Source organism: Paenibacillus sp. CAA11 (assembly GCF_003060825.1).
Lineage (GTDB): Bacteria > Bacillota > Bacilli > Paenibacillales > Paenibacillaceae > Fontibacillus.
On record NZ_CP028922.1, the window covers coordinates 4,646,374 to 4,704,044 of the forward strand.

51 protein-coding genes and 1 pseudogene (2 of these 52 only partly in view) are annotated in these 57,671 nt (G+C 50.1%); 17 read left to right on the forward strand and 35 right to left on the reverse strand.

Going from position 1 to position 57,671, the window contains the following annotated elements; genetic code table 11:
• The 4 genes from DCC85_RS21655 to DCC85_RS21670 all read right to left on the reverse strand — a co-directional run.
• On the reverse strand, positions 1 to 2,049 hold the 5' portion of the coding sequence (locus tag DCC85_RS21655; RefSeq protein WP_108468009.1) for an ABC transporter permease. The gene continues 288 nt to the left of window position 1, outside the view; only the first 2,049 of its 2,337 coding nucleotides appear in the window; the start codon lies at positions 2,047 to 2,049; its stop codon lies beyond the left edge, outside the window.
• A gap of 1 nt (position 2,050) precedes the next feature.
• Positions 2,051 to 2,812 (reverse strand): ABC transporter ATP-binding protein, encoded by a 762-nt coding sequence (locus tag DCC85_RS21660; RefSeq protein ID WP_108467431.1) that lies wholly within the window; start codon positions 2,810 to 2,812, stop codon positions 2,051 to 2,053.
• A gap of 101 nt (positions 2,813 to 2,913) precedes the next feature.
• Positions 2,914 to 4,173, reverse strand: coding sequence for a HAMP domain-containing sensor histidine kinase (locus DCC85_RS21665; protein WP_108467432.1), 1,260 nt, complete (start codon positions 4,171 to 4,173; stop codon positions 2,914 to 2,916).
• Positions 4,170 to 4,859, reverse strand: coding sequence for a response regulator transcription factor (locus DCC85_RS21670; RefSeq protein ID WP_108467433.1), 690 nt, complete (start codon positions 4,857 to 4,859; stop codon positions 4,170 to 4,172). The genes DCC85_RS21665 and DCC85_RS21670 overlap by 4 nt, the downstream gene beginning before the upstream one ends.
• A gap of 315 nt (positions 4,860 to 5,174) precedes the next feature.
• Between DCC85_RS21670 and dcuS the strand changes: the two genes are divergently transcribed.
• The 4 genes from dcuS to DCC85_RS21690 all read left to right on the forward strand — a co-directional run bounded on the left by dcuS (position 5,175) and on the right by DCC85_RS21690 (position 9,542).
• Positions 5,175 to 6,812, forward strand: coding sequence for a DcuS/MalK family sensor histidine kinase (gene dcuS / locus DCC85_RS21675; RefSeq protein ID WP_159081950.1), 1,638 nt, complete (start codon positions 5,175 to 5,177; stop codon positions 6,810 to 6,812).
• Positions 6,813 to 7,538: a response regulator gene (locus DCC85_RS21680; protein ID WP_108467435.1), complete on the forward strand. Its 726-nt coding sequence runs from the start codon at positions 6,813 to 6,815 to the stop codon at positions 7,536 to 7,538. It abuts the gene before it with no gap.
• Positions 7,539 to 7,733: 195 nt separating this feature from the next.
• On the forward strand, positions 7,734 to 9,167 hold the full coding sequence (locus tag DCC85_RS21685; protein ID WP_108467436.1) for a flavocytochrome c: 1,434 nt from the start codon (positions 7,734 to 7,736) through the stop codon (positions 9,165 to 9,167).
• A gap of 18 nt (positions 9,168 to 9,185) precedes the next feature.
• The gene (locus DCC85_RS21690) at positions 9,186 to 9,542 is read left to right on the forward strand and encodes an FMN-binding protein (protein ID WP_108467437.1); all 357 of its coding nucleotides are present in this window, start codon (positions 9,186 to 9,188) and stop codon (positions 9,540 to 9,542) included.
• A 290-nt stretch (positions 9,543 to 9,832) separates the two neighbouring features.
• Here DCC85_RS21690 and DCC85_RS21695 read toward each other — a convergent pair whose 3' ends face one another.
• Positions 9,833 to 10,450: a TetR/AcrR family transcriptional regulator gene (locus tag DCC85_RS21695; RefSeq protein WP_108467438.1), complete on the reverse strand. Its 618-nt coding sequence runs from the start codon at positions 10,448 to 10,450 to the stop codon at positions 9,833 to 9,835.
• 190 nt (positions 10,451 to 10,640) lie between these two features.
• On the opposite strand from DCC85_RS21695, the gene DCC85_RS21700 reads away from it, so the two are divergent.
• The 3 genes from DCC85_RS21700 to DCC85_RS21710 all read left to right on the forward strand — a co-directional run bounded on the left by DCC85_RS21700 (position 10,641) and on the right by DCC85_RS21710 (position 14,685).
• A complete protein-coding gene (locus DCC85_RS21700; protein WP_108467439.1) occupies positions 10,641 to 12,203 on the forward strand; it encodes an MDR family MFS transporter in 1,563 nt (520 codons plus the stop codon).
• A gap of 320 nt (positions 12,204 to 12,523) precedes the next feature.
• The gene (locus DCC85_RS21705; protein ID WP_108467440.1) at positions 12,524 to 12,994 is read left to right on the forward strand and encodes a hypothetical protein; all 471 of its coding nucleotides are present in this window, start codon (positions 12,524 to 12,526) and stop codon (positions 12,992 to 12,994) included.
• Between the two features lie 44 nt (positions 12,995 to 13,038).
• On the forward strand, positions 13,039 to 14,685 hold the full coding sequence (locus DCC85_RS21710; protein WP_108467441.1) for a tetratricopeptide repeat protein: 1,647 nt from the start codon (positions 13,039 to 13,041) through the stop codon (positions 14,683 to 14,685).
• 72 nt (positions 14,686 to 14,757) lie between these two features.
• On the opposite strand, the gene DCC85_RS21715 is transcribed toward DCC85_RS21710, so the two are convergent.
• Positions 14,758 to 15,051: a hypothetical protein gene (locus tag DCC85_RS21715; protein ID WP_108467442.1), complete on the reverse strand. Its 294-nt coding sequence runs from the start codon at positions 15,049 to 15,051 to the stop codon at positions 14,758 to 14,760.
• Positions 15,052 to 15,350: 299 nt separating this feature from the next.
• Here DCC85_RS21715 and DCC85_RS21720 point away from each other — a divergent pair, with 299 nt between their 5' ends.
• The gene (locus tag DCC85_RS21720; RefSeq protein WP_108467443.1) at positions 15,351 to 16,406 is read left to right on the forward strand and encodes a YncE family protein; all 1,056 of its coding nucleotides are present in this window, start codon (positions 15,351 to 15,353) and stop codon (positions 16,404 to 16,406) included.
• A gap of 171 nt (positions 16,407 to 16,577) precedes the next feature.
• Here DCC85_RS21720 and DCC85_RS21725 read toward each other — a convergent pair.
• Both DCC85_RS21725 and DCC85_RS21730 read right to left on the reverse strand, forming a co-directional pair.
• A pseudogene (locus tag DCC85_RS21725) lies at positions 16,578 to 17,613 on the reverse strand (SDR family oxidoreductase).
• A 90-nt stretch (positions 17,614 to 17,703) separates the two neighbouring features.
• Positions 17,704 to 18,285 (reverse strand): NAD(P)H-dependent oxidoreductase, encoded by a 582-nt coding sequence (locus tag DCC85_RS21730; protein ID WP_108467444.1) that lies wholly within the window; start codon positions 18,283 to 18,285, stop codon positions 17,704 to 17,706.
• Between the two features lie 126 nt (positions 18,286 to 18,411).
• Between DCC85_RS21730 and DCC85_RS21735 the strand changes: the two genes are divergently transcribed.
• The gene (locus DCC85_RS21735) at positions 18,412 to 18,840 is read left to right on the forward strand and encodes a MarR family winged helix-turn-helix transcriptional regulator (protein WP_108467445.1); all 429 of its coding nucleotides are present in this window, start codon (positions 18,412 to 18,414) and stop codon (positions 18,838 to 18,840) included.
• 105 nt (positions 18,841 to 18,945) lie between these two features.
• On the opposite strand, the gene DCC85_RS21740 is transcribed toward DCC85_RS21735, so the two are convergent.
• The 6 genes from DCC85_RS21740 to DCC85_RS21765 all read right to left on the reverse strand — a co-directional run bounded on the left by DCC85_RS21740 (position 18,946) and on the right by DCC85_RS21765 (position 25,124).
• Positions 18,946 to 20,007 carry an LLM class flavin-dependent oxidoreductase gene (locus DCC85_RS21740; RefSeq protein WP_108467446.1) on the reverse strand — a complete coding sequence of 354 codons (1,062 nt, stop codon included), beginning with the start codon at positions 20,005 to 20,007 and terminating at the stop codon, positions 18,946 to 18,948.
• 301 nt (positions 20,008 to 20,308) lie between these two features.
• Positions 20,309 to 20,647 carry a darcynin family protein gene (locus DCC85_RS21745; RefSeq protein WP_108467447.1) on the reverse strand — a complete coding sequence of 113 codons (339 nt, stop codon included), beginning with the start codon at positions 20,645 to 20,647 and terminating at the stop codon, positions 20,309 to 20,311.
• Between the two features lie 79 nt (positions 20,648 to 20,726).
• Positions 20,727 to 21,290, reverse strand: a complete 564-nt coding sequence (locus tag DCC85_RS21750; RefSeq protein ID WP_108468010.1) for a Crp/Fnr family transcriptional regulator — start codon at positions 21,288 to 21,290, stop codon at positions 20,727 to 20,729.
• Between the two features lie 80 nt (positions 21,291 to 21,370).
• Complete coding sequence (locus tag DCC85_RS21755; protein WP_108467448.1) at positions 21,371 to 21,991, reverse strand: response regulator transcription factor; 621 nt, start codon at positions 21,989 to 21,991, stop codon at positions 21,371 to 21,373.
• Complete coding sequence (locus tag DCC85_RS21760) at positions 21,984 to 24,269, reverse strand: sensor histidine kinase (protein ID WP_108467449.1); 2,286 nt, start codon at positions 24,267 to 24,269, stop codon at positions 21,984 to 21,986. Before DCC85_RS21760 ends, DCC85_RS21755 begins: the two co-directional genes overlap by 8 nt.
• A 57-nt stretch (positions 24,270 to 24,326) precedes the next feature.
• Entirely contained in the window at positions 24,327 to 25,124 is a 798-nt protein-coding gene (locus tag DCC85_RS21765; protein ID WP_234414268.1) for a CPBP family intramembrane glutamic endopeptidase, read from the reverse strand.
• A gap of 398 nt (positions 25,125 to 25,522) precedes the next feature.
• On the opposite strand from DCC85_RS21765, the gene DCC85_RS21770 reads away from it, so the two are divergent.
• Positions 25,523 to 30,217 carry a cadherin-like domain-containing protein gene (locus DCC85_RS21770; RefSeq protein WP_108467451.1) on the forward strand — a complete coding sequence of 1,565 codons (4,695 nt, stop codon included), beginning with the start codon at positions 25,523 to 25,525 and terminating at the stop codon, positions 30,215 to 30,217.
• A gap of 142 nt (positions 30,218 to 30,359) precedes the next feature.
• Here DCC85_RS21770 and DCC85_RS21775 read toward each other — a convergent pair whose 3' ends face one another.
• Genes DCC85_RS21775 through DCC85_RS21785 form a run of 3 tightly spaced genes read right to left on the reverse strand, consistent with a single transcriptional unit; the run spans position 30,360 to position 32,970 of the window.
• Positions 30,360 to 31,283, reverse strand: coding sequence for a ribokinase (locus DCC85_RS21775; protein ID WP_108467452.1), 924 nt, complete (start codon positions 31,281 to 31,283; stop codon positions 30,360 to 30,362).
• 12 nt (positions 31,284 to 31,295) lie between these two features.
• Positions 31,296 to 31,958, reverse strand: coding sequence for a ribulose-phosphate 3-epimerase (gene rpe / locus DCC85_RS21780; RefSeq protein WP_108467453.1), 663 nt, complete (start codon positions 31,956 to 31,958; stop codon positions 31,296 to 31,298).
• Between the two features lie 19 nt (positions 31,959 to 31,977).
• Positions 31,978 to 32,970, reverse strand: coding sequence for a LacI family DNA-binding transcriptional regulator (locus DCC85_RS21785; protein ID WP_108467454.1), 993 nt, complete (start codon positions 32,968 to 32,970; stop codon positions 31,978 to 31,980).
• Positions 32,971 to 33,150: 180 nt separating this feature from the next.
• On the opposite strand from DCC85_RS21785, the gene DCC85_RS21790 reads away from it, so the two are divergent.
• Positions 33,151 to 34,596, forward strand: coding sequence for a PTS transporter subunit IIC (locus tag DCC85_RS21790; protein ID WP_108467455.1), 1,446 nt, complete (start codon positions 33,151 to 33,153; stop codon positions 34,594 to 34,596).
• A gap of 121 nt (positions 34,597 to 34,717) precedes the next feature.
• Here the strand turns inward: DCC85_RS21790 and DCC85_RS21795 are convergent, their stop codons facing one another.
• From DCC85_RS21795 to DCC85_RS21805, 3 genes are all read right to left on the reverse strand, one after another.
• On the reverse strand, positions 34,718 to 35,464 hold the full coding sequence (locus tag DCC85_RS21795) for a class I SAM-dependent methyltransferase (RefSeq protein ID WP_108467456.1): 747 nt from the start codon (positions 35,462 to 35,464) through the stop codon (positions 34,718 to 34,720).
• Between the two features lie 178 nt (positions 35,465 to 35,642).
• Positions 35,643 to 36,809, reverse strand: a complete 1,167-nt coding sequence (locus tag DCC85_RS21800) for an immunity 26/phosphotriesterase HocA family protein (RefSeq protein ID WP_234414269.1) — start codon at positions 36,807 to 36,809, stop codon at positions 35,643 to 35,645.
• A 172-nt stretch (positions 36,810 to 36,981) separates the two neighbouring features.
• A complete protein-coding gene (locus DCC85_RS21805) occupies positions 36,982 to 39,555 on the reverse strand; it encodes a DUF4073 domain-containing protein (RefSeq protein WP_108467457.1) in 2,574 nt (857 codons plus the stop codon).
• Between the two features lie 246 nt (positions 39,556 to 39,801).
• Between DCC85_RS21805 and DCC85_RS21810 the strand changes: the two genes are divergently transcribed.
• Positions 39,802 to 40,317: a DUF1036 domain-containing protein gene (locus DCC85_RS21810; protein ID WP_108467458.1), complete on the forward strand. Its 516-nt coding sequence runs from the start codon at positions 39,802 to 39,804 to the stop codon at positions 40,315 to 40,317.
• A gap of 135 nt (positions 40,318 to 40,452) precedes the next feature.
• On the opposite strand, the gene DCC85_RS21815 is transcribed toward DCC85_RS21810, so the two are convergent.
• The 3 genes from DCC85_RS21815 to DCC85_RS21825 form a co-directional block, all read right to left on the reverse strand.
• A complete protein-coding gene (locus tag DCC85_RS21815; protein ID WP_108467459.1) occupies positions 40,453 to 41,139 on the reverse strand; it encodes a hypothetical protein in 687 nt (228 codons plus the stop codon).
• 396 nt (positions 41,140 to 41,535) lie between these two features.
• On the reverse strand, positions 41,536 to 42,054 hold the full coding sequence (locus DCC85_RS21820) for a hypothetical protein (RefSeq protein ID WP_108467460.1): 519 nt from the start codon (positions 42,052 to 42,054) through the stop codon (positions 41,536 to 41,538).
• Between the two features lie 252 nt (positions 42,055 to 42,306).
• Positions 42,307 to 43,818, reverse strand: a complete 1,512-nt coding sequence (locus DCC85_RS21825; protein ID WP_108467461.1) for a PucR family transcriptional regulator — start codon at positions 43,816 to 43,818, stop codon at positions 42,307 to 42,309.
• Positions 43,819 to 43,968: 150 nt separating this feature from the next.
• Here DCC85_RS21825 and DCC85_RS21830 point away from each other — a divergent pair, with 150 nt between their 5' ends.
• Together DCC85_RS21830 and DCC85_RS21835 are read left to right on the forward strand one after the other, a co-directional pair.
• Entirely contained in the window at positions 43,969 to 44,907 is a 939-nt protein-coding gene (locus DCC85_RS21830) for an NAD(P)H-binding protein (protein WP_108467462.1), read from the forward strand.
• Positions 44,908 to 45,034: 127 nt separating this feature from the next.
• Positions 45,035 to 45,403: a nuclear transport factor 2 family protein gene (locus tag DCC85_RS21835; protein WP_108467463.1), complete on the forward strand. Its 369-nt coding sequence runs from the start codon at positions 45,035 to 45,037 to the stop codon at positions 45,401 to 45,403.
• A gap of 59 nt (positions 45,404 to 45,462) precedes the next feature.
• Here DCC85_RS21835 and DCC85_RS21840 read toward each other — a convergent pair whose 3' ends face one another.
• The 6 genes from DCC85_RS21840 to DCC85_RS21865 form a co-directional block, all read right to left on the reverse strand.
• Positions 45,463 to 46,479, reverse strand: a complete 1,017-nt coding sequence (locus DCC85_RS21840; RefSeq protein WP_108467464.1) for a potassium channel family protein — start codon at positions 46,477 to 46,479, stop codon at positions 45,463 to 45,465.
• Positions 46,480 to 46,509: 30 nt separating this feature from the next.
• Positions 46,510 to 46,902 (reverse strand): DUF350 domain-containing protein, encoded by a 393-nt coding sequence (locus DCC85_RS21845; RefSeq protein WP_108467465.1) that lies wholly within the window; start codon positions 46,900 to 46,902, stop codon positions 46,510 to 46,512.
• Positions 46,899 to 47,507 carry a hypothetical protein gene (locus DCC85_RS21850; RefSeq protein WP_108468012.1) on the reverse strand — a complete coding sequence of 203 codons (609 nt, stop codon included), beginning with the start codon at positions 47,505 to 47,507 and terminating at the stop codon, positions 46,899 to 46,901. Before DCC85_RS21850 ends, DCC85_RS21845 begins: the two co-directional genes overlap by 4 nt.
• A 72-nt stretch (positions 47,508 to 47,579) precedes the next feature.
• Entirely contained in the window at positions 47,580 to 48,773 is a 1,194-nt protein-coding gene (locus tag DCC85_RS21855; protein ID WP_108467466.1) for a glutathionylspermidine synthase family protein, read from the reverse strand.
• Positions 48,770 to 49,477: a hypothetical protein gene (locus tag DCC85_RS21860; RefSeq protein ID WP_108467467.1), complete on the reverse strand. Its 708-nt coding sequence runs from the start codon at positions 49,475 to 49,477 to the stop codon at positions 48,770 to 48,772. The genes DCC85_RS21855 and DCC85_RS21860 overlap by 4 nt, the downstream gene beginning before the upstream one ends.
• A 2-nt stretch (positions 49,478 to 49,479) precedes the next feature.
• Positions 49,480 to 49,683 (reverse strand): hypothetical protein, encoded by a 204-nt coding sequence (locus DCC85_RS21865; protein ID WP_442789555.1) that lies wholly within the window; start codon positions 49,681 to 49,683, stop codon positions 49,480 to 49,482.
• A 236-nt stretch (positions 49,684 to 49,919) separates the two neighbouring features.
• Here DCC85_RS21865 and DCC85_RS21870 point away from each other — a divergent pair, with 236 nt between their 5' ends.
• Positions 49,920 to 50,135, forward strand: coding sequence for a hypothetical protein (locus tag DCC85_RS21870; protein WP_234414271.1), 216 nt, complete (start codon positions 49,920 to 49,922; stop codon positions 50,133 to 50,135).
• A 136-nt stretch (positions 50,136 to 50,271) separates the two neighbouring features.
• On the forward strand, positions 50,272 to 51,543 hold the full coding sequence (locus tag DCC85_RS21875) for an MFS transporter (protein WP_108468014.1): 1,272 nt from the start codon (positions 50,272 to 50,274) through the stop codon (positions 51,541 to 51,543).
• 129 nt (positions 51,544 to 51,672) lie between these two features.
• Here DCC85_RS21875 and DCC85_RS21880 read toward each other — a convergent pair whose 3' ends face one another.
• Complete coding sequence (locus tag DCC85_RS21880; RefSeq protein ID WP_325048395.1) at positions 51,673 to 52,089, reverse strand: VOC family protein; 417 nt, start codon at positions 52,087 to 52,089, stop codon at positions 51,673 to 51,675.
• Positions 52,090 to 52,289: 200 nt separating this feature from the next.
• Between DCC85_RS21880 and DCC85_RS21885 the strand changes: the two genes are divergently transcribed.
• Entirely contained in the window at positions 52,290 to 52,961 is a 672-nt protein-coding gene (locus DCC85_RS21885) for a hypothetical protein (RefSeq protein WP_108467469.1), read from the forward strand.
• Positions 52,962 to 53,037: 76 nt separating this feature from the next.
• Here the strand turns inward: DCC85_RS21885 and DCC85_RS21890 are convergent, their stop codons facing one another.
• The 5 genes from DCC85_RS21890 to DCC85_RS21910 form a co-directional block, all read right to left on the reverse strand.
• Positions 53,038 to 53,775, reverse strand: coding sequence for a GntR family transcriptional regulator (locus tag DCC85_RS21890; RefSeq protein WP_108467470.1), 738 nt, complete (start codon positions 53,773 to 53,775; stop codon positions 53,038 to 53,040).
• Positions 53,776 to 53,938: 163 nt separating this feature from the next.
• Positions 53,939 to 54,721, reverse strand: a complete 783-nt coding sequence (gene frlD, locus DCC85_RS21895) for a fructoselysine 6-kinase (protein WP_108467471.1) — start codon at positions 54,719 to 54,721, stop codon at positions 53,939 to 53,941.
• A gap of 64 nt (positions 54,722 to 54,785) precedes the next feature.
• Positions 54,786 to 55,799, reverse strand: coding sequence for an SIS domain-containing protein (locus DCC85_RS21900; protein ID WP_108467472.1), 1,014 nt, complete (start codon positions 55,797 to 55,799; stop codon positions 54,786 to 54,788).
• A gap of 108 nt (positions 55,800 to 55,907) precedes the next feature.
• Positions 55,908 to 57,257 (reverse strand): amino acid permease, encoded by a 1,350-nt coding sequence (locus DCC85_RS21905; RefSeq protein ID WP_108467473.1) that lies wholly within the window; start codon positions 57,255 to 57,257, stop codon positions 55,908 to 55,910.
• A gap of 16 nt (positions 57,258 to 57,273) precedes the next feature.
• Positions 57,274 to 57,671, reverse strand: partial view of a sugar phosphate isomerase/epimerase family protein gene (locus DCC85_RS21910; protein WP_108467474.1) — the 3' portion only. Its footprint extends 430 nt past the window's final position; 398 of the gene's 828 nt are visible here — the last part of the coding sequence; the start codon falls outside the window, past its right edge; it ends in the stop codon at positions 57,274 to 57,276.

A 57,671-nucleotide genomic window follows, 5' to 3' on the forward strand; every position in this document is an offset into this window, starting at 1 on the left:
GGATATCCCCAGATCCTTCTTCCGCTTACGAATCGTTGTTTGGATCACCAGGAAGAGAATCATCGTAACGACCAGGATCGTAATCATCAGAATGACAACCATGACCGAGAACAACGCGGATACATAGACGCCGCTTTGCGTCTCTAAATTCTCATCGACATCCGTAACCGATTGAATAACGCTGCCGTACTCCTTCTCTACACTACGCATAAACTCTGCGTTATCTATACCGTCCAGATATACATTTATAGAGAGTCCCTGATGCCCGGGCATGAGCTGCTGCACACCTGCCAAAACCATAGAAGCTCCATTCTTCCCGGTGTTCAGCGATTGCTTCAATCCCGTAATCAAGAAGGGCTGAGAAGTCTTCCCTACAGACACTTGAATGGTATCACCGACGGTTTTGCCAAGCCGCTTGGCGAGTCCCCCGGTGACCACAATCTCATTGTCATACTTCGGATAACGTCCCTCATAAATCGTGTTGACTTCCAGCTTGTTAAAATCATCAGCGAAATCTACAGTAACTAGCTGACCTTCAATCGTCATCGTTACCATATCCTGAATGCCTACCTTCTCTACCCCTTTCATGTCCGCAAGCTTTGTAAGCAGCTGCTCACTGCTCTGCCCGGCCTGCAATTGAATCCCGACATTCGGTGTCTCCGTCCCCAGCAGTTGGAAGAATGTTGTTTTATCTTTTGCAATGTTGTAATACAACACCGACGAGAAGACGGAAGCAAAGGTAATGGCAGTAATAATTACAGCAATCATAAGACTTTGCCTTTTATTTGCCAGAATGTTCTTGCAAGCCAGCAGAACTTGAAGCCCACCCTTGGTTTGATCCAGCGGGAATACATTTCGTTTGAAATTATGCGTCTGAATTCCTCCACGCAGGGCAGCAACTGGAGGAAGCTTGCGAATGCGCTTCGCAGAAAGCTGGGCAACGAGTAGAACGAGCAATATCACGGCAAGCAGACTGATCAAATCAACTGCAACATGAGAACTGCCCTGCCACAACAATCCTGTCAGTTGAGAAATAATCCCGCCAAATGCCGGCAGTACCGCATACGAGACAGCGATCCCCCCAAGGCTCGCCACAGCAGCGATCAGCAAGAATTGCAAAATCATGGAGCCAAGAATCTGCCGGCTCGTGTAACCCATAGCTTTCAGTATCCCGATGTTCACCATGCCATCCTCGATGCTGTTCGTGATTCGGAACTTGATCACAATAAGCGATACCAGTACCATGACACCTGCAAAGGCAACAAGGATCATCGCTACAATATCCACAGTCATCGTACTGCTCTCGGCCATCTGCATATCCCCACCCCAGAAGCTGGGATCAGAGGATTCGTTAGATGTCGGAAACTTCTCATTGTAATCATCCAGCATGGTCTCAGCCTGTTTGCTGTCCTGGAATACAGCTGACATAAGAACGCCACTGTACTCTGAGCCCAGCTCCTTGTAAAGCTGGTGGTAAGCCGCATCCGGCAAATAGAACTTGATCATAGCCAAGTGGGTCGTCCCCATTAAGGTAGACTCAAAAAATCCAGCTACATGGTAAGTATATTTTTTATTTTGAAACGAGAGGGTAAAGGGATCTCCTAGCTTGTAACCGGCTATTTTCAGACCATATGGAAGGTAAATGGCCTCTCCCTGAACGGAGTCCTGTTTCTCCACCAGCTTTAGCGGGGCGACCGTCCGATCACCATCGGCATTCAGCACGGTCGTCCGGATGCTGAGATCACTTTGGTCATAGCGGAATGCCGCCAGCGGCAGCAGAATGATATCTTCCTTGTCTGTCTCTTTCACACCCGAATAAGACGCCAGAAAATCTGCATAAGGCTGCTTAAAGTGATCCCGGTTCATCACAATGTTAACATGAGCATCATGCAGCTCTTCCACTTTGTCTTGATAGAAAGTACCTGTCTTGATCATAATCGTACTACCGACATTCAGCAGCAGGGCCGCTATAAATATGAGAATAAATAGGGAGACGGCTGCACCTTTTCCCCTCTTCATATTATTCAGGGCAAGACTTAAAGCTCTCACGCTACCACCCCATTTCAGCCAGGAACGCATTCAGCTGCTCAAACCGCGCATCATATCGTTCCTCCTGATAGGCACCCAGCTGCAAATCTCCACATATAACGCCATCCCGGAGATAAAGGATACGATTGCCCCGCAGCGCAGTCTTGATATCGTGGGTGACCATGACAATGCTCTGCCCATTCCGGTTCACCTCGGACATAATATCAAGCACACTGCTGCTGGAGGCGGAATTGAGTGCTCCGGTTGGTTCATCAGCAAATACAACTTTAGGGTTATTAATTAAGGCACGAACTATGGCGGCCCGCTGAGCTTCCCCTCCTGATAGCTGGGATGGGAATTTCCTCCACGATACTTCGTCTAGTCCAACCTTTGCGAGAAGCTCTTTGGCCCTGGCGGCAATGGACTTCCTATTCCGGCTCACTAAGAGCGCGCTGGCCATCACGTTATCAAGCACGCTCATATTATCGAGCAGATGAATCTGCTGGAAGACAAAGCCGCAATGTTGTCTGCGAAAGACCGCCAGCTGGTCATTGGACAACTTGGAAATTCCCTGGTCTTCAAAGAGAACTTCACCCAGTGTGGGTCTGTCCATTCCCGACAGCGCATAGAGCAGTGTCGATTTACCTGAACCGGAGCTGCCCATGATAATCGTAAAGTCCCCTTCATAGAGATGGATGTCCAGGTTTTTCAAAACATGCTGCTGCAAGCCGCCCGACGAGAACGTTTTGCACAGCTTTTCCGTTCGGAGTATTGTACTTTGCATAATGGATCATTCCTTTATGAATTGATATGGATGAGTACAGTCACATCATACAAAATCAATTCTTATCCGATCTTTGCCGACTTCTTAACCAATTCTTAATTCTAAGCAAGCTTGATGTAGAGCGTAACGGTGAAGCCATCGTCCCGGTTGTGGCACTCCATGTCCCCTTCCATGTTCTGCATGAGATACTTGGAGATGAAGAGACCCAACCCCGCCCCGGCATGACCCTCTGCATTATGGCCCCGGTAGAATTTGTTGAACAACAGCAGCAGCTCCTCCCGGCTCACGCCTTGTCCGTAATCCATGATGTCTACCACCAAATAAATAGGTATCAGCGTAAAAGATACTCGAATGGCAGTACCGGCATATTTGTAAGCATTGCTTATACAGTTATCAATGACCTGCTGCAGGCGCAAAGCATCTATGCGAATCATGCAGTCTGGAACCGGGTCCCAGGTAATCTGATCATCATAATTCACATTGGTGAACATCTGCTTGAGAACATGGCTATAGTCCTCGGATACATTCACCTTCAGCTCCTGCAGTTCCTCAAGTGTCGCATGGAACATATCTGTCACCAGCGAGTTAATCTGCTCTGCCTTGGCATGAATCATCCCCAGCTGCTTCACCAGCTTCTCATCGGCAGCACGAGCCAGCATTAATTCGCTTAGCGCCTTAATAGAAGCGACAGGCGTCTTAACATCATGGCTTAAAGTGGCCACAAGCTCCTTCTTGCTGCGGTTAGCTTCATACTCGCTTTGGCGCGCTGCCGCCAGCTCCTCTCGCATGATGTCAAAGCTCTCGGTGAACGCGCCAAATGGATTATTCGCATCCATCTTCAGAGGAATGTCGAGATTGCCCTGAGCGATGTTCAAAGCAAAGCCCTGTAATTCCTTAAATGGCTTCATCATGGTACGGTTAATAAAATAAATGAGAAGTCCACCGAGCAGCGCCAGTGCGGTAAATGTGACGGCTATAATCAGGGCGAGCTGATACTTGCTCTCCTGCATGCTGGACTTGTAATCATCATAAAGAATGATCTGTCCAGCGGGCGCTCCATCCACGGTGACTTTGAGCAGCACATTCCGGTGTCTGACCGCATCATTCACATTCGCAGGAAGTCCTTCTGCAGACTGATGAAGCACCTTCCCCTGCTCATCCAATACGACAAACTCCTGGGTCGTCCCGCTGTAATCGCCCTCCCCGATCTGGTCCCAGTGGCTTTCTACCGTCTTCAGAATCTGATTGGCCGAGACCATATCCACATCGGTGTCTACCTCTCTTAGAATGATCTGTACAGATAAAGCAAGACCCGCAAGGAATACCAGCAGCATAGCCCAAAGAAATCCCTTGTATCTCACTTGGACTCGTCCTCCAGCACATAGCCTATGCCCCATACGGTCTTGATATATTGCGGTTTGTTCGGATTCACTTCAATCTTCTCTCTTAAGTGGCGAATATGAACATTCAGCGTTCCATCTCCGGTAAACGAGTCCTCCCATACCTTGGCGAATAGCTCTTCCTTCGGAATGACCCTGTTCTTGTGCTGAACCAAATAACATAGCAATTTGTACTCTTGCGATTTGAATTTGATCTCTTTCTCATTTACCTTCACACGGGACAAGGCGCAGTCAATTTGAACATGGCCAAACTCCAGCCTGTCCGTGCTCGCAGTGCTCTGGCTGCCATACCGCTTAAGCACTGCCTTCACTTTAGCCAGCAGCACCACCAGGGTGTAGGGCTTCTGGATATAGTCATCCCCGCCGATATTCAGTGCGATCAGCACATCATCATCGCTGGAGCGGGCACTGATGAACAGGATCGGGATATCGGTGGTTTGCCTTAACTTTTTACACAGCTCAAACCCAGAGGTCTGGCCCAAATTAATATCCAGTAGAATCAAGGAAGTCTTATGCTCCTGCAAGAACTGCTCACACGCCTCCGCACTGGTCACATAAGCAGACCGAACCTCGAACATATTCAAATACTCACAGGTCGTCTCTGCCAAAACGATCTCATCATCCACAATCAAGCAATCATAATGCATATTTGTAATCTCCTATATTTTGCTATTGTTTAGCTCCTATTGTACAACAACCCCACCTATATAGAATGAACTAAAGAATGAGCGTTATAAGACCGTATTAGGCCGTGACCTCTACTACGAATAGAAGCTTAAGGAGACTAGCGAGAAATGAAGACTTTCTTTGCCCTATCGCCTCCTTGAACGAAAATTTGAATTAATAAAAACAGTGACGTATGCCCTTGTCGCAGAGAAATCACCTTCATTAAGATAAACAGGAGTGACACATGCTAGATGTGTCTGACCGTGTTTTTATACAGATCAGGGGTGGACCAAAGCATGCGAATCACAAAACGAACATGGGGTCTGCAGACAACCATTACGCTCATGGTGGGTGCAGTCTTACTAATTATGCTGCTGGCCCTATTTGCCATATTCAGCTACAAGATCATTCCGCAAACCCGGCAGAGCATGGAGGACAAGGCGCTGGCCATTGCGAGAACACTGGCCACCGTCCCGCATATCTCCGAAGGGCTGCAGCGGGGAGAAAGCCGAGAAATTCAAAGCTATACCTCTCGAATTACCCGCCGGAATGACATTATGTTTGTCGTGATCCTTGATATGGAGGGCATTCGCTATTCCCACCCCATGAAGGAATTGATTGGCAGGCCCTTTGAGGGGGGCGGAACGGACCTTGTCATGCAGGGCAAGGAGAGCGTGTCACCAGGACAGGGCCCCCTGGGTCAATCTTACCGGGCTTTCGTCCCTGTCTTCTCCTCCAAAGGGGTTCAAGTTGGTGCTGTTGTAGTTGGACTATCCAGAGAGCGGATGCAGCATACGATACAGCAAAATTCCTGGCTGATCGCGGGCATTCTAGCCTCTGGCGGTCTGCTCGGCATCGCTGGCGCCATACTGCTTGCGCGTAAGATCAAACAGCTGATGTTCGGCCTGGAACCCCATGAAATCTCCATGCTGCTACAGGAAAGAAGCGCCATGCTGCAATCCACCAGGGAAGGTATTATTGCCATCAACCAGGATGCTAAGGTCACACTAATCAACCGCGAAGCAGAACGCTTTCTGGAGATACCCAGCAGCTTTCATTCGAGGGAACCCTTGAAGCAGCCCGTTACAGAGCTGTGGCCCGAGCTGCGGCTTGAACGGGCCCTCACGAACAATGTCATTTGGGATGAAGAAATCGATCTGAGAGGAACCACCCTGCTCGTCAACTGTATGCCGATTCATTCAGGACAGGAGGTCGTCGGCGCCATTGCCACCTTCCGGGACAAAACCGAGATTGTGCGGCTCGCTGAGCGATTGTCGGGCATTTCACTTTATGCGGAGGCGCTGCGTGCACAAGCGCACGAGTTCATGAACAAGCTGCATGTCATCATGGGCATGACGCATATGCAGCGATATGAGGATCTGCAGCAGTACCTCGCCGGAACTGTTGATCGCTACCAAAGCGAGCTGGGTTCGGTGGCCAGGAAGATTAAGGACCCGGTCATGGCCGGATTCCTGCTCGGCAAATTAAGCCGATCAAGGGAGACTGGCATTCACCTTGTGGTAGAGGATGACAGTTATGTGCCCGAATGCGGCGATCCAGAATTGATGCATGAGCTGATTACAGTAATCGGCAATCTGCTGGATAATGCGCTGGACGCCCTGCTGTCCACGCCTGCACAGCCTCATAAGGAAATTCGGCTGGCCTTGATCATGGAGGACGGGCAGCTATATGGGCTGGTAAAGGACAATGGCCCGGGGATAGCCCCTGATCAGCAGAGCAGCATCTTCAGCCAAGGCTTCTCCACCAAAGGCAAGGATCGCGGCATCGGACTTTACCTGGCAGCCCGAAGCGCCGCTAAGCTGGGCGGTTATGTGAGGCTGGTTCCCGGCGAACTGAATCAAGCTGCCGGAGAGACGGGAGCTGTATTCGAATTTGAAGTACCATACAGCTTGAAAAGTGAAGGTGATGGGTAGATGACTATAAAAGTGCTCATTGTAGAAGATGACCCCATGGTCGCGAGGCTAAATGAAAATTATCTAGACATGGTTGAAGGGTTCGAATGTGTAGGCCATGCTGCTTCCGGCGAAGAAGCCAAAGTCATGCTAAGCGATACGCCTGCCGATTTACTGCTGCTTGATATTTATATGCAGCATACGAACGGGCTTCAGCTCCTATCCTCACTACGAGGACAGGAGAATCCAGTGGACGTAATTGTCATCTCCGCAGCCAGTGATAACGGCAGCATCCGCAAAGCGCTTCAGCTTGGTGCGATCGATTACTTAATCAAGCCGTTTGAATTCAAGCGTCTGGATACTGCCCTGACATCCTACCGCCAGCACCATCGCATGATCAAACAGCGGCATCTATCCCAAGAGGAGCTGGATCAAATCATGCGCAAGCGAAGTGGTGGAGTCGAAGAGGCGGCATCGAATCAGCCCCTCCTGGATGGAACACTGCCAAAAGGATTGACAGAAGCGACACTGCGTACCATCTGGGAGATTCTCCGCTCATCGAGTCCAGCGGAACTATCGACAGAAGATATTGCCGCCGCGGCTCCAGTATCACGAATCTCTGTTCGCAAATATTTAAATTATTTAACCGAAATCGGTGCTCTGTCTATGGAAATCCGTTATGGATCGGTGGGGCGCCCGGTCTATATGTACGCCGTAACTGACCTGGGTATTCGAATGTTCGATTAGCCTGCCCATAAAGTGAGGCACGCCTTACAATCGTAGATACAAGGACACTATCGCTGCAGGCTAGTGCCCTTTTTGTGCTGTTCTGTCCGCCTTGGTTACTTTAATTACGAAATGATTTCATTAGTTACATAACATTCCTTGGGTATCTAAATCGCGCTATGATAATTGTGAAAATATGCACAAGGGAGATTCGACATGAACAGATTTAGTAAATCAGGTAAAGCGACATTGTGGCTGACGATCCTATCCCTGATCACCGTGCTGGTGCTGCCGGGCTGCGGGAAGGGCGAAGAAACCACAGACATTGTCATTATTGGCGGAGGCGGCGCGGGCATGACCGCAGCCATCGAAGCGCATAATCAGGGTGCCAAAGTGATCCTGCTAGAGAAGATGCCGATGCTGGGCGGTAATACCGTCCGGGCTGAGGGCGGACTAAATGCAGCAGGCACGCCTTACCAGAAGGCGCTTGGCATTAAGGACAGCCCGGAGCTGCATTACCAGGACACCATGAAGGGTGGTCATAATCTCAACAATCCAGAGCTTGTCCGCACCCTGACGGAGAACGCAGCAGATTCGATTGAGTTCCTGAAAGAGAATGGAGCCGAATTGGCTGAGGTTGGCCGAGCAGGTGGAGCGAGTGTGGATCGGATTCACCGCCCTGCAGGTGGAGAGCCTGCTGGCAACTTTATCGTCGTTGCTTTGAAGAAAAAGCTGGAAGAATACAAGATTGATGTCAGACTGCAAAACACAGTGACAGCGATCAATAAAAAGGAAGACGGCACCGTAACAGGAGTAACTGTAACAGACAAACAAGGCAAAGAATATACCATCAAAGCCAAAGCTGTGATTCTGACGGCTGGAGGATTCGGAGCCAATCTCGATATGGTTACAGAGTATAAGCCAGAGCTGAAAGGATTCTCTACCACGAACCAGCCTGGAGCTACCGGCGACGGCATGCTAATGGCAAAGGAAGCCGGTGCCAAATTAATAGATATGGAACAAATCCAAATTCATCCGACCACCATTCCTAATCAAGGCGTTCTGATTACAGAAGGCGTGCGCGGGGACGGGGCTATTTTGGTCAACAAGGAGGGCAAGCGATTCATCAATGAACTTCTAACACGCGACGTGGTCTCCCAAGGCATTCTAAAGCAGACAGATAAGGTGGCTTACCTGATTTTTAATGATGAATTGCGCAAAAGCTTGGCGGCTACCGAGGAGTACTTTGGCATGGACTTAGTGAAGGAAGCCAGCTCCATCCGTGATCTAGCAGGTCAAATCGGCGTAGACCCTACGGCGCTGACAGACACCGTTAAAAATTACAGCCAATATGCCGCATCAGGGAATGACGCGGACTTCCAGCGGGCTGATATGAAGATTAAGCTGGACACTGGGAAATATTACGCCATTGAAGTAACACCAGGCATTCACCACACGATGGGCGGCGTGACCATCAACACTAAAACTCAGGTTCTTAATGAATCAAATGCCGTCATTCCGGGATTTTTTGCAGCGGGCGAAGTGACGGGCGGCGTACATGGCGGCAACCGATTGGGCGGTAATGCCTTGGCCGATATCATTACATTTGGACGGATTGCTGCTGATGAGGCAGTCAAAACCATTAAATAGGCAATAGGAGAGATCACCATGAACAAAATCGCAAAATGGACACTGGCAGCAGTAGCCGCTGCATCGATAGCTTTACTGGCAGCCTGCGGAGGCTCCTCCGGTCAATATAAAGATGGGACTTATGAAGGTACCGGGGACGGATTGAAGCACAAGATTAAGGTATCGGTTGAAATCAAAGACGAGAAGATTAACAGTATCAAGGTGCTTGAACACAAAGAGACGGAATCTATGATCCAAGCCGCCGTTGACAATAGCATTCCCGAAATTATCGAGAAGCAGGGCACTCAAGGCATAGATGTGGTATCTGGTGCTTCCGGATCCAGCAAAGGCGTCATTGATGCTGTGAGTGATGCTTTAAGCAAGGCTAAAAAATAATTCGCCGGTAAGAGTCCAAAAGCATGAAGTTCAGTAGCCTCTTTGCAGTATTGTAAATCATACCAGAAGAGATCAAGAAGCCGCGCATTGCGCGGCTTTTGTCTATGATTCATATTTCCATCCCCTCAAGTCTACCCTTCACCTAAGTCCCTATCGGCAGATGGGATATCCGACAAGAACTGCTGCTCCTAGGATTCCTGAGCAGAGTTATGCTGGGTTATGCTGGGTCAAATACATCAAAAAATGAAACCAGCTTACAAATATGCCGACAGCGAGTGCCTTCGGTCTCCCTAAGCTTCAGTGTTGAACAGGCGGGTAGATCCCAGTCCATGCAACCTGACAAGCTGGGTCGCCATATATTTAGGCGTATACGGCATGTCGTTCTCCAGCCAATACATAATAATCCCCAGATGGGCAGAGGTACTGTAGCGAACAATGAGGTCTCTCGGCATCATAACCTCTCGGTCATTAGGCTGCGCGATGATAGATCGGTGGGTTAAGGAATCCTGAATAATGCTCTCCATTCGTTTAAGGAACCCCGGCAAGCCACGCGGACCCAGCATGACTTTGTAAAAATAGACATGCTCTGCAATATGCTCAAATTGGCGGATAAAAGAATCCGGCGGCGTATCCGTATCCTTAATGAAATCACTTGCTTCAAAGCCGCTCGGAAGCCGAAAGGCCGCTGAGAACTCGTCCATCATATCATCCACAACTTTATCCAAGAGATCATACTTGTCCTTATAGTGAAGATAGAACGTAGCCCGGTTGATCCCGGCTCGCTCCGTGATATCACGCACCGTGACATGCTCGAAGCCCTTCTCCTCCATTAATCCGATCCATGCATCCCTAATAAGAAGAAGAGTGCGCTTAATCCGCGGATCTACTTGTTCATTTTTATTAGACATGGCCGTTCCCTTTGTTTAACTTTTTCATGTTACTCGCCATCCTTCCCGGTTCTGTCAATAATGCGACATTTTCCCCAAGATTATTGGTTGCTGTTAATTTGGATCACTCTTATTATAAACAACATACCGACGCTAATACAACACCGTGTCGATTGTTCTAACAACTTATCAAGAAAGGAAGAGAAATAACATGTCAACAGAGAAATCAAAGGCAGGCTTAGTGACGATTGGATTACTAATAGGATTGTTCCTTTCCTCTTTAGATCAAACCATTGTATCCACTGCCATGCCTACAGTCATTAAGGATTTAGGGGGATTCTCCCTCTACAGCTGGGTGTTCACCATCTATATGCTCGCATCCACAACCACGGTTCCGATCTATGGCAAACTGGCCGATTTATTTGGTCGCAGAAAAATGTACCTGATCGGACTCATCCTATTTGTTGTCGGTTCTGTTCTATGCGGATTTTCTGAGAATATAACCCAGCTTATCATTTTCAGAGGAATACAGGGTTTGGGTGCCGGAGCACTTATGCCCATATCTATGACCATCGTTGCGGACATCTATCCTCCTGATCAGCGAGGCAAGTTCATGGGCTTATTCGGTGCCGTATATGCCCTATCCAGTATTTTTGGACCGGCACTCGGCGGAATGATTGTGGAGCATTGGGATTGGGGCTGGATCTTTTTTATCAACCTCCCTATAGGAATTGTGGCTTTGCTCGTTGTAGCTGCTGGCTTGAAAGAAACAAGATCAAATGAGAAGCAATCTATCGATTGGTTAGGTGTACTTACGCTTAGCGCAGGTGTAGTCGCAGTATTGCTTGCACTTGTGCTTGGCGGCGAGGGCCAGGGAGATGGGACGAGATATGCCTGGACTTCTCCCCAAATTCTCGGATTATTCGCAGCCGGTGCAGTCCTTCTCGCGCTGTTCACCTGGATAGAGAGCAAGGTCAAAGAACCCATTATTACGCTTAGTCTCTTCCGGATACGTGCCATTGCCTTTGGGAACATTGTTGGATTTCTAATGAGTGCAGCCATGTTCGGTGCCATTGTATATATCCCTCTGTTTGTACAGGGTGTAATTGGTGTGAATTCTTCTGTCTCAGGTTATATTCTCACCCCATTGATGCTTTCGTTCATCGTAACCTCGATTATTGGCGGACGCCTGATGAGCAAACTATCCTATCGCACGATTCTCATCGCCAGCCTGGCGCTTATGATGGTTGGATTTACTCTGCTGAGCCAGATTTCTGAAGATACAACCCAATCCGAAATGATTCTGTATATGATTATTGCCGGACTCGGCATGGGAGCGGTCTACCCTACAGTAGGCACTGCAGCGCAGAATGCGGTGGACAGTAAACTTCGCGGCGTTGCTACTTCCTCCTCCCAATTCTTTCGCTCCATGGGAGGAACGATCGGGGTCAGCGTGTTTGGCAGTCTGATGGCACAGCAAATGTCATCCGAGATATCAAAGCTCAATCAAAAACTGAACGGTGCCCTTCCAGCCGATCAGCTAAAACAACTCGTCAATCCACAGGTGCTTCTGGATTCCAACGCGCGGCATGCCCTGCCAGAGCAAGTTCTCGCAGGACTCAGAGCCGCCTTTAGCCACTCTCTAAGCAGCGTATTCTTGGGTGCTCTCATTTTTGTCGGAGTGGGTCTAGTCGCAAGCGCCCTGATGGGAAATGCCCGTCTAGTTGAAAGCAAGGAGTACATCGAGGCTGCAAAGATTAAGAATGAGCTTTGACCTGTAAGCAGATTCCTTTCCGGAATATGCCTTATTCCAACTGCTCACTGACCAAAACAAGCAATAAGCGCCTCCCTTAACGGCCGCGCTTATTGCTTGTTCATGCTACGGCCTACTTATAGAGCATATTTATCTATATTGTACTTGGCTTTCTGCTCATTGAGGATGCAGGTCTCATCATCCACAATCAAGCAATCATAGTCCATATTTGTTCTCCAGTAGTTCCGGAATTTTGATTTTTATTCATTTCATTGTACACTAAATTCCAGTATTTTCTTTGCCTATTCACTCTATGAATCTATCTATGCTTAGGAGAAGTTATGGTTCTCATTATTCAAATCGCAGCTGTACTTGCCAATATAGTTCTTGGTGTATTTGCGGGGGCAGGTATAGGGGTAGGCCTGCTGTTCTTCCTCGTCGGACTTCCGAAATCCAAGTCGTTAAAGACAACTCAAGGACTCCTGAAGCTGCTCAAATTTGTGCTGCCCGTTGCCGCGACGCTAGGGATCGCTTTTATTTACCTCGCGATCACCTTCTATAGTGCACGCCTGATCGGCGAACACTTCGTTCTATCGAGGCCTGGTACAGCCACAGAGCAGGCCCTCTTGGGAAGACAGCTCCTTTCCTTGGGGATCGGGCAGGGAGTCTGGTTCTTCGTCAGTATCCGGTGGCTTCTTCCTCCGATGATCGACAAGCTGGGCTTCAATCGGAAGCAGTTGCTGGCCGTGATCGGCGGTTCTATTCTTACGATTTTAACTGGAATAATCGCCATGTATAATGCAGCTAGTTAAGCATATTGTTCTTCTTAATCTAACAAACAAGGAGGCTCTCAAATATGAGCATACAGCAAGGGGAGACTGCGTCTGTGCAAGAGTGGGCAGCTCTCGCCAAACAAGGAAATATCGAAGCGTTATGTCAATTAGGATTGCATTATCAGAATGAGGGTGATTATAAGGAGTCCCTCGGCTGGTTCAAGAAAGCCGCCAAGCAGGGAAGCGGACAAGGCATGAATGGCACGGCGAATGCCTATCGTTTCTTGGAGAAACAGCGAAAAGCCGTAAAGTGGTATCAGCTTGCCATTGAGGCGGGTTATCCGGCCGCCAAATACAACCTGGGCACCCTATATATCCAATCCGGGGAAAAGTCGGCAGGCCTCCAGTTGGTGAAGCAAGCAGCGGATGAAGGCTACCCGCTGGCTCTCAATTATTATGGAGATCTGCTCTATGAAGCAGGACAGGTAGCTGAAGCCAGACCATACTATTTACGCGCCGCGGAGCTGGGGAATATAGACGGCTGGAACAATCTTGGCATCCTGGAGGAGAAACAGGGACGGCTCGAACAGGCATTGGAATACTACCATAAAGCCTATGAAGGCGGACATGTGCATGGCGAATATAACATCGGCCATCTGCTCTATGAGACAGGCCGCACGGATGAGGCGATTCCCTGGCTGGAACGCACGGCGAATGAGGGGCATACCGAAGCTATGTTCGTCCTTGGAAAAATACTCGAAGAGAACGGGCTTCTCCATGAAGCCCGGCGCTGGCTTGAGCTGGCGGCGCAGCATGGGCATCCGGATGCCAGATATATGATGAAGGGGCTCTATGAAGATCACCTGGACCCCAAGGTCAAGAAGGTGCTGGAACAGCAGATTGAAGCCGGAGATGAGGACAAACTGTATGATCTGGCTATTCTGTATCGCAATCAGGGACAGACAGATCAGGCAGAAGCTATCTGGCTACGGCTTGCAGACAAAGGAGATGCGCTCGCACACTATAATCTGGGTGTAATCTATGAGGAACAAGGCAAGGATCAGGAGGCACTAGAGCACTACCGTATAGCTGCAGCAGGCGGCAGAGCAGAAGCCCAATATAATCTCGGCGTTTATTACGAACAGCGTGAAGACAATCCTCAGATGGCGAAATACTGGTATGAGCAGGCTGCCGCACAGGAGCATGTTTACGCCATCTTTAACCTGGGCAATGTTTATTATGATGGCGAGCAGATGGAATACGCTGAGGAAATGTTCCGCAGAGCTGCGGATAAGGGATATGACAAGGCCCAGTATCGCCTGGCTTTAATGTTGTACAACCATGGAAGCCGGGAACAAGCTAAGGCATGGTTCGGCCTTTCCGCCCAACAGGAATTTGCACCTGCCCAGTATTTCATGGGGCTTATGCTCGAAGAAGAAGAGAAAACAGATGAAGCCATATCGTGGTACACGCTCGCAGCCCGGCAGGGAGACCCCGATGCGCAGTACAATTTGGCCTATATTTACGATGCGCGGGGTGAAGAAGAAGCCGCCTTTGAGTGGTACCGACTTGCGGCCGAACAGGGTGAGCCCTCAGCACAGAATAATTATGCCATCATGCTCCAGCAGCGGGGACGGGCCGAAGAGGCATTAGCTATGTATAAAGCAGCCGCCCGGCAAGGACTGGAGATCAGCCAGCAGTTCCTTCAGGAGATCGGGGAGAGCTGGTAAGCCTCCATGATCGAAGACAGAGGCCATCCCTTGGGATGGTCTTTTTTCCGCAGCCTAGCCAGGAACTAGAGATCACTCCCCGGTTCTCTGGCTGGCTGCGATAAAGTCCTCATATGATGAAAAGGAGACAAAACGGGGATACCCGGCAGCCTGGGTGCCGGACCAGGTTAAGTGAACCAGTACAAACTGCGGATGACTTAGATCCTCAAACAGCACGGCATCATTCGCTTCACTTTTGACCACCGCCCGCAGCACGTGGCCATACAGTGCGTGATCCGGCCCAACCTCCCGCTGCGCCTGCTCCTCCAATATAGCCGCTGTTCTCCCAGCTACCTCCATCCAATCGGGGCCCAGCTGGTTTTCCATATTTAATCCCTCCCTATTTCTTCTAACTAAAGGTCTGCCTGTTCTTAAAACAGCAATTCTTCAGCTCCGTCATCCACCCTCCTATAAACTCATACGAGTCTAGGGACCATGGACAATTCCTACCGAGGTGCCGGCTGCACAGTATCCTCGAACCCCTTCGGTTGGAGACGGAATGTTAAGCGCAGGGCGACCCCCTTACCGTTCTCGTCGGTTATTCCTATACCCCTAGCCCAAAGGATGTACACTTGGGTCTATCTCTAAATATAATGCTATATCCATAAGCGGAAAGAGGGATAGGTATGGCATTGCCCAAAGTGATTGCTACCATTCGTTCCACCGGCCCAATCGGAGGCATTGGCGTCAATCCCGTCACGAATCGGGTCTATTTCGTCAATCCGGATACGGAGGACGGAAGTGTCGGCGTCCTCGACGCGGCTGCGAACCGGATTATCGCGCGAATCCGCATCGGCCGATTGCCGTTCTCCTTAAGCATCAACTCGCGAAAGAACCGCATCTATGTGCCGAACTTCCGGGACTCCACCTTGTCGGTCATCAGCGGAAAAAGCAACAAGGTCATTAGAACAACCAAGGTCGGCTTTCGTCCGGATACAGCGGCTGCAAGCACTAGAACCGGCCTAGTCTATGTGACTAGCGCTGCCGGGACGGTATCCGTGGTGGACGGGGTGACCAACAAGGTCCGCAAAACTATTCGGATCGGGGGACGGCCCTCCGAGATCGTGATAGACGAGCAGACAAACCGGGTGTATATCACCAATACGGTTCAGAATAGCGTAACCATGGTGAACGGCCGGACGCAGGACATTCTCGCTACCATCAAGGTCGGCAGGAATCCGGTGATTCTTCCTGCCCTGAACCCGGCAACCCAGCGCCTGTACGTCGCTAATAACTTAAGCCGCTTCCTCTCAGTCGTAGATTGCCGAAAGAGTAAGCTGCTGCGAAATATCTCCCTGGGCAGGCTGCAGAGCGAGGTGACTCTGAACCCGCGGACGAACCGGATCTATGTGTCCAGCGCTCAGGTCGAAGGAGCAGGCAAGCTGTTTGTCCTCAGCGGAGCGACACACCGGGTTGTCGCTACTCTAGTTCTCCCTACTTCGTCCAATATGCTGATTAACCCGGCGACGAACCATTTGTTTATCAGTGATTTTGACAAGGGACGCATGCTTGTCTATCATGCCGGCTCGCTGAAGAGGATCGCCATATTCCCCTCCGTAACGGGCAATATGGCACTTAACCCACGGACGAACCGGATCTATGTCGGCGGCGATGATAAAATGACGGTCATTCAGGATGTCCGATCGACTTCCGCGGTGAGCAAACGAAGAAGGAGCTCTTAAGTAGAGCCCCTTTCTCTTTTTTCCGATACATGTACAATCCGCAGCTATTATAGATTGAACGAAAGTTTTACAATGAATTTTCTGTTACCACGGCCTAATCCTGTCCTATAGACGACAATGTTCCTGCTCGATTGCAGCAATCACCGGACAAATCCTGCCGTGTGCAGTCTCCTACGGGTTTTGCGGCTTGTTCCCCTTCACCTTCTCCACAGCCGCTTCCAAGGCCTCAATCACCTGATCACACCACTGATCGAACTCCGGGTCCTCGGCTTGAAGCTCCGGATGGGCCAGAATGTTCACTACAGTCTCCTTGATCCCTTGATCAACACGAGTTACAGCCGCAAAGCCGGGAACCAGACGTTTGAGCTTAGCATTGTCAAATACAACGGTGTTCGCCTTATCGCCGAGCAGACTGCCCCGGAAGTCCTCCTTGCTGCAAGCATCGAGGAATTCGGACGAGACATGCACCGCTCTAAGCTTCACACCCAAGGCATCCGCAATGACCTCGTAAATCTGGTTCCAGGTCATGCTCTCGTCCGAGGTAATATGCACAGATTCTCCGATCGCATGGAGATTGCCCATCAGGCCGATGAAGCCTTTGGCAAAATCGCGGCTGTGGGTCAGCGTCCACAGTGAAGTTCCATCGCCGTGAATGATGACCGGCTTGTTCTCCAGCATGCGCCTTGCGACCTGCCAGCTTCCCTTGCTGCCATGAACTCCGAGCGGAAGGGAGCGTTCATCATAGGTATGGCTGGGTCTCACAATCGTAACGGGGAAGCCGTTCTCACGATATTCCTTCAGCAAATAATCTTCAGAAGCAATCTTGTTACGGGAATACTCCCAAGTAAGGGTTCGATAGCGGCGTCCCTTCTGTAATTCTATAATCCGATAATGGCGTCTGATAGGCCGAAGCCGAGCTGATGAAGATAAACTGCTTGGTTTTCCCTTTAAAAAGACGGACGTCTCTCTCCAGTTGAGCTGGTTCAAAAGCTATAAAGTCAGCGACTACATCAAAATCCAAATCCTCAATGAGCTGAGCAACGCGGGCCTCATCCTGAATATCCGCCTGTAAAATGTGCGCTCCCTCCGGCAGAGCATCATTGCGATTCCCCCGGTTAATCAGATACAACTCATGCCCCTGCTCAAGCAGCTGCCGGGAAATCGCCGAGCTAATGGTTCCTGTTCCTCCAATAAATAGCGCTTTCATAAAATACACCTCCGCGGATTGGATATACATGCTGTACCTGTGAAATGAGTCACTTCTACGATAGCATGGGAGGCGAAGGAATGACAATTTTCAGACCTTACGGAAGTACTGGTACACCTTCTCCAGCTTCTCCTTCTGCCTGCCCTTATTGCTCTCCATGCTGCCAAATTCAAAAAACTTCACCTTGCGGATGCCAACAAAATTGAACAGTGCCTTGCGCATCAGCACTTTATGAGCATTATGCAGCCACAGCAGCGGATAACCGCCCGGGCCTTTCATACTCGAAATGCACACGACAGACTTTCCCTTCAGCAGCCCTTCGGGCAGCAGTCCGCCCTTATCGCGGTAAGCGAACCCGGATGCAAACATTCGGTCTATGTACCCCAGCAGCATGGCAGGCGGGCGTCCCCACCAAATCGGGTAGACGAGCACGATCCGGTCAGCCCAGCGCAACTGTTCTCGGTACCTCTCCAGCTCCGGGTCTTGATGCATATCTCTTCTGCGTTTATGTTCATTAAAAACAAGGCGCGGATCAAACCCTTCCTCATACAGGTCAAGTACCTGAATCTGCTTAATCCCTGAATTCTCCCGGCTTCCGCGAAGCACCTCCTGCAAGAAGGCATAGCTTAAGCTTTGATGATTCGGATGTGTATAGATCACCAGCAGGTTCATTTCTCCGTCTCCTTTTTACTTATCAAATGATAACAAAAGGGTAGCACGCTCGGAAAGTAGTTGTCAAATGATAATTGTTAATTGATAATCATTTTGCTAAGGTGTCCTATAGAGGTGAACCCATTTATGAACAAGAACGTGCTATTTCAACAATTTGTATCCTTCACAACCGCCATACATCAGACCACGGCTGAACTTACCAAAGATGTTAAGACCGAGGCGATTACGCCCATGCAATATAAAATTCTGGAGTATTTGATGGTCAGCCAGCCTGTGACGCTAAGTGAGGTCAGTGACTGCATGAATATGTCCATGCCTAATACAAGCCGGGAGCTGAGAAAATTAACCGAGAAGCGGCTCTGTGAGAAGATCGCCGACAACGAGGATCGGCGCAGGCAGTCCATCCGGCTAACTGCCGAGGGAGAGGCTATGATGCAGGAGGCTTTTGACCGCATCGAGGAACGGTTCAGAGGACGAATTCAGGGGCTGACATCTGACGATCTGGTTAAGATTTCAGACGCGATTGAATTGCTGCAGCGTAAGATCCTCAAATAGTGTAGGACGGCCAAGCAATTCAGTATATGGCCGTGTTCTCTCCAGCATGCAAATAACCTCCCGCCTTCTTAAGGCGAGAGGTTACTTATAAGTGCAGCTGGCAGCTTATTCTGCGCTGCCTGAAGCTTCCCACTTGTCCACTGCTTCGCGGACTCTTGGCGCGACTTCCGTACCGAGCAGCTCGATGGCCCGCATGACATCCTCATGAGGCATCGAGCCGAGTGGTACGTGCAGCATGAACCGGGTGATCCCTACATTCTTGCGCAGATTGATGATCTTCTGCGCGACCGTCTCGGGATCGCCTACATACAGCGCGCCCTCTGGGCTGCGCGCAGCGTCATAGCTGGCTCGGCTGTAATGACCCCAGCCCCGCTCGCGGGCCAGCACATTCATCGCGGCCTGCGTCGACGGGAAGAACTTCTCTGCTGCAAGCTCAGTCTCCTCGGCGATGAAGCCATGGGAGTGAGAAGCGACGGTCAGCTTGGATACATCATGCCCGGCCTGCGCTGCCGCTCTCTTATATAGCTGCACAAGCGGAGCGAACTGGACGGGGCGGCCACCGATGATGGCCAGCACAAGCGGCAGGCCAAGCAATCCAGCGCGGATGACGGACTCCTGATTACCGCCGCTTCCGATCCAGACCGGCAGTGGGTTCTGCACCGGTCTTGGGTATACGCCCAGGTTCTGAATCGCCGGGCGATGCTTGCTGCCCGGCCAATTGACCTTTTCCGACTCTCTCAGTCTTAACAGCAGGTCCAGCTTCTCGTCGAACAGGTCATCATATTCACTTAAGTCATAGCCGAATAACGGAAAGGACTCAATGAAGGAGCCGCGCCCGGCCATGATCTCGGCTCGCCCGTTCGATATGCCGTCCAGAGTGGAAAAATCCTGGAATACGCGTACCGGATCAGCCGAGGACAGCACGGTCACCGCACTGGTCAGCCGAATGCGGGAGGTCTGCGGGGCGGCGGCAGCCAGCACCACAGCTGGCGAGGACGCCGCATAATCCTTGCGGTGATGTTCGCCAACCCCAAATACGTCCAGTCCCACCCGGTCGGCCAGAACGATCTCTTCCACCACTTCGCGCAGCCGCTGGGCTTGGCTGATCACCTCGCCGGTCTTCACATCGGGTGTCGTCTCTACAAAAGTGCTAATGCCTATTTCCAAATCGAAGCCCTCCTCTATGATTGTCAGTCTCGTCTCTTCATGTACCGTTCATAACAGCAAGAAGCGAAAGATATCATCCTTATAGATATAATGAACTAAAGTTTTACATTGAATTTTCTGTTATCACGGCCTAATACGGTCCTATAACGTTCATTTCTTTAGTTCATTCTATATAGATGCTTCTATTATGGGGCATTAACTTACCTTTTTCAAGTTAATATATAAATTATATAAACATAAGCCCTTACTTCATGATGGCTTAGAAACGCTCCTCTACGCTCCTTAAGCACACCATTCCATCTCATTTCATCCCCAGCACATCACCCTCATAGGCCTGAAAGGCATTCTCCATGCCCATGACAACATCCTTGATCTTCATATATCCCTTCGTATAGACCTCAGAATCGCGAATTTCCTCCCACATAAAATGGTATTTCTGCATGTCCCCTGTCTCGCAGACTGCAAAATCCGTATAGTCCTTGCCTGGCAGCGCCTCCGCATCAAAGAAGCGCACGTTCACGTCCTGGCTATACTTAGTTAGAATCTCCTGCAGTGAAGCGGCATAGGCCCTGCGCCGCTCCCGCGGCAATGCCAGCCATGAAGGGTAAAATTCCAACAGTACAATCATCATATATCGCATACTTTGGGTCACTCCTATTCTTGTTGCAAAATGATAGACCCATTGTAATACTGTAGCCATCCCGGTGCATTAACATAGGTTAATTACGCTTCGAACGCAGCAGCCTGCTCAGAGAAACTGGAGAAACCCCGATATAGGAAGCGATGTGATATTGCGGAATCCGCCGATCAAGCCCAGGATACTTCAGGAGGAATGCCTCATAACGCTCTCTTGCGGACAGGTACAGAAGTTCTCGCTCCCGCTCCTCCTTACGGATATACAACCGCTCAACACAGTGGCGAATGAACCGCTCCCAGCTGAGGCTGTGCGCCGTCAATGCCGTAAGCGCGCTTTGGCTAATGTCGATCACGGCAGAATCCTCCATCGCTTCAACCGTATAAGCAGAAGGCCTGCCTGTTACCATAGCCCCGTAAGAGGTGACATAGTCATTCTCCAAGGAGAACCCTACATTGTATTCCTGCCCATCCTCCAGCGTATAAAATAAGCGAAACAGCCCCTGCCCGCAAAAATAACCGCTTGTGACATGCTCGCCAGCTTCAATCAGCCTGGTTCCCTTCGGAACGAACTTAACGGCAGTCAGCTCGGCCAAGCGTCTCCATTCGGACTCCTCCATTCCGGTCTGCAGTGTCCATGCTCTGAGCATGTCATAAATGTCCCGTTTCTGATACTCATGTTGGTTTTTCATAACACAATTCCCGCCCTGCTTATTCGTATCGTTGTCGTTCAATACATATGGCGAATCAACCCAAGCTCATACCCTTTGGCCACAGCGCCGATTCGCGTCTTCACTCCGAGCTTGCCAATGATCGAGGTGATATGATACTCAACCGTCCTCTTGCTCATGGACAGATCTACAGCGATCTCAAGGTTACTCTTCTCCTTCGCAATCAGCTCCAGCACCCTACGTTCCGTTGGGGTCAGCTGCTCCTGTCCGGCACCTGGCTTTAGCTTCTCCGGAATTAGGATATGTCCCCGCACGCTCTGCCTGATCGCATTGATAATTTCCGGATACGGTGCCTGCTTGGACAAGTAAGCATGCGCTCCGAGTTCATAAGCCTTCTGATAAAATTCCGCATAGGTATACCCGGACAGCATGATCATCTTAAGATCCAGGCCGAACCGCTCTTTGCACTGCCGCGCTACCTCAAATCCATCCATTTCCGGCATGGAGATATCCATGATGAGCACCTGCGGCTGCAGCCTTTCCAGCTCACGCAAAATAGTGCGAGGATCGGTGAAAGCACCACAAACCTCCATGTCCTCCTCTTCCTCTACCCGTCTCTTCAATCCCTCCATCACCAGAGGGTGGTCGTCCAGCAGGACGATTTGAATCGGTTCAGACATAAGCATGCTCCTCCCTATGCAGCGGGATATAGATATGAACGGCGGTTCCAGCCGATGCCGAGGACTGAATGTCCAGGCCGCCCCCCAGATTGGTAACTTGATGATGAATGGAGATCAGGCCGAAATGCTGCCGCTCCAGATCCTGGCTGTAAATATTCGCAGCATCAAAGCCTGTTCCATGGTCCCGTACCCGCAGATGAAGCACATTCTCCAGCATCCAGACATCGACTGCGATCTCAGCAGTCTCAGCATGCTTCACCGCATTGTTCACAAGCTCCCGAATCATGCGAAATACACTCATCTTCACCAGATCCTGCATCTGCAGCCGTTCAGGCAGCCTGTAATTCAGGCCAATATCGATTCTAACCCGCTCCTTCATGGAACGAATGAGCCATTGCAGCGATTCCCTAAGGTCCATCTTGTCTACAAGATGCGGATGAAGCCGGTCGCACAGCTGGCGGATTTCGCGCTGCGAATCATATACGCAATCAAGCCACAGCTTGATTTTATCCGGGCTGACAGCTCCCTTAGCATACAGCTCCTCTAAATCACGAGAGAGGAAGATTAGATTCTGTAGAATCTGATCATGCAGGAAATAGGAGGTGTGAACCCGCTCGGACTCAAGAGCTTCCAATACTAAGTAATTCACCTTGGATATCTCGCCTCCTTCCATGGCTGCCAGGGCTTCTGCGTCCCCCGCCTGGTTGTGCAGTCCCATGGCCGCATAGCTTGCCTGCAGCTTCGAAAGCGTCTGTGCACTTAGAAGCAGCCGGTACATTTCCCCCTTCACAGTCTCAAGGAGCTGCAGTTCCTCGGATGAGAACAGCGTGCAGTTCTTTTTCTGACCCAGACATATACAGCTTTTCTCGCCCATAGGGAGTATCTCGTAAAAAGGATACTTCGCAAGCAGCGCCTCACGATCTCCCTCATCCATCAGCAGCATTTCCTCCAGCTCCGCAAATCTGCCGGTTCCATAAACGATGGGCTGGCGGCTATCTCTCCAAATGACACAGACCCCCTCCACATCAATGAACCGGTGAAGAATGCCCACCAGCATGCCGATAAGCTCCCGGTTGTTCTTCTTCTCTGCAAGATGGATGGAGAGCTTGAGCCTCTCCTGTTCCAGCCAGTCCTTCGCTCCATCGGCCCTGCGCCGAAGCCGCCTTAGCCACCAATGATAACCGCCCGTAAGGACCAATGCTCCCAAGAGAAAGACAATGGGTGCCCACGGGATGGAACGAGAACCTAGATAAAGGGCGAACAGCCCCACGATATACAGCGTGTGCAGGGTGATCTTTGGGATATATAGCTGCATGTCCAACATTCTCTGCTTAACCACAATATACAGCAGTGTTCCTAAGAATGGCACCAGACCAAGAAGAGCATACTCTGGCGCCAGCACAACAGGAACCCCCAGTAGATTCGGAATCGCATATAGAAGCACGAACGGCAGGAAGCTAAAAAAGGTGCCTGTGCTTAGAACCAGCAAATAATTTAGCCGGATGCGGTCAAGACTCCTCCATTTAACGGCTCCCAGAACGAACATGATTCCTATAGCGGCGATCAACTCGATCAGCACCGCCTCCCGAATCCAGCCAAGGAACACATTCATGCTGGTTAATGCCCAGGCATACAGCGTAAATAAGCTCAGCAGCGCCTTTGCCACCTGCCTTATCCGAACCGAAGACGGATGAAGACGCGTAAATAACAGCTCAGCAAAGAAATCAAGCATCAGGTAAGAGATCCAAATGGAGCAGCCAACCAGTACAAGGTTAGCCGCCAAAATATCTGTTGCGTTGACCGTCATGATAATGAGAGCAAGCACTGAGCTCAGCACGAGGAATTTACGGATGAGCTTCGACTCGGGCTTCTTGAAATAGGCATAGCCTCCCATGGCGAGCAGCAGCAGCTCCGTTCCTATGGCGACCAGCTGCTTGATCCAATCCTTCGGCCCGGTTACGCCTCGCAGCTCCTCGCCCTCATGCTGGAAGGTATACGTCTTGATTCGGCTTAGGCTTAAGCCAGACTTACCTCCTGTTTGCTCTGGGGAGACAGGCTCTCCATTCAGGGCCGTTAGCCTATCCCCCGGCTTCACGCCTAGCCCATCCGCACCGGCTCCCCGTTCCACTTCGGTGATCAGCCATACCCCTTCCCGGTGCTCGACTTCAATCCCCATATAGGGGTAAAGCAAGGACTGCCCATGAATATAACAAGCAAGGGTCAGAAATAGAGCAAGCCCTGCGTATATTTTATAGGAACTCTTTTTCGTTAATCTCATCCTCTCACCCACCCTGGTTTATATTACCACCCAGGAACGCCTTAAGGTCGTTAGATTTTATACGCCAACCAGTTGAACCGTAATCCATCCCCAGACGAAGTTAATGAAGACGTGGAAGAGAATCGAGCCATAAATATTTTTGCGGAGCTTGATCCATATTTCCTCAGGAATGAACGGTGCGAGTGGAATGAAAGCCCAGTTCTGCGGAGCCTGCCACATATGATAGATCTGAAAAAGGATCGCAATAACAAGCCAGTCCAGCTTGAGCGAGCCTACTTTTCTCAGCAAATATCCCCGAAAGTAGATTTCCTCGCCTATGAAATTTCCGATCAAGCCAATGACAAGCAAATACCAGGGAAAATCATAATACCCCAACCGCCAGATGTGCCACTCCCCCATATGGAAGAAAGGAAGCGAATCGAGCCAGCCGCTCAGCGGCGGAAATACATATTTCATATAAGGCAGGGAAATAAGGGTGAAGAGGATGACAAGGGCCGGGAAAACTACCAGCAGTCCCTTCAGATCGAGCCGGGCAAAGCCTAAGTAACGCAGCGATTCCTTGAAGGTGAGCTTATCTGCATAACGCAGCATAGCCAGCGGGAAGAGAATATGCCAGCCTGAAGCCATGAGCGCGAGGATGATGAACTGCATGTTATGGCTTGAGAGCCCCGTAAGTTCCATGAGCGGCTCTCGAAGATGATAGATAAGAATATAAGTCAGCACACCCGGCAATAGAGCCAGCAGCAGGTAAAACATCAACTGCTTCCATCCCCTAGCCTCATACTTGCGGAGGAAATGTTCATACTGCCGATCCTCCAAATTGACAAAACCCTTCAACCTGCCCCATGCGTTCATTCGTCTTGATTCCTCCATTTTGGCTAAGTTCATTGATCTGAACCCAAGTTAACACATGCCTTTATTCTGGCGAATCTGTATACTCCGCATAGTTCAGGGAGCGAGAGCGCAAATCTCATTGCGAGATCACGCAAAGCCTGCGTACCGATTCGGAGAGCTGTCGTTTGATATTTAAATTTTTATATTAAAATCTTATCTATTTATCCCTTCCAGCCGAAAATAATAATGTGATAGTTCTGCTCGAAACTCCCCTATTATTCATCATCCCTAAGATGACGGAGTGCAGAAGGGATTAGACGCATAACCACAAGCAGCCTTACCTCACAGATTCACTACTCTAGCAGCGCTGCAAGACCACTTGCCTAGTATAAGCGCCTACCTTCGAAAGGGGTTCATTCATGAAAAAAAGCTTAGCAGTTCTAACCATTTCCTCTCTCCTGTTCTCCACCCAGGCGGGATGGGACGGACAGGTTCATGCTGAAGGGACGCCGCTCCTTAAGAGTCCCACTCAAGAAACGCAGTGGTACAGCAGCGGTAAATCCCCACAGCAGGAGCCGGAAAATATAGTCGGTTTCTATAATGATCCCACTATTGGACATTCCGTTTCCGCCTTACAGTTTGATCTCAGGAATGTCACCTCTCCTGTGAGTAAGGCTATTCTGCGTATTAGAGTAACAACCGTCGATAACAACAACGGGATCACACCAACCGTAGCCGTCGTAGGCTCCACGGACGACAACTGGGATGATAATGACATGATGCCTCCAATTAACGATACCGACCAGGAAATTATATCCCCGGTTCCCGTCACCCTGGGCACTATGGATCAGCCATGGATGGAGTTCGATGTGACGAACTTTATTAATGACCAGCTTGGTAGCGATAAAATTGTAACCCTAGTTCTTAAAGGGGAAGAGGTCACGCCGGGAGTAGACTTCTACTACATGACTAGCAGTTACACGTTTACTCCCAATCCGCCTCAGCTCGAGCTTCAGCTGGCACCACCGGCCCCGCCAACTCCGGCGCACGCACCTACCGTGACTCCGGCAACTACGAATGAAGACCTGAAGAATACCTCCGGGCTTGTGGTTACGCCTGCCGATGCGGACGGAACAGCGGTACAATATTACAAAATCTCCGAGATTCAGGGAGGCCGGGTCTACTTGCTTAATGGTACAGAAGTAACCGACGGCATGTTCATTCCTGCTAGCGAAGGCACGCAAGGATTGAAATTTCTGCCAAGTCCGGACGCCAATTCGGAGAGCGGAGACATCTTCTCCTTCAATGTGCGCGCAGCCAAGGACCAGAACGGAACCGGTCTAAGTGATCCGGCGCAGGCTGTCATCACAGTTCAAGCCGTCAATGACAACCCGATCGCTGTGAATGACACGCTCCCTGACATGGAAGAGGACACCGCGCCAAGGCTGATCCCTTTCTCTAAGCTGCTTGAGAACGATAAGGCAGGGCCAGCGAATGAATCCGGCCAGCAGCTGACCGTTACTCCGCTGCCGAACACTGCCCAAGGCGGTACGATCACCGTTCAAGGTTCAGGCGTCCTATTCACCCCGACGCCGAACTATAACGGTCCAGCTGGATTCCAGTACAAGCTGAAGGATGACGGCATACCAGAATCAGCAGAGCAGACCGCTCAGGTTAGTTGGAGCATTACCTCCGTAGCCGATGCCCCAACCATTACGAATGCCTTTACTGCCGAGGACACGAAGACAGGCAGCGGGCTGAAGATCTCGCCGAGCCCTTATGATGGGACAGACGTGCAGTACTTCAAGATTGGCGAAATCAAGGGCGGTACACTGCTGGATAACTCAGAGACCTATGAGCTCAAGCAGGGAAACTTCATCAGCCGTGCTGACGGTGACGCCGGACTGAAATTCAAACCTTCCAAGGATGCCAACAGTCCTGCAGGTGACACGTTCTCGGTGGAGGTGCAGGCTTCACTCGATCATCAAGGCACCGGGCTGAGCGCTCCGGTCATCGGCTACATCACGGTAAGTGAGGTCAATGATCCTCCGGTAGCCCAGGATGACAACTTGGGCAACCTTGCAGAGGGTTCTCCCCAGCAGTCTATTCCGGTGGAGAAGCTGCTTGAGAACGATAATACCGGTGCGGACAATGAACAAGGAGAGAAGCTGACCGTTGTTAGCGTCAGCAATCCCGTTGGGGGAAATGCTGTGCTGGATGAGAGCAAGACACACGTCCTGTTCACACCAGGCCCGAATTTCCGGGGAACTGCAAGCTTCAAATATACAATTACAGATGACGGAACTACCAATGGTATAGTTACGCCAGAGACAGCTACAGCCACAGCCAGCTATACCATTCAAGGGCGTGCCGATCTGCCCGTCATAACCCCTGCCTCAACCGATGAAGACACTATGACTTCAAGCGGTCTGGAGATTACTCCTACGAATGCGGGAGGCTCAACAACAAATTACTTCAAGATTACCGACATTCAAGGCGGAACGCTTTATCAGCATAACGGAACTACCATGATTCATAATGGGGACTACATCACCATCGCCGAGGGCATGTCCGGATTACGCTTTATGCCGAGTCCTGATGCTCATGGCAGCAGCGGCTTCGGGTTCACTGTGCAGGCTGCCCCAAGCGAGGACAATGAAGCTCTGTTAAGTGATTCTGTGCCTGTGAACATTGAGGTTAACGAAGTGAATGATGCGCCGGTTGCTCAAGATGACTCGCTGCCGTCCATTCCTAGAGGATCACAGAAGTTCACTATTCCTGCTTCCAAGTTATTGGCTAACGATATCGCAGGCCCTGTTGATGAACAAAGCAAGCAGAACTTAAGTATTGTCAGCTTAGGTGTTGCCGTAGGCGGTACAGCCAGCCTTGTGAATGGGGATATTGAGTTTGAGCCTGCTCCCGATTTTACGGGGACGGCGAAGTTCACCTATACCGTGAGTGACGGTATAGATACCGGTTCTGCCGAAGTCAGCTTTGACATTACGGCTCTGCCGCCAAGCTTGACTCTCCAAGGGGAACTTGAAATGTACCTGCTGCAGGGACAAGCTTACCAGGAACCGGGATATTCCGCTTCGGGTGATACAGACGGAGACATTACAGGTGATGTAGCCGTTAATGGAATGGTAGATTCCAATACACTGGGTACTTACCAGCTGCATTACAATGTATCCGACTCGGCAAACGTGCCGGCAGCCGAACAGATCCGGACCGTCCATGTGGTCTCTGATGAATTAACTGCATTATCCGCCAGGATAGACGGTCTAACACCTGCCTTCCAGCCGGAACAGGAGGCTTATAAGCTGCAAGTGGCAAATCAGGTGGCTACACTGAACCTGACCGCACAGCTGGAGGACCCTACTGCAACCCTAACCGTCAACGGTGCGAGTGCAGAGTCCGGAGCCGAGAAGCCGATTACCTTGAAGGAAGGCAAAAATGACATTACCCTAGTGGTTACTGCCCGCGGCGGAGCAACCAAGACCTACACTGTAGAGGTTACCCGCGATGCGACGCCATCCGTGCCACCTGTGGAGAACAATGGCGGAACGAACGGAGACAGCAACGGCGGCGATTCTGGCAGCGGCGGCTCCGGCAACGGCGGCTCCGGCAACGGCGGCTCCGGCAACGGCGGCTCCGGCAACGGCGGCTCCGGCAGCGCTGATTCCAGCAGTGGTGGCAACAGCAGCAGCGGAGCAAGTACTGGCAGCACAAGCACCACTACAGACAGCACGGCCTCTACAGGAGCTTCCCAGACCCGTCAGGCTAAAGTGGTCACAAGCTCTGCGAACAGTCAGGTCGTACAGGTCCCTATTACCCGGATGGTGGAATCCGGGGGCAAGACGATAGATAGCGTGACCCTGAACAGCGCCAAGGTTGATGAAATATTGGCCAAAGCAGCAGCTGGCAGTGTAAAAGCCGCCCAAATCGTCATTGATGACCTCCCGGATCAGCCTGCCGACGAGGTAAAGGTCGGCATCGCCCACGACTCGCTGCTCAAGCTGCAGAAAGCACAGCTGGGGCTAGTCATCGAAGCAAGCGGCGCCAGAGTGACCCTGCCAGCAGACTCCCTGAGCGGCCTAACCGGCAGCAACCAGGATCTGTACTTCCGGGTCGTGCCGATCCGCAAGGCAGATGAGACCCGCCAGGTTGAGGAACGCGTCCTGGATACCAAAGAACTGAAGGACTACGCGCAGGGCAGTCATGTTCAAGCGGTAGGACAACCCATGACGATTGAGACGAACTATGCGAATCAGAAGACCAAGGTCATGTTCCCGTTAACCGGAGTGAACCTGCCGTCTGACCCGCAGGAGCGCCAGCAATTCCTGAGCGGTCTTGGCGTCTTCATTGAGCACAGCGACGGAGAGAAAGAGGTTGAGCAGGGCGACATCGTGTACGATGCAGAAGGGACCCCTGTCGGCATTGAAATCGAGGTGCAGAAGTTCAGTACCTTCACGATCATTTCAACCGAGAGCAGCCTTAAAACCTACCTGCACTACATCTCTGGCTATCCAGACGGCACCTTCCGCCCTTCCGCGGAAGTTACCCGGGCTGAGATGGCAGCACTGATCTCCCGCCAGCTGGCAGATAGTCAGGCGGCTTCGGCAGGAAGCTACTCGGACGTTGCACAGTCCCACTGGGCGGCCAAGGCCATCCTGCAGCTGACAGCCGCAGGCATCCTGACCGGGGACGGCAGCGGACACTTCCGTCCCGATGCTTCGCTTACCCGCGCCGAGATGGCGGTCATTGCCGCCAAGCTGAAGAACCTGAAGCTTGACGGCAGTGGGGCGGCGTCCGCTGCGGAAGGACAGAGCAGCTGGGCAGCCTCCGCCATCGCCGCCGTGCAAAGCGCGGGGCTGATGGTTGGCTTCCCGGATGGCTCCTTCCATCCGAATGACACGCTCACCCGCGCAGAGGCGGTAGCGGTGCTGAACCGGCTGTTCGACCGGCCTGCGCTGAAAATCGAAGCTAAGCAGGCCTGGCCGGATGTGAAGCCATCCTACTGGGCGGCTTCCGCTATCGAATCAGCTTCCCGGGATTTACAAGTTAATGCGGATAGAAGCATCACCGCAGCAGATTCGGACAAGCAAGGCAAATAACAGGCGAATGAGCTGCCGCATGTAATCCATTCAATTGCGGGGAACCGCTGAATCTATGTAAATATAAAGAGACTGTCCCCGTAGTAGAGAGAACAACCTACTACTACCTGGGAACAGTCTCTTTTTTTCGATCATTACATGCTTAATTAGATGCTACCGCAATATACTCTTGAACCTCTTTCAAAGTTGGGATGGCATCCTGACCCCCGGTCCGCGACACCTTAATTCCTGCAGCCACGCTCGCGAATTTCGCGGCCTCTACGAGATTGTTAGTGTCCAGAAGCGCACAAGCAATCGCTCCCGCAAAGCAGTCACCCGCTCCCACTGTATCTACAGCTTTTACTTTAATGGAGTCGATCCAGTTCACTTCTTCATTCTGATAAACCAGGCTTCCGTTCTCGGCCATCTTGACAATAACATCGGGAATACCGAGCGATCTCAGCTTCTTCGCAGCCTCAAGCGCCGTTTCTCTGTCCGTTACCTCAATACCAGTGATCCGTTCGGTCTCCTGCTTGTTCGGCAGGATCAGGTCGGCGTACTGGAATACTTCTTCGAAGATGCCCTCTGCCGGAGCCGGGTCCAGAATCACATACATGCCTTTGGCCTTAGCGGCTTTGGCGGCTGCCAGAATGGACTCCCGGCTGGTCTCCATTTGAATCAGCAGAATCTTGGCTTCGATCTGCTCAAAGACCCGGTTGATGTCGGCCTCCGTAATCTTATCGTTCGCACCTTTGGTGCCTGCCATCGTATTCTCGCCCGTGTTGTCGATCAAACATACAAAGGTGCCCGATCCTTCTCCCTCAATCTCGAGCATATGAGCCGTATCTACACTCTTGAATATCAGGTTATCCAACAGCTGCGTACCCGCGCTGTCCTTCCCCACAGCACCGACCAGGCATGTGCTCTTCCCAAGGCTGGCTACCGTTACGGCCTGGTTAGCCCCTTTGCCCCCTGGAGTCATCTTAATAGAATTACAGAATACCGTATCCCCGTATTCCGGATAGTTTGGCACATCTACAATAACATCCATATTAATGCTTCCAACCACAACGATGTCATATTTCATGATAGTTACCTCCTATGCGTTAAAAAGTTTTCTGGTTTCAGCGACATTATCCTTGAGAGAACGGGCGCTGTTGAAGACCGCGCTGGTTCCCAGTACATACATGGAGGCTCCATGTTCCTTGCAGGTTGGAATCGTAGCTGCCCCGATATTTCCGTCTACTTGAATCTCTATATCTCTTCCGTAGCCTTTAACCTTATCTGCGATCTGTGCAATTTTGTCATACATAAGCGGAATGAATTTCTGTCCGGCAAAGCCAGGATTAACAGTCATCACCACGATGTAATCGACGATATCATACACATAGTCTAGTGCGTCGGGCGGGGTTGCCGGATTCAGTGCTACTCCGGCCTTCAGCCCGCGGTTCTTAATCCTCATCAATGTGCTCTGAAGGTGATCTGTGGCCTCCTGATGCACCGAGATCATATCTGCTCCCGCATCGGCGAACAGATCGATATGCCGCTCAGGCTCTTTAACCATCAAATGAGCATCCAGCGGCTTGTTCGTGATCCTCCGCACCGCCTTAACCAGGTCCGGTCCTAATGTAAAGTTTGGAACGAACTGTCCGTCCATAATATCCAAGTGGTAAAAGTCCACACCCGCCTCATCCAGCTCCCGAATATTTTGCTCGAGATTCACCAGATCGGCGCACATCAATGAGGGCCCTAATTTATGCATTGTATTTCTTCCTCCGTCCTTATTGTGAAGAGTTGCGGATCAAGAGCCGGGGTTCTAAATTATATTTTTGGGGTTCAAGATCCTTGTTCTGAATTAGCCGCAGGAGTTCATCTACAGCAATTCTTCCAATCTCGTCCTTACGCTGATCAATCGTAGATAACGAAGGCAGCATATAGGATGAGAATCCGATGTTGTCATAGCCGACAACCTTAACGTCCTGCGGCACATTTCTTCCAAACTCGCTGCAAGCGCGGATAGCCCCGATCGCCATGGCATCATTCGAGCTGAAGATACTGTCAAACCGCCCTCCTGCTTCAAGCTTGGACTTAACGGCCTGATACCCGCTCTCCATGCCAAAATCACCATAAACCGTGTCGGTCTGTATCCGATGACTCGATTCGCTGACAGCCTGTTCAAAACCGGACAGGCGATCCTTCGCGCTCTGTTCGTCTTTGGGTCCGGAAATAAACAGTATATTAGCGCATCCTTGGTCCTCGATCAGATGCTGTACTGCCAGCTTGGCCCCCTGCTTATGATCGACGGTCACCGCCGAGAAGGGATGCTCGAAGTTGGCACGGTCAATCGTAATCGTCTTGATCCCCCGCTCCTCCAGCATCGCCAAATCCTCGGCATTTACGTGCAAGGAGTTAATGATGGCTCCGCAAACATAATGGTCCACCATAGAATCAAGATAATACTTCACCTTGGCACGTTCATCATCACTGTTGCACAAGTAAAGATTGTATCCCTTTTCATTCGCCGCCGCCTCGATCTCCTTCACTAGCTCAGGAAAAAATGGATTGCTGATCGTCGGCACTAGCAGCGCAATCAGATCGGAATTTCGCTTTGACAAGCTTTTTGCAATCGAATTCGGTTTATAATTCAGCTTCTTAATCACATTATTGACGCGATCAATCGTCTCAGGGCTGGCTTCGCCCTTCTTGTTAATGATTCTTGATACGGTTGCGACAGATACGCCAGCTTCCCTGGCAACATCGCGAATTGTAACCATAAATCAAATCTCCCTTTTTACGTAACCGGTTACTTCAAGTTTTAACACTCCATTTTTAACCTGTCAACTCTTAAAAATTAAATTGCATTTTAAAAATCACTCTGCTATATTAAAATCACCCTAATGACGTAACCGGTTACGCAAACGCATACAGTAAACGCAACCATGAGGAGGTTCCATATGTTTATTGATAAGATAAACGGAGCTTTTAACTTTTTTATTGGCCTAGGCGGACCCGCCATGATGTTCATTATCATTACAGTTCTATCGTTAATTGTTGGCGTTTCCATTTCTAAATCCATAGAAGGCGGGCTGCGTATGGCCGTTGCCTTAACCGGGATGAGCTCCATTATCTCTCTGCTAACCAGCTCATTCGCGCCAGCCCTGGAGAACTTCGTAGAACAGACCGGCGTGTCCCTGTCTATTACCGACTTAGGATGGGCCCCCCTTGCCGTAATTACCTGGGGTTCGGTTTACACACTCTACTTTGCATTTATTTGTCTGGTTGTGAATTTCTTAATGCTGATTACGAAATGGACCACCACGCTGAATGTGGATCTGTTCAATATCTGGAATCTGTCCGTGATCGGACTGCTGACCATGTACTATTCCAATGATAATCTTGTTCTGACCACGGTCTTTATCGCCGTCATCTATATGTTGATGCTGATTAACGCCGATGTGCTCAAGCCAACGATTAATCAGCTCTTGAAATATGATAAAACCAATATTACAACGACCGCTCACCCATCGCTGCTCGTTGCGCCATTTGTCATGATTTTCAACAAAATTATTGATGTCTGCCTTCCATTTATCGATAAATATGACTTCAACGCTGAAGTGCTAAACAAGAAAATCGGCTTTTGGGGCAGCAAGTTTGCTATCGGTGCTTATCTTGGCATATTTATTGGCCTGCTGGGACAGCAGCCTGCAAAGGAAATCTTCACCCTCGCCTTCGTAGGCGGTGTTGCTCTGGAGCTGTTCGGCCTTGTCGGCGGCTGGTTCGGACCTGCCATTGAGCCGCTCTCGGAAGGGATTACCAAGCAAATGAGCAAGCGCCTAAAAGGAAGAAAGCTCCTGGTTGGTATTGACTGGCCTATTCTTGCTCCCCGTGCGGAGCTCTGGGCGGTTGCCAATATTCTGGCACCGATCCTCCTTGTGATTGCCATCTTCCTGCCAGGCAACAAAGTGCTTCCGCTGGGCGGTATTATTCTGACAGTGCTAGCCCCGGCTCTACTAGTTGTCACCCGCGGACGGGTGCTGCGCATGACCATTATTGGCGTCATCCTGATTCCACTGTTCTTATGGGGCGCAACCCTGGTGGCTGAGTTTGTTACAGAGACCTCCAAAGCGATGAACAACTTCCCGGCCGGTCTCGCGGAAGGTACATTGTTCTCCTCTGTAGACTCTGATCCGATTGAGAAAATGCTCGCCATTCTCATGGGAAGCGCCGTTAAGACGCTAGATATGAAGCTCATTCTCTATGCTGTGTTGGCTATCGTCGGTTATCTTGCCGTGTTCTTCTGGTACTTCAAGCAAATGCGTAAAGAGAATGCCAAAGAGCTTGAAGCTTCTGCAAATCTTAACGAGCCTCAAGGCGTAAGCGTAATTGAAACCTCAGTATAAGAGAGAACTTATTCTTCTTATAGCATCATTCCAAAAACAGCCATCCGAAGTGGATGGCTGTTTTGCTGCTGCGCTCTCTGAACTATTTTAAGGACTGCAATCTGCCTATATTTCTGTTTTATTATTTCCGCGCAATAATCATAAACCGCTTGCCATTCGTTCTAATCCCGAGGTCCGTCTGATTCTCAGCCACAAAGCGGTCCAGCACCGCATAGTCTCCCCTTTCTTCGCCAAAGTTGGGAATCGTCGGAGTATGCAGAACCAGAAACAGCAGGTCCTCTATCGTCTGGTAATACTCTGTGGCATCGTATTCATAGGACTCAATCTCCCTGAACCCAGCTTGACGCAATTCGTCCAGATATCTGTTCTTCAAGGTGCCATCCTCAGCAGAATGCTGACCTCTGCCAAAAGCCTGCACGAGATTCCGCTTGTCGGCTTCACTCACCTGCTGAGTCAGGAACACACCGCCTTGTGTCAGCACCCGCGCTGCTTCCTGGCTGGAGAATGGGGAATGCCGGCAGGAGACCACGTCGAAGAATCCGGCAGGGAACTCCAGCTGCGCCGCATCCATCTGCAAGAGACGTACATTTTTCTTACCCGAAGCCTCCAGGTTCTTGCTCCCCGCCTTGATCATACCCGCAGACGAATCGATGCCGATCATCAGCAGGGCCGCATCGGCCATGGCTAGCAGCGCCTCCCCGCCTCCTGTACCTATATCCAGCAGAACATCTGACTTTCGGCAATGCCGGGCAACCTCATGATAGAAGTCCCAGGCAGCTCCTTCTACCCGGCACTTCACCTTGCTAAAATCCCAGCCGTTTATCTTCCCTACACGGTCATAAAATACTCTGTAATCGGATTCGTTCATTATTTATTCCAACCTCTCTATGAAATGATAAAAAAAGCCAGAGGAAGCTCACTAAGGCAATATAAGAAGCAGGACAGGTATGCACCTAGTACCCCTTCCGTTTGACATTAGAGCAGACTGTAAATCAAGAAAAATCACCGCCAAGGGCTGTCCTAATCAGAATCAGCCCAGACAGGGGTTAGCGATAGGTCCTATGTAGATAGGCTAAATATTGTGCCCGGGTCAACCCTCCCGCTTGGCGGCTGAATTCGTCAAGGCTTACTTCCGCTGCAAAACCAAACTCGGCAAAAGCCTGTGCGCGCTGCTCGCCAAACTGCGGATGATCTAAGGTGCTCGCCCATCCCTTGTCCGGATTGGAGTCAAAGTCCTCCCGGCTCAGCCCGGCATATACGCCATTGTTCAGAAACTCCCTAGAGGATTGAAAGACTGTCTCGCTCTCAGGCTTGCAGACCGTCCCTGTTCCCCAGGACAGCCGATATATTCTCTCTTTCCTTTGATCTATAGAGAACCCATAGCCAATAGGAAAGGCAATATCCTCCTCGGTCAGATCCTTCTCTCCTACCTTCTCGTAGTCTCCCCTTAGAAAATTGTCATCCATCACAATCAAGGTGTTGTCCGACAAAGGAGCAGAGGTGATCTCCTTCAGCCCAGGCTGCCGATTTGTCGTCTGGTATATATATGGCCGTACAAATAAGGGCATCGTCATGACATCGTTCCAAATGCTGTCCTCAGTAAACAGCTTATCTTTCTGCATTCTGCGAAGATCACCGATGACCAGCACATAACCATCTGTCCAGAGGTCCATCTCCACGCGGAAGATATCCCCTGGCTTGGCATGAACCTGTTTCTTCTTCATGTGCTTAAGCCGCTCTACCTTTTGATCATAGTCAGGCGGTAAAAGCTGAGGATACTGGGCAAGCCAGCCTCGAATATCCTCAGGTAGAGTGAAATCCTCACAGCCGGTGATGGGCAGGCGAACAGAGTTATTCGGATTGTGTGCTGCTACATATCCTTTTCCGTTATGGGCAGCAATACCTGCAGAGAAGATCACCCCACTCGCCTTCTGACTGGAAATGGATGTGTAATTCAGCTTTTTCTCTTTCCCCTTGGCGGTCTTAGGAAGAACGAACTCCCGGCTTCTCGTCGCAATTTGAACATCCTTCTCAAGATAGGAGCCGCTTGTCACGGAGATAATTTTCATAAGGGTATCACCTTCAAAGCAAATAAAATACCCAGGCTTTAGCTCTACTACATCCCAGCCTTCAGCCAGCAGCTCAAGACCGAAATAAGGTCGCAGACAGTTGGACAGCCAAAATTGCGATTGTGGTTCATGACTCATACTCATTGAGGGGGTTACTCCTCTCTAGGGGTTGTAAAAATCCATGTTTTTCCTCCTCATTGTAAATGAAATTCATAGGGAGCGGCCACTTTTGGCTATAGTATGAAAGTCTAGGATATGTCCTCTATAGAAAAATGACCACCCCTAGTAGGGATGGCCACTGTTATTACGATGCGAATTATTTACGGGTTGCAGCGGCTTCGATCTCCTTGAACGCCCAGTGCGTCGCAGGTACATCCTTGAATGCTGCTCCAGCTGGTTCTGTAAGCGTTGTGCGGTTAAATAGACGATTCAGCACCTTCACCGCTTCAGCTCTTGTCAGCTTCTGATCAGGTCTGAAGGTATTGTCTTCATAGCCAACCATAATGCCGGAGGACTTCACAAAGGCAATCGCTTCAGCTGCCCAATAACCGGCTTGTACATCCTTGTAATTGGCACTTCCGGTGGAAGCCGCAGATGCATCCTGCTGCTTCAGCCAACGCTGGGCAATAGCCGCCATTTGTGCACGGGTAATAGAAGCCTCAGGATCAAAGGTGTTCGCCACAGCTCCCGTCATGATGCCTGTACGTTGCACTTTTACAATTTCGTTATAGGCCCAATAATCGTTGTTAACATCAGTATAAGCTGCCTGCGCTGCTCCTGCTTCCTGTTCATCTGCAGTATTTCTAGCTAGCATAGCAGCCATCTGCGCACGGGTAACAAAGGCATCGGGATAGAAGTTACCGTTATGTCCTTGGATATATGGGTCATCCTTCCAGCCGTCCAGATAAACCAAGGTAAAGGTACTGAACTTGTGAACCGTAAACTGGATCCCTTCCTGGCCATCCTTCATCTTCACAAGCTTGCCCTGAACCAGCTCCTTAGTACCATCGCTGTGTTCAATATAGATTCCCAGGTTGTTCAGCATTTCTTGTCTTGATGCTGTATCCTGAGGGAGACTATCCTTGAGCGGCAGAACAATAGACACTTCCCGGCTTTGCATATTGGTCTCAATTTGCATCGGGCGGCCAAGTACTTGAACGCTTGAATTCTGAACGGCTGCCTGAATGACCCGTTCCTGCTTCGCACGGTCTTCAATTTCCTTCTGCTGTGCAGCCGCCTTCACAGGCACAATGCGGAAATACAGATCATCTGCAAACCCAGTTAAGGAAGCAGACGGTACCGAGATAACGCCGTTAGCTGTTTCAATCTCCAGCTTCAGGCCGCCCTCATTCAGCTGCTTCAGCGCCGCTTGAGGAAGGATAACCTTCACTTCGGACACCTTATCGTTCGGATCAGGGATTACAATGCTCGCTGTATCCAGCTTTAGCTGTTCTGCCTTCTGTACTGCATCCTTGGCAATCTGTTCAGACAAAGTAACAAGGTCCTTCACCGTACCTTGGGAATCCGTTGTCCGCGTAATCGGCGTCTTGGTCAGATTCGTACCATCTCCTCCGTTAACATCCACAACAATATTCTCTGTCTGCGTGGATGGAGATGAAGTAGACGGAGAACTCGAAGGAACGCTGATTACACTGTTTCCCCCTTCGCTGAATGGGGTGGATGGGGCCGGGCTAGTGCTGCCTCCTCCGCTGGATGGGGCGGATGGCACTGGACTAGTGCTGCCTCCTCCGTCAGACGGGCTTGGGTTAGGAGTTGGATCCGGAGTCGGAGTTGTTCCCCCATCAGATGGCGGGATTGGGTCTGGGTTGGTTTCTGTCTCCGTAAAGTGTACGGTTGTAACATCACCAGACGGCTTGCTGTATGTAGCCTTCACACGAATTTGCACGGTCACATTTCCCGTAAAGACAGGAGCATGCTCCGGATCATAAGCCGTCCAGTTAGCACCACTATCTGTCGAGAATTCCATGGTGCTGTCCGCGCCTACTAGCGTATTCTCCGTATCGTCCGCAGTTACCTTAGGCGCACATGGGACAAAGAAGCAATTGAATTGTTGCTGAACGGCAGCATAATCAGGATAGCCTTCTGCCGGACGATGATCAATCATCCACTGGGCCAATTCCTTGTACACCGCAAAATCAATGTCATCGACCTTGTCCAAATTTAAACCGAAAGCGTCCATCAGAGGCTCTGAATTGTTATCGTTGAACTGGTTAGCTTCCTTTTGCAGTAAACGAAGGTTAACTAGCGCATTATACATCCACGTCTGATCCTTAACCTTGTTAATAGGATTATAGCTAGACAGCCGCATAGATAGCAGCTCTCTTAGACTATCTGCATTACGCTCTCTGTCATCCATTCTCAGGTACTCAAACTTCATCATATAGGCAAAAATCTGCTTATCTACGGCAGACATGGTAACGAAGCTCTCACCCAATGTTGAGATATCTTCAAATTGAGAATCATTAGGAAATAGCTCTGTACCTTGCACTAAGCCTCCAAAGTAACCATTCAGGTTATCTTCAAGAACGGTCAGATTCATATTTTCAAAAACAGGCAGGGCTCCAGCCACCACATTTACAATAAACTGAACCTGTGCCTCACTGGCATAGTCACCCTCAATGGTATACATCACAGCATCCACAATGGATTCCATTAAATCGTCTGACCAATAAGGCGACCCTGTAGGCAGGCTCACAGCCAGCTCGGGATCTCGAAGAGCCTCCATTACAGATAGGCGATCATCATGACTCTTGGCTTGATTTAACCGGTCCAGCGGGGATAAGGCGGTTGCGAATGCTGCCGGTGTCATTTGCACCACTAAGGCAAAAACAAGCAGCAGACTTAGAAGGTACCGATATTTCTTTGTCATTCTCTTTCGTCTTCCTCCTATGAATATAGATTCTATTACTCAGGCTATTCTAAACCTCTCCCCTGAACCGATTCTGAACATTATTTGGCAGCATTCGACAAAAAGGAACAAGCCAGCAACTGTCAGGTGGCCTTTTACAATCTTTTGCTCCCAAGGGGTAATATCACTCCTACATCCAATCATTCTCTCTATTACAACCATATAATGCTATGTAACTTTACTAGAATTTAAAAGGAGTGACCAATGATGGGGCTTTATTTTCGCAATACCACTGGCTTTACGCTCTATGTAGCCTTTGCCTATCCTGACTTTGGCTGCAGCCCGGTCAACTATTCCAAGGCAGGCTGGTACCGCCTAGTCCCTGGACAAACCGTGGAGGTCTGGAGCGGGTTTGCTGGAGGCACTACGTTCTACTATTATGCAGAAAACAGCTCGGTTACCCGGGTATGGTCAGGGTCTTACTATACGGACGTGCCCAATCAAGCCTTTGACTGGTGCTGGGACACAGGCTGCACGACCTGCAGAAATGTAGGCTTCCGAAGATTCAGAGTTCCTCTAACCTCATTGAACCATATCGTAACCCTTGCAACTAGCAGCAGCCAAGGCAGATCAAACCCGCGCACAACGATCGCCCTGCCTACCAAAGCAAGTAAGGGACGCCCAATTCTGCGGAGAAAAATCAGCCATCAGCCGCTAAGACGGGTTAAAGGTAAGGTTAGACTGGCTATCCGCAGATCACTTCCCCGCAAGACTAAGAAGTAACACGTTATTTTCCTGATGAACAACACAGCACCCCCAGTTAGAACAACTGGGGGTGCTGACTTTCGGATCTACTAAATGCCGACGCTTCTAATATTCATATGTTAAAGATAAGTCATGATTAGCTGAGCATTCCCTTTATTTACGCGCATTAGTAATGCTGAGCGAACTCTTTTTTAACTGAAGAATGAATTCACCTGCACCCGTGCCGTTTGTATATTTATAAGTGCTCCCTGAGTGGAAGGTGCCCCAAGTTTTAGGGACAGATACGGCACTTTGTTCTGCATCTAGAGAGACTTTAAAATCCTTGGCCTTTTGCTTGAAATCTATGGAGCCCGCTCCGCTAATCAACGTATATTTCAATGTTTTATTATAGCCAAGTGGGACAGGGACAGACAAGGCACCCTTCTTGCTGTATAGATCAAAGTTCACGTTCATTTCAGGTAGTGAAACTCCGGCTTGGTTACTATGAACAGACACCGTGTCATACTTATTCTTAGGAATATTAATGACGATCATGTCAAGCAGTCCCGCGCTTTCAGCTCCCGCCTTTTTCTTTGCAGTAATCGTAGTGGTGGATGCTTTAATGTTTGTAGACACCTCAAACTTTGACTTATCATAATCATATTCAATATGCTTGCTATGAGAGATACCTAGGCGCACATTACAATCTTCAGCCTCCAGCTTCAACAAGCTAACTTCTGTTGGGGCCGTCTTCGCCTTGCTTTCCTTTGCTGTCCCCTTTGCACTTGCGAAGGGTACGATCATCGCTGTACAGACCATGCTGATGAACAGGAAACCTAACCACTTTTTGACTCGCTTCATTTTTATACCGCAGCTCCTTTTAATGAAATTCAGATCAACAGGCAACTACAATCCGCGCACTTCTCACCTTTCGGTAAATTACAGCAGGTATGTATCCATCTATCTTCATTAGTAACACCACATCGCTGCACTATCTACTTCTAAATACTGTAATTTACGTACATCCTCATTTAATAAACTATCGCTTAATTTGTCAATGACTGTTTATTCATTGCTTTTAATTTAAATTTTAGATGATATTTACATATAACTCTACGCACTAACAGATCAGCTTATAGACAACAGCACCCCCGGTTAGGAAAACTGGGGGTGCTGCTCCATTTTAAATTGCGAACTGCAGTCTTTGGACGAATCCTCTACCTATGTAGCTAATCCCGATACAACTGATGAGTTTATTTATTCCAAATACTGTGACTCTAGTACACTCGCCTTCTCTAGCACAATCCACTGGTTCACCTCGTCGTATCCCCTTACCATAGCCTTGATCTTATGTCTAGGATACATCCAGGCTGGGGGTGTTTGCTCCTTACATACTGCGTAGTCCGTCACGCCCACCGCCGGGTGAGTAAGAATATGAACAATAATTCCTTGGGGGTAGAAGACCTCAATATATCCTTCAACTGCGGTCCCGATCGGGAGGGCTTCCTTAGCCCTCTGCCATTCCTGTTCATACTGCTTGAGCTGCCCCGACCACACCTCCTCAAATTCATGCTTCGTAATATGCGTATAATACGGCTGATTCGCATCGATGCGCTGATCCGCCAACAAGAAATGCAATTGTTCATGCTTGCGGTTAGAAGTCACATAGCCCCTACTCTCCTCAATTACAACCTGCCTGAAGGCTGTTCCCTGGTCATCCACTTCGAAATACCAGACTCCCAAATCCTCGAAAGGGGTATCTTTTAAATATCGCATAGGATCCCTCCTGCATCTAAGCCAAATGTGTTCTTATGTTACTTTAACATTATTTTGTTAAATTCGCCCAATCGTCCAAGGATACTGAGACTTATTTCCTAGAAAAAATGGACCTATATAGATTGAACTAAAGTTTTACATTGACCTTTCTATATATAACGGCCTAATACGGCCCTATAACGTTTATTTCTTTAGTTCATTGTATATATCACAAATTCTCATATCATTGCTTTCCCATAATAGGTACTTTATCTAGACGGGGTCTTGCCACCTCTCCTTAACTGCCATCATCATCAGTGTGAGCTTAATATGCAGCAGCGTATCCGGATCGCCCAGATCCACATTCATCCTCTCCTGCAGCTTGTGAATGCGGTAGATCAGAGTTGTCCGATGAATCCCAAGAATTTGCGCCGTAACCTTCTGATTATTCGGATGATCGACATAAGCGCGCAACGTATCCAGCAGTGTCTGATCGCCTTCACGCATGAGCTGAATAACGGGAGGATAATAGAACCGCTCAACCCGTTCTATGGAGGCAATTTGATAGAGCAAATCTCTCAATCTCGTATCCTCGTATGCGAAGAGGCCGCTCTTCCCTTCGGCCCAGTGAAGCTGAATCGTACGGACGGACTGGCCATAAGCATCCGAGAACTGCTCGATTTGAGGGAACATTTCGCTTATGCCTGCGATTACCTGCTTCGCCTTCAGGAAGGCTATCAAAGCCTGTTGTTCTTCGGCAGGCAGAGGATCGGCCTGAGCCCGTTCCAGCAGTACTACCAGATAATCGTTATGCTCGAAATTCTTGCTTTCCTTCAAGATGAACGATAATTCTCTTAGGACATCCTGTTTATACTCTCTGGAAGCATCCTTCAGATAAATGGTAAGCACATATAGATAAGGCTTCCAGGACGGATGAATATAATGCAGTCGGTCCTGAATCTCCGCCCTGCCCATTGAAGGATTAGCGATCATTTCTTTGAACAGATACTCGTATAATTTGGCTGTGGAGAATATGCTCATCTCCTTCTTTTGCAGCTCAATAGAGAGGATCTTGCAGATGAACCGAGCCAGGCTCACCTGTCCGGCCGAAATCTCGCTCACCTGTTCGATGATATTAAAGTGTGCTAAATGCCTATTTTTATAGAAAATATCTTTATGATAAAAGCGGTTTCCAAAGTGAGGGAAGCTGTAGATGTCTTCTTCAGGATGGTGAAATGTCGAAAGAATCTTTGGCTTCATGCTTATATATTGCTCTTCCGAAAGAGACACATAGCCGGATTCCAGACTTCTCTCCCACGCCGGGTCGTTGGATACATCCAGATGACCGCTTACAGCCAGGAGCTTGTAGCTAGAGTCGAACACAATCATCGGATTAGGCACCTTCTCATTAGCATGCTGAATCATCGCCGGAAGGCCTGCATCCTCTAAGGACATCTCCAGCAGCCGGTCCCCCCACCGACTGAGGTCCCGAATGATCCGGTTGATTTCCTCAGAAAGCTCTCTCACACCGTAAGTACTAAGGATATAATTGCCTCTCTCGATGACTTCCTGCGGCGCGCGGTCTAAGCCGCCTGCTACAAACCATACCCGATCCAGCAAGCCAGTTGCTGTATTCTCAGCTTCTGTGATATACAGCATGTCCTCTTGAATCCCGGACGTAGCTGAATACGGCCTAGCCTCCATCACCACGCGGCTGCCAAACCCCTCTTGGAGGCTGAACGCATACCCCAGTCTGTCTGCAATCATATGTATATCAACCTTCATTCCTGAACCTCCTTTGCGCCCCTATTTTACTACAAATTGTAGAAAAAAATGGATGTAAAACTAAATAAATAACGGAACAATTTCCTTGAGGAACCATTTACAGTTGAATTATCAAGGCCATACATAGCATGAATAAGGGAGAGTTCGATAATGGGGAAGGTAATTATTACAGGTGTTGGTGGGAACTTTGGAGCTTATACGGCTCGCAGTATAATGCATAAAATGAACAAGGAAGACCTCATCTTCACCAGCGCTAACCGCGCGGCACTGCAAATCTATGCTGAGGAAGGAGTTATGACTAGGTTCGCAGATTTCAATGATGCCAAGCAGCTTCCTGAGGCTTTTGCTGGCGGAGAAACCCTGCTGCTAATCTCGCTGCCCTTTGTCGGTCCCAAGCGACGCCAGCTGCACAAGCATGCCATAGACGGAGCGAAGGCCGCTGGAGTCAAGAAGATCATCTACGTATCTGTCGTGGGAGCTGGCGACCCGGAGAATAAGTCGCTCGTTAAGATCGATCACGAATATACGGAGAATTATATTAAGGAAGTTGGCGGGATGGATTATATCTTCATGAGGGATGCGCAGTATACGGAGGCGATGATCAGCCAATTCGAGCAGTCTGTCGCCATGGGGGGACTCTTGAGAAATAATATGGGTGACGGCAAGATGGCCTTTGTTTCCCGGAACGACTGTGCAGAGGCTGCCGCATGTCTCGCTGCCGGAGCCGGGCAGCCCAATTCGATCTACCATATCACCGGCCCTGAACTGCTTAGCATTGCGGAATTTATGGCCATCGGCACGACAATTACCGGACACGAAGTACGCTACGAATATATAAATGAGGAAGAGATGTACCGGACCTTCGATGCGATGGGCGTGCCTAGAACAACAGACGGTGATTTTTCCAAATCTGCCTGGCCCTTCTGCAGCGATGATATGGTCTCCTTCGGCAAGGCCATTCATGATCATAAGATGAACATTTTCACCGAAGACTTTAAGCGATTGACAGGCAAGAAGCCGCTGAGTGTACGGGAGATCTTCAAGCATTTGGAAGACTACCGGCTTGGACAAAGAAACGCTACGGAATAACGATTAATCTGATCCTGCATTAGGCAGTTTCTTAGGGAGGCATCATTTACCGAGTAACGGCGTGATATGGTATAATTGTCCATTAAGCGCTTTGCTGGATTTCGGTCTCTAAGGAGGGGCTCAATAGATGGAAGAGAAACTCGTTCGCGAGGTTGAAGAGAGATTAAGAAGAGCCATGATCGATGGGGATGTTGCCTGCCTATCTGAACTGATTGATGATCATCTCACCTTCGTAAATCACTTTGGGCAGCTATTAACAAAGGATGCGGATATTGAAGCTCATCGTTCAGGAGTAGTGAACTTTACGGATATTACCTTCCTGTGCCAAAGGATCATTCCACTTGAAGGTGCAGCGGTGACTATAACGCAAGCCAAACTGCAAGTAACGGTTGGCGGAGAGCAGATTGAAGATGAGATGTTCTATACACGAGTATGGAAAATGGATAACGGAGAGTTAAAAGTAATTTCGGGCCATTGCAGCTCTGTTCAAAAATAAAGCAAAGAAACTTACAAATCAGGGCGGCTCCATATAGGAGCCGCCCTAATCCTGTCCCTCTAATTCCCGGCAATCCGCCGATATGTCGGTTCATCCGCTACGATGTACAGCCTCGCATCCTCCGGAATGGGCAGATCAAGCTTGCGGTTAATCCCCAGGTCGCTGCGGTCCGCCAGCAGCGTTGCTCCCTGCCGCAGCAGATCCTGGAACGCTTCTCCGTAAGTCTTCCATCCGGACTGGCGGGGAATCTCATAAATATCATCCCCGAATTGACGGCTAAGCAGCTGATGGATCAGCTCCGAATTCCCTTCCTGAAGAGCGGACCGAACCGCCAGCCGTGAGATCGCGTCATGGGACAACACGAATTCATTCACATGGGCATGCTTGAAATTGTGTATGTTGTTCTCCTGGGTAATCTCCACGGTGGTATGTACATGAGCTGCCAGCCGTTCAATGCTGGAGACAATCAGCAGCGCCTTCCCGTCGATCAGCGAAGTCTCCTCAATCCGGGAGTCCGCGAAGATAATCGCTGCTCGTGCGGCGCTAATATTCGCCTTGGCTAGCACCTCGTCAGCAGCAGGGTCTCCGCAGATGAAGTGCACCTGGTGAAGCTGCTCCATCGGATGACGGCCCGACTCGTCAATAATGACAATCTGAGCCTTTGGCAGATAAGCTAAAATTTCTCCCACAGCCGCCTGCGCTTTTTTACTCCAGTTGATCAGAACAATATGGCCCTCTCCGCGGAAGCTCAAACGCCCCGCCCCCCTCTGCCGTTGAATACTTGCAATCGCATCAATGACCTTACCAATCACTAGGCTCAGAATCCCGATCCCAAAAACGTACAGAAATAACGTAAGCACCTTGCCCGCCAAGGTGGTCGCAAAATAGTCGCCATACCCTACGGTCGCCATGGTCGTCATAACCCAATAAAAGGCGTTGAACCAACTCCCGAAGGTACCCGGCTCCAGAAAATAAGCGACCGTGGTGCTCAGCAGAACAAAGCCGATCACGATGAGGCCAATCGAGGTCTTGCGCAGCCGCATCATTTTGGTGGTGATTCTGAGCAAAAAAAGCACGGGCTCTTCCCTCCCTCAGATAATCCGCTGTTAAATAATGAGGCTGCTTACGGCAAATGCCGTTCCGATAAATACCATACAAAGCAGCGTGCCCACTGCCACGTTCCCCTGCTTCAGGTGATCGGAGACTTTAAAGCCAGGTGTGACGACTTCAAAGATCCAGTAGCTGGCCACGAGAATCACATAGCCTACAGCAAACCATAGGATCATGAACCAGATGGAGGTATTGGTATAAGCAGCAACCCCCAGAATAATGGCCGTAGCCAGGAACTTTCCACCGAGGGCCAGCGCGACGGCTGTATTCCCCTTTTTCAGTTCTTCCATATCCTTGTACGGTGTCATCCAGTTAAAGACCACCATACCGATTAATTGCAGCAAGATCATTACAATTATGCTAACTACAATGTTAATCACAACTGTCATTTAGCCCACCCCCGGAATTTCGCATAGGTCGAATCATAATCGGCAAAATCATGCAATTCTTCAAGCACAACCGACACGTTCTTCTCTTTCTCCATCGCCTTATAGCGCTCATCGTTAATCGGCTGCTTCACACGGTTGCCTGTAGGCAGCTCAATGACGGCAAAGTTTCTTGTCTTGCCCTGATATTCGGTCTTGTATACACCGACGAGCTTCACATCCGTGGTCACAGATACCTTCAGCTCTTCCAGACTCTTCTTAGCTGAGGCCTCATCCGCAAACGTCTTAATTGAGCTCCAGGAAGACAGGCGGATCTCATTCTTCTGATTCTCATCTGTTGTAAGCTCGGCATCCATGAACTGAAGAACCCAGATTTTATCTCCTGTTGCATAATTGCCGTCATTAGGCAGCAGCTCGTTATCCGGGGTAATCGTCATATCGCTGCCAATCAGATCTCCCACAGTGGCTTCCGTTACCCTGTAATCCCAGGGAACCCGTGCGGTATGCAGCGTCGTCTCGGTATCCGACCCCGTACCGAACACGCTGTTCTCGTCCGAGGAACAAGCACTAAGCACAAGCAGCATCAAGAGGGCTGCGCACACCCACATGAGGCGCTTGGCGGAAGCGGTTCTGACCTTGGACCGGGGGGGTATCCCCGCATCTTCTCTTCTGATCAACATTTATTTCACTCCTAACGCGATAAAATGACTGGCATTCCCCGTAATCGGGCCGCCCGCTCTGCCCAAGAGGCCGCAAGGCTCGCCATTGATGACGAACATGCCGGTCAACAGATGCAGTTCTCCCTCCACCGTCTCAATCCTTGCAAGCTCAGCTCGCTTCTGGTAGACCGAAGGGAACAGCACGCTTGCATCGAAGCCTTCCTCATCGGCTAGCTCCAGCTTCCCTTCCGCATCGAACATGCGCACAGAACCGCCCTCGCGTCCGAACATCGACTTGGAGACGAAGCTGCCCGAGAAGACCGGCTTATTATAAGTCGGCAAAATATAGCTGGAGATTGCTTTGCGCTCCTCCTCATCAAACAAGAGGCCCAGCTCATACAGCCCCCATACGGCTGCCAGCAGCCCCTTGGATTGCAGCAAAATGCTGTGCGGAGAATTGAACAGCTTAAGCCGATCGGTCTCAATGGCATAGGCTAGCGCCTCTCCAGCATCATCCACCGCCATCCACTCCTTGGGATATAAGGCGAACATGCGCTCAATGACACGTCCTCCCCCGTTCTTGAGTATACCCTCATCCACCCACAGCTCAAGGCAATCCTCGCAGAGGATATTCTGTCCGCTGTGCCGCACCAGGGCTTCAATCGTTCCTGAGTCCTCCAGGTGCGTACCATAGGCTACGCAGGCCGCTGTATCCGGACGCTCCTCTGCCCAGGCTGCCGCCACAAGCTCCGGCATCCCTATATTAGGTGAAGAGAGCCCAGCCTGTTCCAGCACCCATGGGGTGGCAATCGAAGCCTCCACATAGCCTGTAGGCGTATCCGCGTTCAGCTCCAGCAGCTTAATGACGCCTTCCTGGTTCACTGCAAAGTCAAATCTCGCATATCGGCTGATCAGTCCCGGCTCAGGGATCGGGCAGATGTCCAGCATCTCCCACAGAATTGGGGGGATACCGATCAGCTCATACAGGTCATGCTTGCCGTGCACATACCGTGCTGTCTTATCAAGAATTTGCCACAGCTTGGCAGAGGCCTGCGTGATTTCATCATAAACAGCCTGCGGCATCAGAACGATCTGGTCGATCCAGTAGGCTTCATCTTCAAGGTCGGCCCAAGTAAAGCCCAGCTCACACAGCTTCTTCACCCGGCCTGTCCGGTCCGGATGAGGCGTTCCAACAACTTCAAATATACCGGTCATCCGCCAAAGAACCCTCCGCTCGATTTTGAGCGGGACGAGGAGCTTTTGCCAGAGCTGAGCCCGCTGGACTTGCCGCCAATCCCTCCCGATTTCGACGATGTGGACCGCCGCGTAATCGAGCCTGTCGTTGAAGTCGATGTCCTCGGCTTCACGACAGAGCCTGGCGTAGATTTATTCTGGAATGAACCGCTGGAATAGGTGCGCGGCTTGTATTGAGTGCCGGTCCCTGTATAATAGCCGCGGTGATCACCGTACCAGTCCCTTGAGGAATAATTCGATCCGCTGTTAAACAGCAGGTGGTACAGCAGCAGGTCATCCCAGCCAAAGCCGGAACCATAACCGCTGTAATTGTTGATGACCGTAGTGCCGCCTGAACTGGAAGTTCCCGTACCGCCTGAACCGCCAGAGGAACTAGATGACGACTCCTCTTCTGCAGGAGGCAGCGGAATGTTCCAGTCCACATTCTTATCGAAATACTGCTTCACTTCTTCAGTTGACCAGGACACCAGCTTAGGCTCCTCACCAGCAGCTCCCGCTGTCGGTGCCGATCCTGGGATCAGAAAGGAATTAGCCAGCAGTGCAATGCCGAGTGAGGTCGACAGCACACGGATCGGCTTCCCTTCCGGAGTGAACAGCCTTGAGGCCGTGTTCGCTTTTCTTTGTTCATGATCTTGTGCCAAAATGGGTTCCTCCTTCCGAAGCATCCCTACTCGTGCCGCACCGGAACAAGCAGCAGCTCCAATTTACCCTCATCCACATTCAGTCTGCCTTCGATCGTCTCATATTCCTTGCCGCCAACGACGACATAGTTCACATGCTCCAAGGCCGCGATCATCGTAGTACTCCAGGTGCGCTCTTCGAGCTCCTGAATCTCACCATCCGGCAATTTCTCAATCAGCTTCACGATCATGTTCTGATCCAGATTGATCTCCCCCTTTAATCTAAAGCTTATCATTGTTGTACGTTTATGCTCCCGGTTCGTTCCGTTCTTGGTTACACGAGAGATGTAACCACCTTGAGCTTCATCTTCACCATATATGGCAAGTACTCCCACTCTAGCATACGATCAACAGACCCTAGAACGCAATTGAAAAGTACCGGGAGAGCTTTATGTTAGTAAATTAATTTTCCTTACTGCAATATCAGGTGAAAGTTGTGTTCATCCCGTCAAAAATAGGAGGTGCCTTATGGACCCTAGCTATTGGAAGCAGACTTCCATCTACGAATTTATTCGCGAATCTTTATGCACTGGGCCTGATCGGCAGCTATGCTGAGTCAAGCTTAGGCAGCGAGTCTGGGCGGGGGCCGGCCTCGGGCATGCTGAATCCCTACGAAGCTGGCGTTTATCAGAATGAACCGTGAACGTGCTAGGATTTTGATTAATCCATATTTATCCTGATATAATAATGTACATCCAGCCGGAGTCCCGAGTCTATCTTCCGGTTGCAATAAAATACATATCCTTTGAGGAACAGGAAATCTTACTATGAATTCTGCTATGATTCAAAAACCATTCTATTATTTATGGTCAACCCAGACTACATCCAATGCTGCTGATGTCATTTACACCATGGCGCTTACTGTACTGGTACTAGACCAGACCAACTCGCTGATTTCCGCTGTGCTGGTTCCCCTGCTCCGCAGCGGGGCACAAATGCTGAGCGGGCTGCTTGCACCCTTGATGCTGTCCAAGTACCGCCTTCCTAGGCTGCTCTTGCTGTCGCAGGTGGGACAATTCCTCTTATTTGTCCTATTGTCTCTATATTTATGGAAGTACTCGGCCGCTCCTGTCTTCGGCATTGTATTTGTGCTTATCTTCGTCATGTCTTTCCTCGACGGATGGACAACGCCGGTGCGCAATGCTCTAGTACCGCGGCTCGTGACTCAGGAACAGGGCCTCCTTAAGGCCAACAGTCTGCTCTCTGTCAGCGACCAGATCGTTCAATTTGCCGGCTGGGGGCTGAGCGGCCTCATTGTGTCCCAGCTGGGAGCCGGGAACACCCTGCTGCTCGCGGCTGTTATGTACGGTGTGGCCGCCATATTCACACTGGCTGTGCGGGAGCCAGAGGATGCAGCGGCTGGCGTTGCTGCCAGCATGCAGGCAGCAGCCCATGAAGCTGCAGCAGCCGCACCGGCCAGCTCCAAATGGCACACGCTCACGGAAGGCTGGAAGCTGATCTGGAGAACGCCTAGGCTTAGAGTGTTGACCTTCATGGACATGATCGACATGCTGGGCGGTTCTGTATGGGTCGGAGCCTTTACGCTGGCCTTTGTACAGGTCGCTTTGGGCCAGGGAGAGGAATGGTGGGGCTTTATCAATGCCTCCTACTTCGCAGGCACCGTGTCAGGCGGCTTCCTTGTTCTGGCGCTTGTCAGGAAAATCGGCGGCCGCTTCCTGCCGGCCATGTTAACCGGGATGGCAGGCTACGGGCTTCTTACCGCCGTGTATGCCGTTAACTCCAAGCCATCGGTGGCGTTGGTCCTCGTGTTGCTGATGGGGCCGTTCGCGGAGTTAGCTGTGGTCAACCGGCGCACCCTGATTCAGCAGAGCGCGGACAGGAACCAGCTGCCTAAGGTGCTGTCTGCCCAGTCTACACTGCTTGCGCTGGTGTTCTGCATCTCCCTGCTGGGGATGGCCTGGCTTGCAGAGCTGCTTGGCATCGTCAATCTGTATTTGTTCGCAGCCGTGCTTACCCTGCTTGCACTTGTGGTCGGAGTGCTATATCGGAAGGCTTTTGCAAGCCAGCCTCTGGGCTCTCCGGCAGAGTAAACCCGCTGCGAGATTGTTTAGATGGATGCGTGATATTACATCATCTAAAATATCAAGAGCGCCTATTCCTTCATCAGGAATAAGCGCTCTTTGACTTTTTGCCATTAAATATAAGGTCTATCCTACTCTCTATCTCCGGCAAATCATCAGCTTGTTACCGTCCGGATCCTTAACGACAAACCAGTGATCGTGCTCGATCTCCGTGACAACCTCAGCTCCCAGCTCCCTCATATAGGCCAGCGATCCCTCAAGGTCATCGGTCAGCAGCATAAAGACTGGCGTCTCAATTGGAGGTGCTCCTTCCGGCTTATCGCCGCCCCATCTTGGCATCGTATCGAGAATGACTCCTACCCCGTTCATAGGCAGCGGGCACAAATGGCCGTTCATGATCTCACAGTCACTTTCACGAAGACCTAGAACCTGACAGTACCAACTACGGGATCTCTCAATATCGCGAACCGGAACGAAGATGCTGCCCACCTGGTTTTTAATCGGACTTACTCGCTTGCTTCCCTCTGCAACCTGCTTAGAACTGTTATTCATCATCCTCACCCTCCATCAGTCGATTTGAGGTACTAGCATTTCAGCTGTTTGGATCAGCTCAGCACTTCCAGTTTCTTCAATTACCATACTAGGACAATGAGCTGCAGATCGCAATTCCTCTAAACTATTTGTTGATTCCTACTATAAAGAGTACCTATAATAGATAGGCACATATACCTACATACCTTGGAGGGATTCCCATATTGAGCAAACTTTTTGAGCAATTTACGAAGCTGGCTGTACTCGCGGCCATTATCTTGTATGCCTGGACCTCATTCTCCAGCCTGGACGACAAATATTCCGTCAAGATTATGGCCTCTACCTTCTCCGTATCAGGAGAGCAAGACTTAGAAGGGAAGGCAGACGTAGACCCCAGCGATATATCCCGTACTGGCAAAGCGCTTCTCGTCAGCTCCTTCGAGACCTTCCATTCCAGCGGATTAGCCAAGGAAATCCGGAAGAGCAGCGCCCAATCGAAGAGAACAATCGCCGCTGCTTACGGAGAGACAGACCTGCGCTACCACTTAAGGCTGATGAAAGGGGCCTGGGTACCGACCACGCTCGACTTTTCCACGAATGCGCTGTACAACATCTCTTATATTCTGAACACACCCAGCAAGCTGGTACATAATTTAAAGCTCGATTTCAATAACTCCCTGGCGCTGACAGGCTCTGAGCGTATTATCTTCGCCATCTGGGATGTCCTGCATGCGATCAGCGGAATTTGGGCCGCCATTATTATGACACTGCTTGGAAGTATCATCGGCCTGATCTTCCACCCGATCCAAAGTGTGGTCAACCTGCTGCCTTCAATATGGCTGGTGGTCACAAGTTTATGGGAAGGCATTTCGAACTTCAAGAATCTCTGGAAATAATCAATAATCGCTGCACTTTGCAGCAGCCAAAAAAATCCCCTTCGCTCGGTTTGCCGCTGCGAGGGGATTTGCTCATTTAATATACCTGCTTAGCCCGGTGAACCGTCAGGTTCACCCGATTCGTCTCGCACATGAACGTGGAGAGGTGAACGGGCTCATCGCTTTCATCAAAGGCGACCTTCAGAATACGGAACAGGTTTGCACCGATGTCACACTCCAGCAGCTTCGCATATTCCTTGGTTGCGCCGATCACGTCGATTACCTTATCATTGCTCACGATCTCTGTCGCATAGTCCTCTGCAAGAATTTTATAGGTCGATTCATTCATGGCTATTCTCTTCTCCAGGTCTGGAAACCGGGTAAGCGAGTAATGTGCAATGTCATAAAATAAAGGGCGGTCATTCACGTACATCAGCCGCTCCAGTTCAAGGACAGGGCTGCCGGCTTCAATGTTCAGATGACCTGCCACTTCCTCTGATGCCTCGATGACATCGCTCCTTAAGATTCGGGAATTCGGAATCATACCGAGCTGATGGCTGAATTCGGAGAATCCGCTTACAGACAGCAGCTCATTATGAAACTTATTAGAGGCCACAAAAGTTCCCCTTCGCGGAATCCGTGTGAGGGCTCCCTCCCGCACCAATTCCTCAATCGCTTTCCGTATCGTAATCCGGCTCACATTATAAATATCGCAGAGCTCGGCCTCTGTCGGAATCTGCTCGTCCGGCTTGTAGCGGCCATGCTGTATATCATTCTTCAACATTTGCCTAATCTGCATATACAGCGGCTGCGGGGTTGAAGGATTTAAATTCATCGAACATTCATCCTTATCCATCAATGGTAATATTCTATATAGATTGAACTAAATTTTTATATTGAACTTTCTATGATCACGGCCTAATACGAACCTATAACATTCATTTCTTTAGTTCATTCTATATATATCTCTATATTATACATTGATGAACTGCCTTTAGTCACCATGCAGCAAAGTATCCGATGGTCTTCGCCGCCCGCAAGGCGCCCTGCTCCAGACACGCTTGTACCGAAAGCCCTTTCAAGGTGCCGTAAATATACCCGGCAATAAAGGAATCCCCTGCTCCCAGGGTATCTACAACTTCGACTTCGGCTATTCCATGTTTGTAAAATTGGACACCATCGTAGGCCAGAGAACCCTTCTCTCCCAGTGTGGCTATAACAACCTTGGAGCCCCGGCCCTTCACCTCTCTCATGAGGCTGCGAATATAATCATCATCTTGCGAATAGGAGAAGAAGGGATAGTCCACATAAGGTGTCAGTGTAGTCACAAGCTCATGATCCAGCTTATCTGCAAAATCAAAAGAGGTCAGCAGCCCCTTCTCCTTAAAATAAGCGAAATACGGATCGGCATGCCCCCAGATGGCCGAATGCACCAGCTGGAACGATTCCGCATACTTCAATTCTTCCGGAGTCAGCTTGAAATCAGCCATTACGCCTTCCTCATAATCGCCCAGCTGACGGTCATTCCCCACCATTTCGACATAGGTAACCGCCGTGGTCCCTTCCTTAACCGAAACCCGTGAGGTGTTTACGCCTTTCCCCTGAATAGCCTTCTTCATAATTTCTCCGTAACGGTCGCTGCCTACCCAGCCGATATAAGCCGTCTCTGCGCCCAATTCGGTTAGATAAACCGCTACATTCACCGGATTGCCTCCAGGGCAAGCCTCTCCGGTGGATTGATACACATCCATACAGTTATCCCCTACGGTAACGATTCGCATCTCATCCCACCTCCCCATGCTTTAGGAAGAAGCACTGCTCACATCGAGCAGTGCCCCGGTTAGCTTAATACTCCATCTTGCGATAGTATCTTCTAAGTGTAAGCGGATGATTTCTCTCACGCTCCAGGTAGACGCTGATCCGGCTGAGGACGGCCCAGTTGATGCTCACCGCAAAGTGCTTTCTGAACTCCTCGCTGATGCCTTCCATCTCGAAGTCCTTGGTGTCGATCACAGTCAGCCGTTTGGTCACCTTCTCAGCGAACCGCTCTACACGGTCTGTCAGCGGGCGGGTCTCATCTTCGCCCTTCAACAGGATGACACTGGTATCTTCCACAACCAGCTCCAGCGTACCGTGGAAAAATTCAGCCGCATGAATGGACTTGGCAGGAATCCACTGCATCTCCTCAAGCACGCACATGGCATAAGAATACGTATTTCCCCACAGGTTACCGGAGCCAACCATCATATGATAATCGGTATCCTTGTGTTCAATGGCAAAGGCCTCTGCCCGCTTGTCAAAAGCCTTCACCGCATTCAGAATCGCACGCGGAAGCAGGGCTACTTCCTTCGTGAACTGCTCATACTGAGGGAACTCCTTGTTGTTGTACATGAACCGGAACACAACCATGTACAGCAGCATGAAGAAGGTGTCGAACGAATGCTTCTCCGATCCGGTAACGATGCAGTGGTCGACAGCCTTGGTGATTGGCGTACCCGGCTCTGCCACCAGCGCAAAGGTCGTTGCTCCCCGCTCTTTGCAGTACTCTATAGCCTCAAGCGTTTCCTTCGTTGTTCCCGATACCGAGGTGAAGATACATACGGAATCCTTGCTGAAATGCCGGTTGTTCATCACCAGGAACTCAGCAGCGATCTCTGCGTGGACATCGATAGTGGAATTGGATTTCAAGATATATTCGTAAGGATACATCATGGCAATCGTACCGCCTGCGCCGATCATGAAGATGTTGCTGTAGCCTTTCTTGCAAATGCTATCAACAATCTCTTCAATCTGACCACGATAAGCCAGGCCTTCCTTCTCCACGAGTCTTAGGAACAGTTCTTCATCGAAATTAAACATCTTAAGTTCCCTCCTGTATGGGAGCAAGTACAGCTCCGTCCCATTTATTTGTTATGTCTTGTATTATAATTAAATATGACATTAGTTACAATTATTTTTTGCTCTGCCCTAGGCAACGATATTCGGATTACCGCCTTGATCGCGACTTCGTCCGTACTTCTTCTCCCAGTAATAATAGACCGGCAGACCGGTTACAATGACAATCAGCGCCGCAATCATCCCTTGAAATGGAGCCCAGGTAAAGGTGCCCCAAGCCAGCCAGGCTGCTCCAAGAATAGCCAGAATCGTAGTGATTCTCCATAATGGCATTCGGTAAATCGGCTTATAATCCTCCCGTTTCCGGCACTTATAAACCGCAGCAAAGTCCAGGATGTTAATGACAAGCTGAATCAGTGTAAAATAACCCAGCAGCGCGGTTAAGTCGCTGAAGAACACGAGAATGCAGGCATACGTAACCTGTGCCACGATGGAGAAGCTAGGCGTTTCATACTTGGGATGAACCTTTGCAAAACGCCGGAAGAACAGGCCATCCTTCGCCATGGCATATTCCAGACGGGGCTGGAACATAATGCATGAGCTCAAGGAACCCAGGATAACTATAATGGCCGTAATTGCTACGAAGGAGGAAGCAATCCCCGATAATCCGGGAATATAGCTGACCGCATCAGACACTGCAGCACTGGAGCCCATCAGCTTGTCGAAAGGCATCAAGCCCGTAATACAAACCGCAAGCAGCGTATAAAGGCTTAAGACGATCAGCACCGAGCTGATCAGCGCCTTGGGGAGAACCTTGCCTGGATTGCGGATTTCCCCTGCCATGAAGCAGATGGCCGCCATTCCCGTATAAGCCCAGGTCGTTGCAGATACACCGCCAATCAGGCTGGTGCTGCCTGCGCCTGGTGGAGGCGTGTAGCTGAAGTGGTCATAGTTCATATACATTAAGCCTAGAACAATGACAATCAGGAACGGAATGATCTTGATCGCCGTAATAATGACCTGGAAACGGCCGCCCTCCTTGACGCTGCGATAATGGATGGAGGTAATGAACAGAATGATCGCGACCCCGAGCAGCTTGCCGGCTATGCCCGCGAAGAACGGGAAGAAGGTTGCCAGGTAGGTGACAATGGCGAGCGCCATAATGGAGATGGACGGAGGATCGAGCGCCCAGAACGTTGCCCAGCCATACAGGAAGGCGAGCGGTCTCCAGCCCGCTTTGTTCAAGTAAACGTAACCGCTTCCATTTTCCGGGTAGGCCGTTGACAGCTCAGCCAGCACCATCACCTGCGGAATAGCAATAACCCCGCCGATAATCCAGGCTAAGATCGAGATGGAAGGCAGTCCGGCCGCTTTGGCCACATCCCCGGTAGAGACAAAAATCCCGGAGCCTATCGTTGTTCCCACAGCAAGGGCCAAGGCTGCCCAGAAGCCCAGCTTTCTTGTTAGTGCGCCATTACTCATCGTGAGTTCCTCCAAATCAAGATGATAAGATGCCCAGTTCCCTTATTTTCCTGATCGAATGCATGACTGTATCGTGTGGACTCTGATAATAATTAAATCCCATAATCTCTAAGGTGCATGTTCCTTCATATCCGCAGGACTCAAGACTTGTGAGATACTCCCGCCAATTCAGCTGCCCGTCATCCAGTGCCAGATGAGCATCCGAGGTGCCGTCTCCATCAATGAGGTGGAAGTGGCACAACCCCGGCAGATGAGAGAAGTAATCCTCCGGCCTCTCTCCGGCCAGCTGCATCGCCACCGTGTCGATCATCCCCTGGAGTGCGGAAGACCCGACCTCATCCATCATTCGCTTGACGCCCTGAACGTCCGTAATGAGATTCGATTCGAACCGGGTTAGAGGCTCCAGAGCAAGCG

Excerpts from the sequence above, each read along its gene's own strand:
- DCC85_RS21660 (WP_108467431.1), bottom strand. The coding sequence starts at position 2,812 with ATGCAAAGTACAATACTCCGAACGGAAAAGCTGTGCAAAACGTTCTCG.
- DCC85_RS21670 (WP_108467433.1), bottom strand. The coding sequence starts at position 4,859 with ATGCATTATGATTGCTTGATTGTGGATGATGAGATCGTTTTGGCAGAG.
- dcuS (WP_159081950.1), top strand. The coding sequence starts at position 5,175 with ATGCGAATCACAAAACGAACATGGGGTCTGCAGACAACCATTACGCTC.
- DCC85_RS21680 (WP_108467435.1), top strand. The coding sequence starts at position 6,813 with ATGACTATAAAAGTGCTCATTGTAGAAGATGACCCCATGGTCGCGAGG.
- DCC85_RS21685 (WP_108467436.1), top strand. The coding sequence starts at position 7,734 with ATGAACAGATTTAGTAAATCAGGTAAAGCGACATTGTGGCTGACGATC.
- DCC85_RS21690 (WP_108467437.1), top strand. The coding sequence starts at position 9,186 with ATGAACAAAATCGCAAAATGGACACTGGCAGCAGTAGCCGCTGCATCG.
- DCC85_RS21695 (WP_108467438.1), bottom strand. The coding sequence starts at position 10,450 with ATGTCTAATAAAAATGAACAAGTAGATCCGCGGATTAAGCGCACTCTT.
- DCC85_RS21700 (WP_108467439.1), top strand. The coding sequence starts at position 10,641 with ATGTCAACAGAGAAATCAAAGGCAGGCTTAGTGACGATTGGATTACTA.
- DCC85_RS21705 (WP_108467440.1), top strand. The coding sequence starts at position 12,524 with ATGGTTCTCATTATTCAAATCGCAGCTGTACTTGCCAATATAGTTCTT.
- DCC85_RS21710 (WP_108467441.1), top strand. The coding sequence starts at position 13,039 with ATGAGCATACAGCAAGGGGAGACTGCGTCTGTGCAAGAGTGGGCAGCT.
- DCC85_RS21715 (WP_108467442.1), bottom strand. The coding sequence starts at position 15,051 with ATGGAAAACCAGCTGGGCCCCGATTGGATGGAGGTAGCTGGGAGAACA.
- DCC85_RS21720 (WP_108467443.1), top strand. The coding sequence starts at position 15,351 with ATGGCATTGCCCAAAGTGATTGCTACCATTCGTTCCACCGGCCCAATC.
- DCC85_RS21730 (WP_108467444.1), bottom strand. The coding sequence starts at position 18,285 with ATGAACCTGCTGGTGATCTATACACATCCGAATCATCAAAGCTTAAGC.
- DCC85_RS21735 (WP_108467445.1), top strand. The coding sequence starts at position 18,412 with ATGAACAAGAACGTGCTATTTCAACAATTTGTATCCTTCACAACCGCC.
- DCC85_RS21745 (WP_108467447.1), bottom strand. The coding sequence starts at position 20,647 with ATGCGATATATGATGATTGTACTGTTGGAATTTTACCCTTCATGGCTG.
- DCC85_RS21750 (WP_108468010.1), bottom strand. The coding sequence starts at position 21,290 with ATGCTCAGAGCATGGACACTGCAGACCGGAATGGAGGAGTCCGAATGG.
- DCC85_RS21755 (WP_108467448.1), bottom strand. The coding sequence starts at position 21,991 with ATGTCTGAACCGATTCAAATCGTCCTGCTGGACGACCACCCTCTGGTG.
- DCC85_RS21760 (WP_108467449.1), bottom strand. The coding sequence starts at position 24,269 with ATGAGATTAACGAAAAAGAGTTCCTATAAAATATACGCAGGGCTTGCT.
- DCC85_RS21765 (WP_234414268.1), bottom strand. The coding sequence starts at position 25,124 with ATGAACGCATGGGGCAGGTTGAAGGGTTTTGTCAATTTGGAGGATCGG.
- DCC85_RS21770 (WP_108467451.1), top strand. The coding sequence starts at position 25,523 with ATGAAAAAAAGCTTAGCAGTTCTAACCATTTCCTCTCTCCTGTTCTCC.
- DCC85_RS21775 (WP_108467452.1), bottom strand. The coding sequence starts at position 31,283 with ATGAAATATGACATCGTTGTGGTTGGAAGCATTAATATGGATGTTATT.
- rpe (WP_108467453.1), bottom strand. The coding sequence starts at position 31,958 with ATGCATAAATTAGGGCCCTCATTGATGTGCGCCGATCTGGTGAATCTC.
- DCC85_RS21785 (WP_108467454.1), bottom strand. The coding sequence starts at position 32,970 with ATGGTTACAATTCGCGATGTTGCCAGGGAAGCTGGCGTATCTGTCGCA.
- DCC85_RS21790 (WP_108467455.1), top strand. The coding sequence starts at position 33,151 with ATGTTTATTGATAAGATAAACGGAGCTTTTAACTTTTTTATTGGCCTA.
- DCC85_RS21795 (WP_108467456.1), bottom strand. The coding sequence starts at position 35,464 with ATGAACGAATCCGATTACAGAGTATTTTATGACCGTGTAGGGAAGATA.
- DCC85_RS21800 (WP_234414269.1), bottom strand. The coding sequence starts at position 36,809 with ATGAGTATGAGTCATGAACCACAATCGCAATTTTGGCTGTCCAACTGT.
- DCC85_RS21805 (WP_108467457.1), bottom strand. The coding sequence starts at position 39,555 with ATGACAAAGAAATATCGGTACCTTCTAAGTCTGCTGCTTGTTTTTGCC.
- DCC85_RS21810 (WP_108467458.1), top strand. The coding sequence starts at position 39,802 with ATGGGGCTTTATTTTCGCAATACCACTGGCTTTACGCTCTATGTAGCC.
- DCC85_RS21815 (WP_108467459.1), bottom strand. The coding sequence starts at position 41,139 with ATGAAGCGAGTCAAAAAGTGGTTAGGTTTCCTGTTCATCAGCATGGTC.
- DCC85_RS21820 (WP_108467460.1), bottom strand. The coding sequence starts at position 42,054 with ATGCGATATTTAAAAGATACCCCTTTCGAGGATTTGGGAGTCTGGTAT.
- DCC85_RS21825 (WP_108467461.1), bottom strand. The coding sequence starts at position 43,818 with ATGAAGGTTGATATACATATGATTGCAGACAGACTGGGGTATGCGTTC.
- DCC85_RS21830 (WP_108467462.1), top strand. The coding sequence starts at position 43,969 with ATGGGGAAGGTAATTATTACAGGTGTTGGTGGGAACTTTGGAGCTTAT.
- DCC85_RS21835 (WP_108467463.1), top strand. The coding sequence starts at position 45,035 with ATGGAAGAGAAACTCGTTCGCGAGGTTGAAGAGAGATTAAGAAGAGCC.
- DCC85_RS21845 (WP_108467465.1), bottom strand. The coding sequence starts at position 46,902 with ATGACAGTTGTGATTAACATTGTAGTTAGCATAATTGTAATGATCTTG.
- DCC85_RS21850 (WP_108468012.1), bottom strand. The coding sequence starts at position 47,507 with ATGTGGGTGTGCGCAGCCCTCTTGATGCTGCTTGTGCTTAGTGCTTGT.
- DCC85_RS21855 (WP_108467466.1), bottom strand. The coding sequence starts at position 48,773 with ATGACCGGTATATTTGAAGTTGTTGGAACGCCTCATCCGGACCGGACA.
- DCC85_RS21860 (WP_108467467.1), bottom strand. The coding sequence starts at position 49,477 with ATGCTTCGGAAGGAGGAACCCATTTTGGCACAAGATCATGAACAAAGA.
- DCC85_RS21865 (WP_442789555.1), bottom strand. The coding sequence starts at position 49,683 with ATGATCGTGAAGCTGATTGAGAAATTGCCGGATGGTGAGATTCAGGAG.
- DCC85_RS21875 (WP_108468014.1), top strand. The coding sequence starts at position 50,272 with ATGATTCAAAAACCATTCTATTATTTATGGTCAACCCAGACTACATCC.
- DCC85_RS21880 (WP_325048395.1), bottom strand. The coding sequence starts at position 52,089 with ATGATGAATAACAGTTCTAAGCAGGTTGCAGAGGGAAGCAAGCGAGTA.
- DCC85_RS21890 (WP_108467470.1), bottom strand. The coding sequence starts at position 53,775 with ATGAATTTAAATCCTTCAACCCCGCAGCCGCTGTATATGCAGATTAGG.
- frlD (WP_108467471.1), bottom strand. The coding sequence starts at position 54,721 with ATGCGAATCGTTACCGTAGGGGATAACTGTATGGATGTGTATCAATCC.
- DCC85_RS21900 (WP_108467472.1), bottom strand. The coding sequence starts at position 55,799 with ATGTTTAATTTCGATGAAGAACTGTTCCTAAGACTCGTGGAGAAGGAA.
- DCC85_RS21905 (WP_108467473.1), bottom strand. The coding sequence starts at position 57,257 with ATGAGTAATGGCGCACTAACAAGAAAGCTGGGCTTCTGGGCAGCCTTG.